The organism is Sporolactobacillus inulinus (assembly GCF_006539285.1).
Lineage (GTDB): Bacteria > Bacillota > Bacilli > Bacillales > Sporolactobacillaceae > Sporolactobacillus > Sporolactobacillus inulinus.
Window position 1 is genome coordinate 1 of record NZ_BJMS01000001.1, and the last position, 49033, is coordinate 49033.

A 49033-nucleotide genomic window follows, 5' to 3' on the forward strand; every position below is an offset into this window, starting at 1 on the left:
GTAGATAAATAAAAAAAAACAGAAAAGAAGGCGCTTAGGATGTTGGTTACAAAGGATGATTTATCAGAACAGTTGTATCAGGCATTGAGTAAAAATGAACCGCTTGATTTTAAAAATGCAGATCCCTCGGCATTGAGTTTGGAACATGCCTATGAGGTGCAGCATGCATTTAACGCAAAGAAAAAGGAAGCCATCAAGGGATATAAAATCAGTTTAACAAGCAAACAGACACAAGACATGTTCAATTCTGATTCGCCGCTTTACGGACAAGTTGTTGCTTCAAGTGTCTTGCATGATGGTGCTGAACTCGCATTGGCAACACTCAACGAACCACTCCTCGAACTCGAATTGGAATTCACCGCCTTGGAAGATTTGTCTCCTGAAGATAACGAAGAACAGCTGCTCGCAAAAACAGATGTTGCCCCCGGTATCGAAGTTCCCGACTCGCGTTTCAAGGATTGGTTTCCAAAACTCCCACTTGAACTGGTTATCTCAGACAGTGCCGTGTGCGGTCGACTCGTTGTCGGCAAACCCGCAGCAAAAAAACCGACCGTTGACGAATTAGCCCATGTTCATGCTGATGTGACCTTGAACGGCAAGCCGCTGACCTCAGGAGAAGCATCTGAAGTACTCGGAAATCCACTTCATGCCTTGAAATGGCTTGTTGCACGTCTCGCACAAGAAGGGAAAATAGTCGGTAAAGGAACAACGGTTTCAACCGGTACCTTCTGCTTGCCGAAAAAATTGGAAAAAGGAACTTATGTTGCGACATTTACGCATCACTTGGGCGATGTCACCTTGCATGTGAATTGAATCGATCAATAAGCGAAACAACCGGATTCTCTGTGAATCCGGTTGTTTTGCTTTATTTTTTAATCATCATAGATTTCATGAGAAAGTGATGGATCGATTTGATTTCGCTGCAAATGTTCTTGATTAAGCAGCTGTTTTGCACGCAAATTAGAGAGATTGAACGATTGCCATGCCTGTGGTTTATTAAGCATCTGTTTCTGTCCAAAGAGTTGGTTTTCCGCGACTTTCCGAACCGAGTCATCCTTAGCCTTGAGCAACTGAACCAAGTAAGGTGTTGCGTCATGCGACAGTGTTGCCAGGTACGCCACATCAATTTTTCCCGTCTGATTGTACCGATCAATGTTCCATCGGGCGATCAGCACATCACTATTGGCGTAGTTAATCACGACAAACGCGGTGATCCCTGCGAGCAAATAGTATTTAAACAGCTTGATCCGTTTGTTCCAGATACGGAACAGCGTGACCAGAAATAATACAAAGAGCAGAATCATGAACGCATGGGTAAGCACACGTAAATAAGTAAATCCGTACATTTGTTCATACAGGTACATACGGATAAATGCAGAAACAAGCATGACCATCGTGCAGCAAACGAGCAATGACTCCAAGATTTGTATCGCACGGTTGACGGGCGCGCTGCTCTGTTTCGTTAGATGTAACAGTACCAGTAAGAGTGTAAAATTGATCAAAGTGACCAGTACCAGTTCAAAAAAACCGCGTCGTGCGTATTCAGCATAGGTAAATTGCTCCGGAAGACCGAGCGCGAAGCTGCCGAACAAGTAGGAAAACTGAATTAATGTAAAGAATACGTAAATGGCATTGATAATACTTAGGATGGTCGTTGCTACCGTCGCATCCATGCTGCCTGCAAACGTCGTCTGCTCCGTTAAATCTGTGTAACGTGCAGGCTGCTTCGGCCTCATCATCAGACTCCAGATATAACTGAACGAAAACAGGGCCAAAACGATGATAAAAATCAAGCGCGGCATTAACGTATCCAGATTGAAACCCGCCAGCAAATGCGGTAATGCGCCTAAGTAGTAATTGAACCGCTCATCCGCCGAAGAAAGCAGCGTAAGTATGAGGACCACGAGCGGAAAGGTGATTACAATGCCAATGAAGACATTCATCAACGTTTTGTTTTTTCCACCCGTCGTCCGTTGCCCTATCTGCCTCGCTACAATTTTAAAGGGAACTGCGAGAAAAGCAAACGGACGATAGATAAAACCGATCAGCACATCAATCACAAATGGGGGCGCATACCAATCGGCCCTTGCCCGTCTCGCGGAAAGCGTCGTTTGCATCACGATCAGGGTGGAAATCGCAAGCACATTGAGCACCTGAAACACTTCATTTGAGAAAAGGACATAGGTTAACGTCAACAAGAGAATGGGAATCATCAATCCTCCGGCAAAATTTTTCTGTACACGTACTGCGCTTCCCATATTCCAGAAAAAAATACCATAAAATGCTAGAACAAATAACGGAACAGAAATACCGAATGCCTGATCAACAAAGAACCAGTTTGCAAGCAGGCCAAGCAGGATCGTGCCGAGCAAGAGCTTGCTCCCCCTCTGGCACCCGTGCAGCCGCTTCTCTTTCGCTCCGTTTTCTGCTAAATCATTAACCATCTGTCGTCACGACCTTTCTTTTTAACAAAGAATAAGTAAAAACCATTCATTGCAATTTTCAACGCTTAATTAACCTCGATTGGATTATAGCATAGATATTATTGAAATTCATCATCTTTTTATTGTTTTTCGATATATTTTTACTGTTTTATAACAAAAACAGGTATCATTCATACAAAAGCGGGCACCATTTGAATAACTGCTTTATTCTTGCAAAAAAAAAAGGCATTTTCACTTGTATAAAACAAGCTGTGGTGGGTATACTAATTATGTAAGCGGTAACAAATATGAGGATGGTGGATAAAATGACTGTACTTGGTGTGTTTGGCTCAATTTGTGTGTTTATTCCAGTCGTTGCAGCCGTCGCATGGGATCGCTATCATTCACGGGTGCAATAATAGAGAAAAAACGTTAATAATGTAAAAGGCTCATGCCCTAAATTCGGGACATGAGCCTTTTTGTTATTTAGTGTCGATAGACACGAATTTTTATTTTTTTTCTTCCCCACTTAATGGCTTGTTTCCTCGTTTTAAAATGTACATCAATGATTTTCCCTTTAATTCGTCCGCCGGTGTCGCGCGCAATCGCATAGCCATAACCAGGGATGTAAACTTTTGAGCCGAGCGGGATGACACGAGGATCAACCGCAATCGCTTTTGCTTTTGGATGTTTCTTATAATTATAACCGGTTGCTGTACGGCCCATTTCGCAGTAAGCCGTTGCACTGACAGTCATTTTCTTCGGTTTACTTTTTGCCGTAGCAAAAGAACTCGGTAGTACGGAGATTAGAAGAACGATCACGGCGAGGATTAATGTTATTTTTTTCATGACACAACCATCCTTTGTTTTCGTCTGTATACAATTTACCAATTCTATATAACAGCCGTGTATCATAACCGTTCTTGTTTGATTACAGTTCAAATGCTTTGTGTAATAATCAGTAAAAAAAACAGGGATTCATGGCAGAATCAGCGCTGTTCTTCCATATACATTAGATGAAGAGCATAGGTTGGAGGGATCGCAAATGCTGGATGAACTGAGTCAACTGGTTGGGAGAAGCTTCAAGCCCCACGAGTTAGATCATTTATGCGCAAAAATAACAGGAGGGAAATTGGAATTCAAGCGAATGTACTGGGAGGAAATTGCGCTTTTGGAAACGATGTCCTATCGCGCAGATTCGGGAATTACGTATGTCATTGCCTTCCATCTAGATCAGGATCAAGGGGAATATGACAGTGTCTTGAAGGTGCGGCATATTGACGTATTGGGTCGTTCCCGTCATGCAGCAAATCATGTTCAATTATTTGTTCTGCTTCTTGTTGTGTTGGTCTGCTCGATAACCGTCTACGTCCTTTTTACGCTGTTCAAGTAAGCAAAGATCTCGTTCTTCGATTACATAACCAAATTGGCGCAATAAATGGAACGTTCTTGCTCCAATCCCGCATTTGGTTCATAATAATGGCAGGTATCCTTTCAGCACGAGATAAAGGAACGGTTTTTGCATTAGTTCGACGTTCCCTTTTTGGCTTTACCGGTTTGGAGGTTTTGACCATTTTAATTGAACCATCGCGTATTGTTAAACTCCCGTATATCAACAGTTTAAGGGAAGATCAACTGATCAAGTCTAAAGTGATCACTCAGAACCATTTTTATTCCTACACGATTAAAGCGAACGAAACCGTTTATCCGAAAACATTCGCACTCAGCAGTAATGTTCCGATTATTGACTACATAGGCATTAAGTGTTTTTCAGTATGGATTATCGAACCGCGCCGAATCTTCCTTGATGGCGACCATGTGATCGCGCAAACAAAGAATCATCGTCTTTACACAGGAAAATCAAAATTATTGACAAGTCATTCGCTTATTCTCAGAAATAATGATGACATAAATTGCGGTGTGCTCGACTTTGCGGATCTCCACTTTATCGGACGTTTCGCGCGCGGCATCGGAATGAACAGGCAGTAAAAAAAGATTAATAAACCTTGTGGTGATTCACCGTTTCCATGAGTTGCTGAAATCAGTTTTTACGCAGCTTCTTAAGCTGCTCAATAATTGCGAGTAATGGATGATTTCGACACTCAAAATAGTGGCGCATTGGATCTATTCCCTGATTCACCCGTTCTAAAACCTTGGCGACGGTGAATGTATTCATATTCAGCGCGGAATCAACCTCATGCCAAAATAGTGGGGCAGCCACAGTTGCCCCCTCTTTGCCACGCGGCGAATAGGGACATATGATTGTCTTGCCTTCAGCATGCTGCACGTAATCCAAATACAGCCGGTCGCCCCGATTTTTCTTCAAACGCTCAATGGTAAACAGCTCCGGAAATCGGCCGACCAGAACTTCGGCAATAAATGCGGTAAAAAGGCGCGTTTCTTGATAGTTAAGATTAAGCCCGATGATCGGCAGATGAATCTGTATGCCTCGACTGCCGGAAAGCTTTGGAAAGCTTACAAGCGACAGCCGTTCAAAAAGCTGCTTCATTTCAAGTGCCGCTCTGACGGCAAGAGGAAAGGCAGTGCGCTCCGGAGGATCAAGATCAAAAACAATTTCTTCAGGATGCGTGACACCCGCTTTTTGATAGGGAATGTGGTACTCGATGGCCAGCTGATTACCGAGCCATAGAAGTGTTTTCAGTGTGTTGCATAAAATGTAGCGGCTTCCATCCGCTTCGGCCGTCTGAACAAAGTCCGGCGCATATTCCGGACACTTTTTTTGAAAAAAAGACGGTCCGGGTACGCCATGTGGAAAACGAATCACAGTCAATCGCCGTTTGGCAAGAAATGGAAGCATTAAAGGAGCAACCGTATTTAGATAGCGAAGAAACTGTAGTTTATTTACTTGGGGATTCTGCCAAATCATTTTCTCCGGATGCGTGATCTGAAACGCATGTGTGTCATGGGAAATTGCCGCCTTCATCACTACCCTCCTCTAGAATGCACTGATCCGGATTTTCATCAACAAACGCCAGGATTCTTGGCTGCCTCAGCGATCCGTTCTCGGTCCATTCCTGAAATTCAATCTTCACGGTTAATTGGGGGACCAACCATGATACTTTTTTTACGTCCTTCGGCTGACGCTCAAAGGGATTGGCTGGACTTTTTAGCAGTTCTGCAAGCCGGGTCACTGCTTGCCAGTCTTGGCTTGTCAGCGAACCGCTGCCCACACGCCCAATATAGACCAAGCGATGCTCCGAATTGTATTGGCCGATAAGTAAGGCATTTACCCTCCCGTCGCGATAGGTAACCGCGCCGACGACAGCGATTAAATCTTCAGTAACCTTAATCTTTCGCCAATTTCCATTTTTCCCGCCAATGCCGTAGCGACTGTTTCTTTTTTTTGAAACAATCCCCTCCATATGCTTTTCCTTAACACTGGCAAATAAAGCATCTCCGTTATCATAGGTTGGGACGAGATGAATCGGGTCCGCTAAGGGCAGCCACTGCTGCAGGCGTTCGATTCGATCACTTAACGGATAGGCATTCAGCCAATCTCCATTAACGTACAGCAAGTCAAAAACCATATAAAAAACACGTATGCTGTCTGCTGCTTTTGCATGTGCGGTCGGGGTGGTACGGTCGCGCTTCATAATCTCATGAAAAGACGGTCGTCCGTTCGTATCAAGCGCAATCAGCTCGCCGTCAAGAATGAGCGAGGACGCCGGAGAAGCATGGATACTCGACGCCAGTTCAGGGTATTGAAGCGTCCGTTCGTGTTGTCTCCGGTTAAAGAGACGCGCCTCATGTCCGTCGTAGTAGGCTAAAAGGCGCACTCCGTCCCATTTCACTTGGTGTACCCAATCCGGACCGTTCGGAATCACATCAGCTTTGATCGGCTCAAACGGTTTAATCGGCTGAAAATCCATCAGTTACACCGTTTTCTTACGCTTTGTTGCCGTTTTGCGTCGCGGTTTCGGTTTTGTTTCTTTGACACTTGCTTCCAGAGCCGACAACAAGTCAACGACATTCGGCTGCGCAGCGCGCCCCTTCTTTTTCTCCACAGGCATACCAGCGACCTTATCTTCAATCAGTTTTTCCATTTTCAAACGATAATCATCTTTATAATGGTCCGGCTTAAACTCCGTTGTCAGCTGTTCAATGAGCTGATTTGCAATCGTCATTTCTTTAGGCTCATTCTCCGTAATCAGGTCGCCGATACCCGGGACCTCTTTAATGCTTCGGACCTCGTCCGGATAGTACAATGTCTCCAGAAGCATACCGTTCTCGAAGCTACGAATCGCGGCGAGATGCTGCTTTGAACGGATAATGATGTTGGCAATCGCTATTTTGTCGGAATCCTGAATCGCCTGTCGAAGCAATGAAAATGCGCGCAAGCCATTGCCGCTGTCCGGTCCAATGAAATAGGATTTTTCATAATAAATAGGGTCAATCTCACTAAGTTTTACAAAATTAATGATCTCAACATGTTTGTCGGTTTCATCTTGAAGGCTGCTCAATTCTTCTTCACTGATCGGCACAAACTGCCCCGGCGCATACTCATAGCCTTTGACAATCGCATCATTTTCAATGGCCTGCCCACATTTCGAGCACGTGCGCGTATAATTGATTGGTGCCATGCAGTCTTTGTGCAGCATTCTCAATCGAATGTCTTTGTTTTCTGTTGCTGTATACAGCTTGATTGGGATATAAACCAGACCGAATTGAATTGATCCTTTCCACATCGTTCGCATCGTTCACTCACCTCGCTGCTAGTATGTGCGCGAAAAGATACACTTAGTGATGCAGAATCAATTTTCCATCGTGAAAAAAGAAAAAAGCTTCTCAATTGTATTGAGAAGCGAAAAAGGATGTTACCTATCAGAAACAGAAGGCAATCATATTATATAATCTGGAATTCAAAGGACACAAGTCATTTGCATCAAAAACATAAAAAAAATTGATTTGTCTTTAAGAAATACGATACATGGTAGCGTTGCTAAGAAAAATCAGGCAAAAACGCCCGGTGCTGAATCGTCGCTGCGATTGCTCGCTTGCCGCGGGCGCCCGAGCGCTTTCGTGTCTGGAACGGATTTATTGATGAAATGACATGAATCATCGTACCAGCAAGGCAAAATTCAAAATCAGAAACTTGACGGAGCGAAGTCATAGAATTGTTATCGTTTTTTATCATGCAAAAAAAGGATCCAATTAAGGATCCAGAAAAGGGGGATTGCTTTCACGAGTTACAAGTTTAGCTTATCAAAGTATTTTCACAAAAGCTAGTATTTTATACAATTTTCTTATTACAATAATAATATTTTTTCGCAAGAGTTAGTTGTGCTTGCTACAGTCGGCCCTGTTTTTTCAGAACCCCTTCACGCCCCGCCGCGCTTTTTAAAATCTGCCGGCAAATAGGGAAAGTCGTCGGTCTTCTGAATCATCATCCCGATGCATTTCTCTTGAACATAGTTTCTTCGTTTTTAGCGAAGGATCACCACAAGACAAATGAGCAAAACCCAAAAGGGGATACAAAAAACCATTGCCCAAAGCACGCCTTTAAAGAAATGACCATCTTCCATGCAAACACCCCGTTTACTGCGTTTCTCACAATGAGATCTAGTCGCAGTATAGCCTAAACGGAGCCGGCAGATACTGTTTAAAAGCCGCATGAAAGAAAAAAAGGCATTTTTGCTCGTTCATCTCCCCATTCAAAAAAACAAGCGTCGACATAATATGTACTATCAGTTATCAGAGATGATGACTGATAAACGCCATATGAGTGCCCCTCCTCATCACTCCTATCAACGCGGATACAGCCGCTAAAAAAGAGAACCGGATGCGTTAATCCGGCTCTCTTTTTGAATTCAATTCAATTTCTGCTGAGTGAAAATGTCTTTGTAAATTCATCGACCAGCGTTCCATCTAAAGTGAAGTAGGAAACCTGAACATGATTCTTCTCGGGATCAAGATCAAGGAGTACATAAGTGCCCTCCCGATAATTACGCGGCAAGCGCAAGCTGCCCGGATTGATCACGATCATTCCCTGCTGCTGGAATGTACCGGCAAAATGGGTATGACCGAAACAGGCGATTTGCGCGCCTGCTTCTTGCGCGCGATAACACAAACGCGCCGGAGATTGACGTACACCAAGCAAGTGTCCATGCGCCACAAGGAAGGTTGTCCCGCCAATCACTTTGACTGCTTCATTCGGGTAGGCGCCCGGCAAGTCACAGTTTCCTTCAACAGCAATAAATCCTTCCATTTCTTTCTGATCCGGTTTCAATTCCGAATCGCCACAATGAATCATGAAGTCCACTGTTCCTTTATATTGATCCTTTACGGCTTGAACCTCGCGCGTCCACCCATGCGTATCACTAACAATTAATCCCTTCATCACGCCTCACCCGTCCAACTTGTCCAATTTTCCTTCAGAACGCGTAAGGCACGCGCGCGATGGCTGATTTGATTCTTCTCCGCTTCGCCCATTTCAGCGAAGGTCTCCTGGCGCTCGGGTATCAAAAACAATGGATCGTAGCCAAAGCCTCCCACACCACGGCGTGTTGCAGTGATGATCCCGTCACAGCGCCCTTCGGCAAATCGGGTTTGATGCTTGGGACGGCTGAGCGCCAGAACACAGACAAAATGTGCGGTACGTTTTTCTTCAGGCACACCCTTTAACTTGTGAAGCAACAGATCAATATTACGTTCACTATCTTTCTCCGGACCGGAATAACGCGCTGAGAAAACCCCCGGTTCACCGTTTAACGCATCGACACAAAGCCCCGAGTCATCGGCCAGCGTAATCATCCCGGTTTCTTTTGCCAATGCCTCCGCCTTCAAAGCTGCATTTTCGTGAAAGGTATGCCCCGTTTCCGGAACATCCGTTGTTATGCCCAGATCCTTCAAGGAAAAAACGTCTGCGCCGAACCCTTGCAGCAAGTCTTTGAATTCTTTTATTTTGCCTGGATTGTTTGATGCAATCAATACCTTAGTCATTTGCTCGTGCCCACCTTCGATTCAACGATCCGTTCGCCAAGAACGGCTTTTTCCGCTTCGATGAGTTGATGAATCCCTTTTTTCGCAAGACTGAGCAGTGTCGCCAGCTCTTTTTCGTCAAACGTCGCTTCCTCACCGGTTCCTTGGATCTCGATGTACTCGTCGTTCCCATTCATCACAATATTCATATCAACATCTGTGGTTGAATCTTCTTGGTAGCACAGATCAAGAACAGGCCCATAGACAGGGTGAATTCCGACTGATGTTGCTGCCAAATAAGACTTGATTGGGAGTGTGGCGATTTGTTTGCGTTCCATCATCCGTTGAAAGGCAAGAACCATCGCAACAAATGCTCCGGTGATCGATGCGGTTCGCGTCCCGCCGTCTGCTTGAATAACGTCGCAATCAATCCAAATGGTTCGTTCGCCAACGGCATCCAAATCAACTACGGAACGGAGTGAACGCCCAATCAGCCTCTGAATTTCCATTGTTCTCCCGGTTACCCTTCCCCGTGACGATTCACGTATGTTGCGTTCCGGTGTCGCCCGAGGAAGCATCGCATATTCTGCAGTAATCCATCCCTTTTTCTTACCGCGCAGGAAAGGCGGCACGCGATCTTCAATCGTTGCATTGCAAATGACCTTTGTGCGGCCTACGGCAATCAGAACCGACCCTTCCGGATGAATAATAAAATTAGGCTGAATCGCTACAGATCTCAATTCATCGTTTGCTCTGCTGTCTGGTCTCATGAATCCATTAGCCCCCGTGTCCTCTTTTACTAAGACTCGACTTTACGAAAAAAAGAGGAGCCTCTTTTGCTCCTCTTACTATACCATATTTACCTGAATTAAATTACACACCGGCAGCATCGACAAATTCTCGAGTGACCGGACCCGACAGCGTTTTTCCCGATTCCAGCATAACTTTAGAAGTCGATCCGATCTGAATTGAAACTTTTTGGATCGCTGGGTCTCCCGTCAAAGTAAGCACGAGGCTGCGGAGCACTTGATCGTTGACTGTCTTTGCTTTTTTATTATCATAAAGCGCGTCGTTGAAGTGCAGGTAAACGGTTCCGTTTGTGATCTTCGGTTTCTCTGTCAGACGGACATTCGGATCGAACGGTGAGATGACGTCACTTGCTGAAGGTTCATTAACCAGTGCGTTCACCATACTTGTTACACGATCCTCAGTGACCGCCCGGCGAACCGTTACCGGTACATCATAGGTTTTGCCTTTATTATTGGCGGAAATATAGTAGACCGTCATCGGCTCGCTTCCGGCAATATCTGCAACGTCAACGAAAACTTGATTAATCCCGTTTGCTCGTGTCAGGGCGCTGCCCACCTCCTGTTTACTTGACGGCCATTCATTTAAGGTTTTTCCGTCTACAGTGATGGTTACTGTTTTCACAGTAGGGAACTGAGTGAGTGTCCAGACAATTGATTGAATGACTTGCTGCTGCCCTCCTGCTGGTGTATCCAGCAGCTGTTTGGTGAAGTCAGCTGTTGCATTGCCTCTTTGATCGATGGTTACATGATTCACTTCTGTGTCAGCGGGTAATGTCGCTTGGAAACCATTTGGGAGCGCATTGGACACAGGGCCATCACTTACCAAGTAGTTGAGGACCTGCTTGGTTACCGAGTTGCTTTTCGGTAACCCGACGAATTGCGGCGCAAGCAAACCGTTCGCATCCCTCAGATATAAAACACGCTGTGTATATTCTTGTTTTGCAGCAGACTCTGTGAGATCACGCTTGCTGTTGACGTATTGAACACTGCCCGGCTCTTTGTCCGCCACCCCGCCGCATCCGGCAAGTAATGCCATCGACAAAGCCAGTGCCGCTCCTACGCAAACGATCGATGTTCGACGATACATTGTTGTACCCTCCTTAGTCCCTATGGGTTGTACTAACATGTATACGAGCCATCGAGCCGAATAGACCTTTTGCTTCAAAAAAAAGATGGCGGTGCATGCTTTTGAATCAGCCGTGTTTAACACTTGATAGAGAACGAACACGCTTTGCCGCTCCGAAACCCTTCGTCTCCTTGATGATATATAGCGGACGATCTTTCGTTTCATCATAGATTCTGCCGATGTATTCACCAATCACCCCAAGGATAAAGAGCGTAAAACCGCTGAACAAGAGCTGAATGACAATGAGCGAGGTCCATCCGGGAACTGTGCTCGACGTAAATAATTTCATGCCTAATGCAATGATCATATAAACGAAACCTGTAAAAGAGAGCAACGCGCCACCATAAGTCGCTAGTTTCAGCGGTTTATATGAAAATGAGGTTAACCCATCGATCGACAGCTTCAGCATTTTCTTCAGCGGATATTTGGTTTCGCCTGCCAGCCGTTGATCACGAACATACTCAACCGCAGTCTGCTTGAATCCGACCCAGCTGACTAATCCGCGGATAAAGCGATTTTTCTCAGGAATACGTTTCATTTCATCACAAACACGACGATCAATTAAGCGAAAATCACCGGTATCGAGCGGAATATCAATATCCGTCGATACACGTAGGATCCGATAAAATAATGCCGCCGTTTTCTTTTTAAAGAAGCTTTCTCCTTTGCGCTCCATCCGTTTCCCGTAGACAACCTCGAAGCCTTCCTTCCATTTCCCAATCATTTGCAAAATCAATTCCGGAGGATCTTGAAGATCTGCATCAATCACCACAATGGCTTGACCCATCGCGTAATCCATGCCTGCCGTAATCGCAATCTGATGACCGAAGTTACGCGAGAATTCAATCACCTTCACATGGGTATCCCCTTCAGAGATATAATTCAGAATCTCCGAAGTTCGGTCACGGCTGCCGTCATTCACGAACAGCAGTTCATAGCTCTCATAAGTGCGGTCCATAACCGCTTTTAGACGCTTGTAAGAATCATAAATAACCTGTTCCTCATTAAATACAGGGACAACAATAGAATACTTTGTCGTCATCAATAGTCCTCCCTTTTGCAAAATAAATCATGATTTCTGATAAACATATAAGTTTGATTGACCTCCTTGACCGTTCTGGCTGCTGTTTGAATTAGTGTCTGACCAGTCGCTTGTCGGCACTTTCTTAAAGTGTTTCTGAATCCAATTGGTTACACTGGGGCTGCTTCCCATGCCTTGACTTTCTGACAAGAGAAAATACTTGATTTCGCCTGCCTTTACCATTTTTTCCAATTTACTTACCGTTAATGCAGGGTCATTTCCGCTAAATCCACCCATGGCCATCACCGCATCGTTCGTTTTCAGCATGATCGAATACGCTGACTGAGCCCGTTCCACGCCAAGAATGTATTTTTCACCGGTATAATGCCTCCGTAGATAGGTCAGCAGTTTTGTATTCACTTGATCACCCATACCACGACGAACGCTTCTCGTCCGAGTTGGCGCTGCTCCAGATTCGTTTGACGGCATCTCTAATCTTGAAGTGCCTGCCTCCTGATTCATTGATGGGGCGCCACCTTCCGCATTGCCGCTTTGAGCTCTGCCCCTTTGACCGCCTCCCTTCATCCCCATACCGCCCATGCCGGTTTGCGTTGACGTTGGGCCGGCAACAGGAATAGAACTGTTGGTCTGATTAAAGGTTGAGGGCAGTGTCCAATACAGTGGTGCAAGCAGCATCACGAAGATACTTGTTCCAACAATAGCAGCTTGAATTTTCCGATCAGTGCTGCGCCAAATCAAGCCGATTCCTGTTGTCAGCACGGCGGCAATGATCAGAAGAATGATCCAGAGGGTTGCGATACTGTTCTGATAGAAGATGGCCGCTTCAAACAGCAGTGTCCCGCCAAAGGCGATTGGCAGCAGAAAGCTGCGCCATGAACGGGTCGAGTCGCTAAAATCTCGCCACATATACGTGAAACCAAGTCCTGTTAATGCGGCAATTGGCGGTGCGAGCAAACTTAGATAATAGTGATGGAAGAACCCGGCAATGCTGAAAAAGGCCATCGCCGGTACCAACCAAGCCAACCAGAAAATTGCAAACGCATGTTTCTGATCTAATTTTCGGCGTCGGAGGAAATCGGCGACAACCGCAATCCCGCTGAAGAGTACAAATGGGAGCAGCCAGCTCGCTTGTCCGGATAATGCTTTTGAGAACAAGCGCAGTGGACCGGCATTCCCTGTACCAAACATCCCGCCTTGCCGACCTGCGCCGCGTCCATCGTTCATGCCGCCGGGCGGTGTTCCCCCCATTGTTTTTCCTGAGACACTCGGCCCATCGCTTTGTGCACCATTGGCAGGTGTTCCATTCCCTGCGTTGTTTGATCCTCCCGGGCCGCCGTTCAGCGTGCCGGTTGGAGCCGTTCCTCCTGGAGCATGGTTTGCGTTGCCGTTCTGCGTGTTCTTATCGCTAAAAGGCACTTGTTGGGCTTGGCTTGCAGACGATTTTTGTCTGGTCGGCATTTTTCCCGCTCCTGCTCCGCCTTGTTGGCCAGTTAGTCGGGACACGCCATTGTAGCCAAAGGCAAGTTCAAGTACCGAGTTGGTTTGACTGCTGCCAATATAAGGACGTTTGTCTGCCGGAATCGAATCGACAACGACGGCCCATGAGAGCGAAATTGCTGCCAGAACAACCGTTGCGGCAACAAGATGCATGATTTTTTTCTTCCAATTCACTTTTACCGCAATAAAATAGAATAGATAAATAGCCGGGAGAATCATAAATGCTTCAAGCATTTTCACATTGAAGCCAATGCCAATCATCACAGCACTGAGCAGCAGCCAGCGCAGCTTCGTTGTTGCTGCGGCTTTGAATACAGCCCAAGCTGCAATCACTAAAGTCAGAATCAAAATACTGTCGACATTGTTGGTTCGGGTAACAGCAATAAAAATCGGCGTTACCGACATTGTAATTCCAGAAATAAAAGCAGCAATTCTCCCAGCCTTTTGTTTGACCATCTGATAGACAATCACAGTTGCGCTCACAGCAGCCAATGCTTCCGGAAGCAGCACGCTGAAATTGCTGAAGCCAAACACTTTTGCACTCAGCGTCTGCAGCCAAAGTGCTACCGGAGGTTTATCTACGGTAATAAACCCTGCTGGATCAAATGAAGCGTAAAAAAAGTTGTGAAAATTTTTCATCATGCTTTTTACCGCAACCGTATAATACGCATTCGTACTTGCCTGACTTAGTAAAAAGAAATTCATAAATAGGGATAGAAGAATGACGCCTAGTAGATAAAAATCGATGCGCTTGTTTTTTAATAAGTTCATGAAAAAATCCTCCTCTGCGTAACCAACATCTCTCGGCTTAGCACCGATCATGACAAATGCTTTGCTTAATGTCAGTATGGCAGTGCATCCTTAAAGAATCCTTAACTTTACAAAAAAACGAAAAAGTGATTTCAAAAAGGGAGTTGCGCAGTCAATGATTGACTTGCGCAACTCCCTTTTGTAGTGATGCATATCCTTAGTTTCAGGTTATGGAATCATCCACTGCAGTACATAGGCCTGCAGAAATGTTATAACTCCGGTAATCGCAACAAATAAAAGGCTGTGCAAAATCGTGAAACGGAACAGACTTCCTTCTTTGCCAACAAGTCCGGTCGCTGCCGTTGCAACAGCGATCGATTGCGGTGAAATCATTTTTGCAGCTACCCCGCCGGTTGAGTTGGCGGCGACAAGCAAAGTCGGATCGACACCGATCTGATTCGCCGACACCTTCTGCAAATTAGAAAACAGTGCGTTCGACGAGGTATCCGAACCGGTAAGAAATACACCAATCCAGCCGATAAAAGGTGCGAGGAACGGAAACACCACTCCCGTCGACGCCAAACCGAGGCCAAGCGTCGCACTCATTCCAGAATAATTTTCAATATAAGCAAAACCAAGAACGGAAACAATCATCACCAGAGGGAGTGCGAGCTTTTTAATAGTCAGCCCAAACGTTGCTCCCCACTTTTTCCAGCTGATCCCAATCAAGAATTTACTTAAAACGCATGTAACTAAAATAGCCGTTCCCGTTGCAGCAAGTCCATCAAATTTATAAACCGCACCATAAGGGGTAGCCTGTGTTACAATCGGTTTGACTTGGGCGATCATTTGATCCAAGCCAGGGATCGGAAGAAGTAACGTTGCCTGATTCAGAAACGCTTTGATACGTTCTGAGCCGCCCCAAATGCAGATGACAAGTACGAGCAAAACGAATGGCGACCATGCTTGCACGATTTGCCCCAAACGCTGTTTCGGTTTCCGCTCATCACGATCCACCGACTCCTGCTTCTTTTCGCCTTTAAATCGAAAGATGGTTTTTGGCTGCCAGAATTTTAATAACAAAACAAGACTGACCATGCTCACAATCGCAGAAGTGACATCAGGAAGTTCCGGTCCTAAAAAGTTGGCGGTCAAATATTGGGTACCTGCGAACGAAAGCCCACTGACCAGAATGGCCGGAAACACTTCAAGTGTTCGTTTCCATCCCGACATAATGAAAACCAACCAGAATGGAACAAACAGCGAGAGAAAAGGCACCTGGCGGCCGACCATTTGACTTAGCGAAAGCGTATCAATTCCTGTGACCTGAGCAGAAGTGAGAATGGGAATGCCGACACCTCCGAACGCAACAGGTGCCGTATTAGCGATCAAACACAACCCAGCGGCATAAAAAGGATTAAACCCGAGACCAGCAAGCAATCCGCCGGCAATCGCGACCGGGGTGCCGTACCCTGCCGTTCCTTCCAAGAATGCACCAAAAGAGAAGGCGATCAGCAATGCCTGCAAGCGGCGATCCTCCGTGATTGATGCAATCGAATCGCTGATCACTTGAAATTTTCCTGAAGCGACCGTTAATTCATACAGAAACACGGCAGTAACCACAATCCAGCCAATTGGCCAAAGCCCTTGCAATCCGCCAAGAACAGTTGCTTCGAGTGCAAGGTGCACCGGCATGTGATAGACGACTATTGCTTCAAGAACGGCGACGGCAACCGTCAGAAGTCCAGCTAAATACCCCTTCATTTTCTTAATCGCCAAACACCAGAAAAAAAATAATAACGGAATACAGGCAACAGCAAACGATAAAGCCATGTTCCCCATCGGATCATAATTCTGTGCCCATTGCATCAATCACTTCCCCTTTCTATAATCAAAATGCCGTTCTGATAAAAAAATAAAGCGCTTACATTTGTTGATTTTACACGGAGCTGCGTGCGTTTGCAATATAAATGTGACGATTTTGTGAATTGTATCAGCGGACGCAGACCCTACACCTACTGAAACGCTCATTTATTGGAGGCCGCCTTTTCTGGTTTCCTGCCAAAACGAGAGCATCCGTAATCAAAATTAAAACCGCAATTGTTATTACTTGAAACTATCGGCGAAACGTAACGTATTTAGAAGTGCTATTAAAATCTAAACGTTTATGTTATTAATCCCCTCTCCATTTGGCAAAAGGGATTCCGTACGAAACACAAGGAGCAGATTCGTAATTTTTCAAAACCCACTCGTTTCACTTTACTCTAGAATAAAACCGATTGCGCAATGGGATGAACAATTGGCTGAGACAAATTGCTGAACGATCATAAATAACGAAAAGGTGAAGGAGCACTCATTTGAAAACAAAACAGTTGAACAACGCCACACGGTACTCTGATTTTCGAGAAATGATTTACGCAAGTGCAAAGAAATTCAGAAAAAAGACTGCCTTCCAAATAAAGATTAGAAGCGGGAGCTACCGATACGTGAGTTATGCTCAATTTAAACAGGGGTACAGGGCGGTAGGCACACATTTTCTAAATCTCGGCTTGCACGGTAAGCGAATCGCAGTCATCGGTAAAAACAGCTACGCATGGGTGCTGCACTATGCGTGTGCCGCTACGGTCGGTGTGGCGGTTCCAATCGATCGTGAACTGTCACCTGAAGATATGCATCAATTCATTGTCAGTGCCGACTGTGCCGCGATATGTGCGGACAAGGAGATCCTCGAACAATTAAGACCACTCATCAGCAGTCAACGATTACTTTTGCCTTTGCAGGATACCCTGCCAGCGATTGCTGAAGATGATACGCGCATTGACACAGTTCCGATTGCTGAAGATGAAATGAGTGTGCTTATTTTCACTTCAGGCACTTCAGGAAAGCCAAAAGGTGTGTGCCTTTCTCAAAGGAATATTTGCGCGAATATTTTTGCGACTTCACAAATCGTAAAAATCACGTCACGCGACAAAACACTTTCAATCCTGCCACTATGTCATACGTACGAATGCACATTGGATTGCTTGCTTATTCTTTCACGTGGTGCCTGCATTGCTTACGCCGACAGCCTGAATGCGATACGCCGCAATATTCTTGAATATCGGCCAACGCTTCTCGTCGTCGTTCCTGCGCTATTGCAACTTTTAGACAAGCGGATTCAAGCGGCTATCGCAAAAAATAGTCCGGCAAAGTATCAAGCAAAGCTCAAAACATCGTCACTCTCAATGGCGCTTCGAGACTTACCTGCGCTTGTAAGAATGGCAATTCGTCGAAAAGTGAAGAAATCGCTTGGGGGCAAAATTCATACATGCATTGTCGGCGGGGCAGATCTTCCCTCTGCTGTGGTCGAGGATTTTCTAGCACTTGGCATCAGAGCTTTACAGGGCTATGGGCTTACGGAAACAGCTCCTCTTTTGGCGGGTAACAATGATTTTTATTTCAATGCTAAATCAACTGGTGTTGCGGTCCCCGGCGTCGAATTGATGATCGACAGCCCCAATGAATCCGGTGTCGGCGAAATTCTTGCCAAAGGCGACAATATCATGCTCGGTTACTTTAACGATCCGGAGGCTACGGCCAACACATTCTGCAACGGTTATTTTCGGACAGGTGATTTAGGATTCATCGCTGAGGACGGCGCCCTGTATATCAAAGGGCGCATGAAGAATGTCATTGTCACAGCTAATGGCAAAAACATTTATCCGGAGGAATTAGAGGCACGCCTGTTAGAAAAAGAAACGATCAGTGAAGCACTTATTCTTACGGGGAACGATCGTAACGGAAGTATTTGCGTGAGGGCCAAAATATTCCCGAATTTAGATTGCGTCACCGAATTGGTCGGCCATCTGCCTGCCAAAGAAGAATTACAGGCGATGATAAAATCAATTATCGATGACGTGAACAACAAAATGCCAAATTATAAACACATCCGTATGTTTGAAATTCTGGAAAACGAGTTTGAGAAAACAACGACAAGAAAAATCAGACGATGCGGCATGAATCTCGTTTGATCGAATCCGGCAAACAAAGCGCATGCTATGAGGACAGCACGCCGCTTACAGAAAAGCAAGGCTAGTGCCCGTATTTAAATAGATAAAGTTCATCGCACCATCATTTATCAGAGAGCTTTTTAGCGCTGTCCCCTACTATACGCATAAAAAGTTCTCTATTTATTTTTAAATAAAAAACAACAGCCGGCCCTTATTCAGGAACCGGCAGCTGCTATAATTTGAGTTCTCCGAGTCTCAAAAGTTCGACAACCGCTTGGGAGCGTCCCTTCACACCTAATTTCTGCATGGTGTTCGAGATATGGTTCCGAACTGTTTTTTCACTGATGAAGAGTTCTTTTGCTATGTCGCGTGTTGTCTTGTCTTGAACGAGAAGTTCGAAAACTTCTCGTTCTCTCTTCGTCAGCAATGGTTTTGGACGGTGGTATTCTTCTTTCAAATTTCCCCCTCCTTGCTCAGCAGAAGAGCGGGCGGGAAAGGCTTTTAGTCACTTACAGTTTATGACGTGAGGCACGATGCGTGCGCAGATTGATTATTTTACGCAAAGTTACATGAAACGTTCTTGGGACGATTATTGGTGCGGGTGAACCATCTGCTCCGGTTTAACCAGTGCATCAAAAGCTTCACCGCTTAAAATGCCCAGTTTAATTGCCGCATCGCGAAGGCTGATCCCCTCTCGATGGGCTAATTTAGAAATTTTCGCCGCTTTTTCATAGCCGATCTTCGGATTAAGCGCAGTGACCAGCATTAAAGAATGATGCAGAAAATAATCGATTTGTTCTTTGTTTACCTTGATTCCTGCAGCGCAATGAGCGGCAAAGGAATGCATCACATCACCAAGCAGTTTCGTGGATTGGAGAAAATTATAGCCAATCACCGGTTTAAATACATTGAGCTCAAAATTGCCTTGACTCGCTGCAAAACCGATTGCCGCATCGTTTCCCATGACTTGAACAGCAACCATCGTTACGGCTTCGGCTTGTGTCGGATTGACCTTTCCTGGCATAATCGAGCTGCCCGGTTCATTCGCTGGAATTTCCAATTCGCCAAGTCCGCAGCGCGGTCCGCTCGCCAGCCAGCGCACATCATTGGCGATCTTCATCAAATCAGCCGCAAGTGCCTTTAATGCGCCGTGAGCGGCAACGACGGCATCATGACTGGTCAAGGCGTGAAACTTGTTCGCAGAAGCGTGGAATTTCTTGCCTGTAATTGTACTGATTTCCTCAGCAGCCTGGTCGCCAAATGATGCCGGTGCGTTCAGTCCGGTGCCTACCGCTGTTCCGCCGATCGCCAAACTCTTCAAATGATCAAGCGTATTTTCGATCAGCACCTTTGACTCCTTCAGCATGTACGCCCATCCACTGATTTCCTGTCCTACGGTCAGAGGCACTGCATCTTGAAGATGGGTACGGCCAATTTTCACGATGTCGCTGAATTCTGCGGCTTTTTGATCCAGAATGGTTTGCAGTTCATCCAGTGCAGGAAGGACATGGTCTTCAACCGCTTGAACAGCAGCGATATGTAAAGCCGTAGGAAATGTATCATTGGAGCTTTGTGCTTTGTTTACATCATCATTGGGGTGTACGTGCTGATCAATCCCTTTTGCCTTAAGAAGCTGACTGGCACGATTGGCCAGCACTTCATTCATATTCATATTTGACTGGGTTCCGCTTCCGGTTTGCCACACAACAAGGGGAAACTCTTCATCCCACTTTCCGTCAATCACTTCATCTGCTGCTTCCGCAATGGCTTCGGCTTTATCCGAATCTAGAAGCGTAAGCTTTTGATTGGCAATCGCCGCTGCTTTTTTCAGGATTGCGAAGGCTCGGACGATTTCCAGCGGCATTTTTTCCCATCCGATCTTAAAATGATCCTTGCTTCTTTGCGTTTGTGCAGCCCACAGACGTTCTGCAGGGACGCTCACTTCACCCAAAGTATCATGCTCCACTCGGTAGTTCATTCATCTCTCAATCCTTTCTTGTTACTGTCTTTAGTTTTGCACATTCGGCTGATTTTGTGAATCATTTCTTGACATGTGCTTGATTGTGAAACACAATTTAGAAGTTCTCCCCCTAAAAGAAAAAGACGAGAACATCATAAAAAATAAACTGTGCAGCGCATCATTCTTTCATAGTGAAACAGCGAAAAGACCGTTATAATAGTTTGTGGAGGGATAGAAGATGACGAGAAATGAAACCTGTCCACAGCCGGAGCACTACGGTGACGCGACCGTACCGGCTTTTGGTTATGAATTGATTCGAAATTTATTAATTCCAGAACTTCTGAACAAGGAAACTGCTCCGATCTTGTACTGGTCCGGTCGTAAGCTCGCCAGACGGTATCCACTCGAAAATGAGCAGCAAATCATCGACTTTTTTACTCGCGCCGGATGGGGGCATTTGCAGCAAGTCAGTCAATCAAAAAATAAAACGACGTTTGAATGCAGCTCCGCACTTGTTGAAGCGCGGATTAAGGATTTCCCGAACACAGACAGCTTTTCACTTGAATCCGGATTTATTGCTGAACAAATCCAGCATCAAACCGGCTGCGTCGCGGAAACCTATATGGAAGTGAAAAATGGTCGTCAAAAAAAGATTGTTTTTCAAGTGAAATGGGATGCAAAGGATCATGTACATAACAATGAATGATCTATTGCTCACAAAAAACAATCAAAATCCCCCGAGAATGGGTCACATCCTCGGGGGATTTTGATTGCACAGAATCGTTTCACCGTATTCGGATCAAAGGCTGACCGACTCTTCTTCCGACAAGTGGAAGGTTTCATGAAGTGTGTCGAGCGCCTCAATCAATTTAGCCTCATCAATGATCGTTGAGACTTTGATCTCAGATGTGCTGATCATTTTAATCTTAATCTTCTGGCTGGCGAGCGCATGGAACATTTCTGCTGCAACCCCTGGGTTAGAGGCCATGCCTGAGCCGACGATCGATAACTTGGCCAATTCCGATTCATAGATCAGCTGCTGATAGCCCAGTTCTTTTTCGCTTCCACGGAGAACATCCAGTGTCTCTTCCAAAAGTTCCTGATCAACGGTAAAGGACAGGTTCGTTCGCGCTTCATCAAGCACATTCTGCACAATGACGTCGATATTGATCTTTTTGTCTGCAATGGTATCAAAGACGTGCGAGACCGCCGACACATTATTCGGCAGTCCAAGCAATGTCACTTTGGTAACATTTTTTTCAAAAGCGAGCCCACGAACCGACTTACTCGTTTCCATTGATACTTCCTCCTTAATGACCGTGCCTTCCTCATCGGTAAATGAGGAGCACACGACGAGCTCAAGATGACTGTTTTTTGCATACTCAACTGCGCGCGGATGAAGGACGCCCGCTCCAAGGTAAGCCATCTCGAGCATCTCATCGTAACTGATTTCCTTAAGTTTTCGCGCCTTTTTCACGAAGCGCGGATCGGTCGTGAAGACACCGGTCACATCTGTGTATATTTCGCAGCGCTTAGCAGCGAATGCTTCGGCAATCGCTACTGCCGATGTGTCTGAACCGCCGCGGCCTAATGTTGTAATGTCGCCAGTTTCGGTGACGCCTTGAAAACCTGCGATGATGATGATTGAGCCTTCATTTAATTGTGGACGGATCAGGGAGGTGTCAATCGATGCAATCCGTGCATTTTCGTGAACCGCTTCCGTCTTGATTCCAGCCTGCCAACCCGTGTATGAGATCGCTTTATGGCCGCGTTCGTTCAGCACCATTGACAGTAAAGCAATGGTCACCTGTTCACCCGTTGACAAAAGCACATCCATTTCCCGTTTTGACGGTCGATCGGAAATCTCGCCGGCCATAGAGACCAACTGATCAGTCGTTTTTCCCATTGCAGAAACAACCACAATTACTTGATCGCCGGCTTCTTTTTTCCTAATGACTTTATCCGCTACCTTCTGCAGCCGTTCCACCGATGCGACGGAGGTTCCGCCAAATTTCATTACTGTTAAAGCCACCTAAATTCGCTCCTTTAAACGCTGACCGGCATTTTTCATTTCGCTTTTCCGGATCCTCTCTAGAGAAGCTTTGGGATCTCTCTGATAAGCGATGACTCCTTATTCATCAAGATCTGCAGTGACAAAAAGAACAGCGAGAAAATCCCCGCTGTTGAACAGTCAATCGTTTTTCAACATGCTGAGATAGTTCTCCACACTACTTCGTCAAGGCAAACGCCCCTTCAAGTGTGACAGCTCTGCATCTATTCAATGCAGGTCCAGCCCGGAACGGACATGAATCCGTTCCCGCTTCGGCAGACTCCCCTTTCAGACGCGTTCATAAAAGTTCATGCTTCTCGCGCGACCTACTGATGAAGACTGCTCCTCTATCACTTCAGATATTTGAAAAATTAAGTTAATGAAATTATAACAAACCTGAACCGCCGAAACAACACCTTTCAATCGTTCTGATCCAAATAAGTCCGCACCGATTCAGCAACTTTCTCCGGAAGTCCTGCCTCATGCAGTTCCTCTTTGCTCGCTTCTCGAATTTTTTTCATCGAACCAAATTTACGCAGCAGCATCTGTTTTCGCTGATTTCCAATTCCCGGAATATCATCAAGGAGCGAGTGAATCATCGCTTTCGCCCGAAGCTGGCGGTGGAACGTGATCGCAAATCGGTGTACTTCATCCTGAATGCGCTGCAGCAGATAGAACGCCTGACTGTTACGGGCAAGCGGAAGCGGCTGCGGCGGTTCGCCGACCACCAGCTGCGCCGTGCGATGCTTCTCATCTTTTGCCAATCCGGCTACCGGAATATACAGACCAAATTCATTTTCCAGCACATCAATCGCTGCGGACAGCTGACCTTTGCCACCATCAATTAAAATCAGATCCGGCAGCGGCCGATTTTCTTTAAGGAGGCGTCCGTACCGGCGGCGCACAACCTCGCGCATGGTCGCATAGTCGTCCGGTCCGTTCACCGTCTTGATCCGATACTTGCGATAATCGCTTTTCTTTGGACGACCATCTTCAAAAACAACCATCGCTGAAACCGGATCTGTCCCTTGAATGTTTGAGTTGTCAAAGGTTTCAATGCGGCGCGGTGCCGGCATATCAAGCGCTTCGCCTAACTGTTCGACAGCGCCAATGGTCCGATTCTCATCACGTTCAATCAGTGCGAATTTTTCTTTCAAGGCAATACGCGCATTTTTCACAGCCATTTCAACCAAATCTTTTTTTCGTCCCCGCTGCGGCTGAATGACATTGGTTTCCAGCATTTGCGCGATTAACTCTCGGTCAACCGATTGCGGAATCAGCACTTCTTTCGGCTTCAAATGGTTCTGATGGCTGTAAAATTGACCGATAAACGTTAGAAAATCTTCTTCCGGCTCCTGATAGAAAGGAAAAAGAGATACCTTCCGTTCAATCAGCTTACCTTGGCGCATGAAAAAGACTTGGACACACATCCAGCCTTTGTCAAAGGAATAACCGAAAACGTCACGATCATCCAGATCATTAAAAATAATTTTCTGTTTCTCCATGACCGTTTCAATATTATTGATCTGATCGCGCAGCTCTTTTGCCTTCTCGAAGTTGAGTTGATCGGAAGCTTCCAGCATTTCCTGCTTCAGTTTCTTTTTCACGTCCTTATAGCCCCCGCCGTTAAGAAATCGGGTAATCTCCTCTGCCATCGTCCTGTACGTTTCTGGAGGAATTTCGTTGACGCAAGGGGCTAAGCACTGGCCGATATGATAATAAAGGCAGACGCGGTTCGGCAAGGTACGGCATTTTCGCAGCGGATAGAGATGATCGAGAAGCCGCTTCGTTTCATTCGCTGCGGTGACGTTCGGGTACGGGCCAAAATACTTGCCACTCTTGCGATTGACTTTACGTGTGATGATCAGCCGCGGATACTTTTCAGAAGTTAATTTAATATAGGGATAGCTTTTATCATCCTTGAGCATGATGTTGTAACGCGGCTCGTACTTTTTAATCAAATTAATCTCTAGAAGCAATGATTCAATTTCTGATGAGACCACGATATATTCAAAATCGGCAATATCAGCAACCAGACGCTGTGTTTTGGCATCGTGAGACCCGCTGAAATACGAATGTACGCGGTTAAATAAGTTTTTCGCTTTGCCGACATAGATAATTTCGCCTTGGCTATTCTTCATCTGATAACAGCCCGGCTGTTTGGGAAGAAGGCTCAATTTTTCTTTAATTTTTTCATTTATCATTGATGATCATCCTTTAACTGCAGTTAGAAAAACCAACAAGCTCGAGCTTACTTCCGCAGGATGCGCCGGTTTTTTAATTTTCAGGCTGACGTTGGTTTGTAGCTTTGCGGTTGTGCATCAACGCTTCGGTTGCTCGCTTGCCGCGGGCAGTCCGGAAACCTCCTCGGCTCTTGGCAAAATGCCTGCGGGGTCTCCACCTGGCTTGCATCAACAAGGTGCAATCTCGCGGGCGTGCCCGAGCATATGAGCATTTGCTTCACAGGCTTTCCTCGACCAAACGCATAGACCTTGCAAAGAAAAGCCGGGGCGGCTTTGCGTCTGCAAATCGTCCCGGCTTCTTTGGTTGCATTCAGTTCGAATCAGCCGATGTGCTGTTTAATCCGTTCTGCCAGTGCTTCTTTCGGCTGGAAGCCGACAACTTTGTCAACCACTTCGCCGTCCTTGAACAAGAACATCGTTGGGATACTCATAACCCCATATTTGCTTGCTGTTGCTTGATTTTCATCAACATCCAGCTTCACAATTTTTAGATTATCCGCTAATTCAGAATCGACTTCTTCAAGAACCGGAGCCATCATTTTGCATGGTCCGCACCACGTTGCCCAAAAGTCGGCAAGGACAAGTCCCTTAGAAGTTTCATCCGTAAAATTTGCGTCGTTTACTTGACTAATCGCCATTTCAGAAAAACCTCCTTGATTAAATCAGAATGCCTTATGAAACAAAGTATAGCATGTGCAATGATTTGATGCCATTATTCAGCTTGAGCACTAAATCACTTAAATTCAACAACAGTGACACCGCTTCCGCCTTCGCCTTGCGACCCAAGTCGCGCGTTTTTTACGCGTGGATGACGGTCAATTAACTTGGTGACGCCTTTACGCAACGCCCCGGTTCCTTTCCCGTGAATAATCGAGACGCGTGCATAACCGGCCAGCATGGCTTCGTCAAGGTATTTCTCGACGCGTCGCATTGCATCCTCATAGCGCTCTCCGCGAAGGTCAAGTTCCGGTCGGACGGTTTGGGTGGCTGTTCGGACATTCACGACCGGTTTCGCTTGTTTCTTCTCCTTGATCCGTTTCAAATCATTTGCTTTCACATTCATTTTCAGAATTCCGGCTTGAACCAAATAGTCTTGATCGCTGATTTTGCTGACAATGTAGCCTTCCTGACCGAAGCTGATAATTTTCACCGTATCGCCGGGATGGAAACTACGGTCCAACTTCTGTTCCGGTTTCTTGACTTGATCGGAATCCTTTGGCTGCAATGAATCCAGTGCGTGTGCCAGCTTGGTTTTGGCATCAATGAGCTGATGTTCCTTTACATTGCCGCTGTGCTGGTAGTTACGCAGTTCCTCAATAATTTCTTCTGCCTCGCGCCGTGCACCGCTTAGTGCTCGTTCTGCCTTTTCGCGCGCTTTGTTAAGAATTTCTTCCTTTGACCGCTCCAATTCATTGAGCTTTTTGGTCAGATCCGCTTCACGCGCCTCAACTTCGAGCTTCAGCTTGCGTGCCCGCTCTTCTTCGCGCTCTGCGGTTTTTCGATTTTGCTCGAGTGAGGCAATCATTTTATCGACCTGATTCGTTTCCGTGCTGATTTGAAGCTTCGCGCCAGCAATGATCTCTGCCGGCAGGCCTAATTTTCGAGAGATTTCAAAAGCATTGCTTCGCCCCGGGACGCCAAGCAGCAATCGATAGGTTGGGCTCAACGTTTCGACATCGAATTCGACGCTGGCGTTCATCACGCCTTGCCGCTCGTAAGCATAGGCTTTCAACTCACTGTAGTGCGTCGTGCAGACAATCGTTGCCCCTTTACCATAAACCGCGTCTAAAATCGACATTGAGAGCGCTGCACCCTCCTGGGGATCGGTTCCCGCACCAAGTTCGTCAAAAAGAACAAGACTGTTGAAGTCTACCCGTTTTAAAATCGTAACAATATTGGTCATATGTGAAGAAAAAGTACTGAGGCTCTGCTCAATTGACTGCTCGTCGCCAATATCAGCAAATACTTCACGGAACACACTAGCTTCTGATCCTTCATCAACCGGAATTTGCAGCCCGGACTGGGCCATGAGCGTCAGCAGTCCTGTTGTTTTCAATGAAACGGTTTTCCCGCCGGTATTTGGTCCGGTAATGATCAGTGCGTGTGTGTGCTCATCAAATAGAACATCAATCGGAACGACACGTTGGCGATCAATAAGCGGATGGCGCGCTTTTTTCAACCGAATAATCCCTTGATCGTTCAATTTCGGACGCGTCGCCTTGATTTCGTGCGCATAACCGGCTTTGGCAAAGATAAAATCCAATTGCGCCAGTGCTTCTATATTCTCAAGCATCACTTCCGCGTACTCGGAGGTTTCCTCAGAGAGCACGCGTAAAATCCGTTCGATTTCATGGCGCTCCTTCGCCCGTGCTTCACTCAGTTGATTGTTCAAATCAACAATTGCCTGAGGTTCAATAAATAATGTCGCTCCGGAGGCAGATTGGTCATGAACAATACCGCCAAACGAAGCGCGGTACTGCTGTTTCACCGGAATGACCTGACGATCGTTTCGAATGGTTATCAGTGTTTCTGAAAGCATTTTTCCGCTCGAACGGACGATGTTTTCCAGCTTTTGTTTCACACGGCTGTCACAGGTACGAATCTGTCCGCGAATATGTCGAAGCGCGGGACTTGCCGAATCCATGACGCCGCCTTGATCATCAATCGCACGACGAATCTTTCGTTCTAATTCGCCCGGAGGATCAATCGTTTCCGTGCACTCCTGTAAAATGGGGAGCTCGAGTTCTTGATCCTCAATTAAATTCAAAATAAACTTCTTCATCAGACGAGCGCCGCGAATCGTGTCGGCGAGGTCAATTAACTCTCTTGCTTGCAGCAAACCACCGATTTTTGATCGTTTGAGTGCCGGGCGAACATCGGTAATGCCGCCGAATGGCACGGAACCTTTGAGACGCAAAACGGTTGTCCCTTCATCGGTTGCCTCTTGCATTTTTATGACTTTATCTAAATCTCCCGATGGTGTGAGCTCATGGATCAGTCCTTTTCCAAGTGATGAGGCCGTATGGTGCATTAACTGTTGTTTAATTTTTTCATACTCGAGAATTCTTAGTGCGTGTTCGTTCAATCATGACATCTCCCTCAACTTGAGGTTGTTTCTTTATCGAGTCTCGTGCAAAATTCATTGATCCGTTGCAACTGTTGTACCGGATTTTTGCTGCTGTAAAAAGGACTTTAACTGTGCTGCGCTCCATGTGTTCAGCACCGTTTGCGGTCGAATCCCCGCTCGGATAGCCGTGTCAACACCAAGCGTCATGTCATTCATCATCTCCATCGAATGACTGTCCGTATCAATGGCAATTTTTACTCCTGCATCCTGGACCTTGCCCAGCCATTTCGCGGATAAGTCCAGTCGGAATCGGCTAGCATTTAATTCAAGCGCTGTTCCCGTCTCTTTTGCGAGTGCGATTAACCGCTCCACATCAACAGCATAACCGCGCCGTTTGCCAAGCAATCTGCCGGTTGGGTGGGCAATCAGACGGACATAGGGATTGCGGCAGGCGTTTTCCATCCGTTTCATGATCTGGCTCTGACTCTGTGAAAAGGAAGAATGAATCGAAGCAATAACGAAATCAAGCTGGCAAAGCACATCATCCGGATAATCCAGAGACCCGTCCGGCAAGATATCCATTTCAACGCCTGCGAAGAGCGTGAAATCATCAAAGCGCGCATTGATTTTCTCAATTTCTTCGCGCTGGCGCAACAGTTGCTCGCTGCTTAGTCCATGAGCAACACGCAGGGAACGCGAATGATCGGTCAAACAAGCATAGGCATACCCCTTTGCCCGCATCGCTTCAGCCATTTCAGCGATCGTATGCGCCCCATCACTCCAAGTCGAGTGCATATGCAGATCGCCTTTAATCTCAGACAAGTGAATCAGAGGTAGCGGCCCTTTCTGCGCCCAATCCAATTCATCTTTACCCTCGCGTGCTTGCGGCGGAATGAAGCTGCAGCCAAAGTCGCGATAAATCGCGGACTCCGTTGTGAATGTGCGTACTGAACCGTCCTCGCATTCAATCCCATATTCGCTGATTTTTTCATTGCGCTCCTTCGCTAGACGGCGAAGCAGAACATTGTGTTCCTTTGACCCGGTAAAATGAAGCAGCATCGAAGCATACGTTTGTTTCGTTGCATAGCGAAAATCGACCGATACGTGATTCGGATCATCTAAGATGACGGTCATCTTCGCTTCGCCTTTGCCGACCACCTCATGTATCGGCAATTCTTTCAACAATTGCTCCGAGACGAACTCAGGATCATCGGTTTCAATAACGAAATCCAAATCCTTCATCTTTTCCTTCGTGCGTCTCAAACTGCCTGCCTTTGAAAAGCGAGCGACAGCCTTAATGGATTGAAGAATCTGTGCCAATTGTTCCGACACGTCGAGCATGTAAGGGAGTGCAAGTTGTGCCGGACGCTTTTGTTCATTTAAGGATTGAAGGATACGTTCCTCACTTTTCTCTCCGAAACCGGACAGTGCACGCACCTTCTTTTGTTCACAGGCGGCTCTCAAGCTGTTCCGATCGACTACGCCCAGTTCTCGATACAATTTGCCGATCTTTTTCCCGCCAAGCCCGGGTAAACGCAGCAAATCAAGCAGCCCGCTCGGAATCTCTTTTTCGAGTGCCTGCAGCACCAATGATCTGCCGCTCTTCATCAGTTCATCAATCACCATTGCCGTTGATTTGCCGATACCCTTGAGCTTGCTGACATCCTCAATTTCATCCATCGACCGCGGATCATTCTCAAGCGCAAGTCCGGCACGATGATAAGCGGCAACTTTGAACGTATTCTCACCCTTAATTTCCAAATATAATGCAATCGTATCTAAGTGTTTGATAATTTGTTTTTTATCCACAATCGTCACCCTTGAGTGCTCATTATTCGCAGCGTCTCGAAACACTGCCGGTTAAAAACTGCATGCGCTCCATCATGGTCAGCCGATTAGTCCGGCAAAAGCAACCCACATTTCTTTCAACAGGTTGGAAAAGTACGGCGTGTGGGCGATCATCGACTGAGCAAGCGAGGATTTATCAATTGCTGATTGAATCTCGCTGACAGGCGTTAATGAACCCGCATAAAGTAAAAAGAACAAGATCAAATAAATCTCTGCAAACCCAAGAATCGCTCCGCCCAAATGATTGACTGAGCGTAAGATTGGCAATTCAGCCAAAAAGTTGAGCGTCGAGCCGAGAATATTCAAGATTATTTTGGTTGCAATAAATAGGATTACAAATGCGATCGCGCGATAATATGCGGTCTGCAGGTCCATCGTCCCGAGAAATTGAAACATTCCGCTTTCTGATGCGGAGGTCGGAAACGGAATCCAAAATTTCAATGTACCCGCCAATGGTTTAAAGTACATAAACGCGACAATATAGGCGATGATAAAGCTCGCCAGATGCACGAGCTGTAAAATTAAGCCGCGCCGAAAACCATTAAAAAGGCCTGAGGCGAGTAGAATAATTAAAATGAGCGTGAGAAGCATAAGGTCTATCCCAACTTTCTTTTTTTGCATCATTCCGAGCTGTTCACAATCATTCTTAAAACTTAGCGATTAAAGCCGCTTTTTGTCTTTATCATATCAGAAACGCAAGCGATTGAAAAATAACTTCCATGCATGAGCTAATTCCTGTGTACGCTCCGATTGCTCGCATCAACAGGGCGCGACCGCGGGCGCATCGGGATCCTCCTCAGACGGGCAGGAATCTGCGGGGTCTCGCTGGCACGTATCAACAAGGCGCGATCCCGCAGGCGCCAAGGCATCTAAATGAGGGGTTCTTGGACATTTTTGAGCGAATAAAAAACGAACTTCCTTCTGTTTCATTAAGCATTCTGCTCCGAAATTAAAAATAAGCGGAGAATTTTCGGTTATCTGAAGAATGGTACGCGTTTCGGGGGTAATAAGGGGAGGTTTTCCGTTTATTCAAAGCAAAATCCCCCATTTTCACGTTTTTCACGTTGATAAGCGGAAGCTCTCCGTCTATTTAAGCTTCTTTTTATTCTATTTTCTAATTAAGGGGAATTTTTCCGTCTATTTATCGGATTGGGTGCTTAACCTGATCCACCAACCGATAAGTGCTGAGCCTCTTGCCAGATGCGCAAACTTTTGTACGTGAATACGCAGTACTATTGCTGTATTTTCATTCAAGCGGTGTCCCGCGCCCCTCAAGCGGGTCATGAATGTTTCTTTACCCGTAAAAAAAAGACCAATGCGATTTGCTCACATTGATCTTTTCGTCATTCTGATTTATCCGCGCAGTTCTGCTCCAAATTCATCAGCGCAGGCTTTGATAATCTTTTCATGCACTGCGTTTACTTCATCATCGGTTAACGTGCGTTCCGGGTCCTGGTAGACAAGCGAGAAGGCGAGTGATTTCTCGTCGTCTGCGACGTGAGGGCCTTCATAGACATCAAAGAGCCGGAGCGAATGAAGCAGCGGCGCGCCATTTTTGCGAATGACACGGTCAAGATCGGAAGCTGCTGTTTTCCGCTTTACAACGAGTGCAATGTCGCGCGTTGTCGAAGGAAAACGCGGCAGCCCTTGATAGGTGATGCCCGGTTCGCCATGACGGATCAACGCGTCAAGGGCCACTTCAAAAACGAACGTTTTATTCAGATCGTTATCCTTCTCAACTCCTGGATGAAGGGCGCCGACATAACCGATAACGTCTCCATTTCTAAGGATATCAGCGGTTTGTCCAGGATGCATGCCCGAACGATTCGATGGTCGATAAGAAACCTGGCTGCTCACACCAAGTGCGTCAAATAGCGTTTCAACAATTCCCTTTACAGAGAAGAAATCAACAGCGTTTGCTTCGCCTTCCCAAGTTCGCTCATTGCGTTGTCCGGTAATTATTCCCGCCAAATGTTCTTCCTCCGCAGGTCGTGCTTCGCCGGCAACAGGCAAAAATACCTTTCCAATTTCATAAAACTTTACATTGGGCATTTGCCGATTGAGATGGTAGTGCACCACATTTATCAGTTGCGGGATCATGCTCTGACGCAAAGCCGCGTGCTCTTCGCTCATCGGCCAAATGACTTGCGTTGGCGCTGCCTCTTGATTGCGAACCGCATAAGATGCTGCGCTTTCCTTTGTCGTTAACGAATAGGTGTAGACCTGACTGAGCCCTGTTCCTTCCATCAGGACCTCGACCCTGCGACGTGCTTTCTGATACGGAGTCAGGGCCGCATGTGCCGATGTGCCTTCAGGCAATGTCGCTTTAATGTGATTGTACCCGTAAACACGGCCGACTTCTTCAACGAGATCTTCTGGAATGGTTACATCAAAGCGCCGAGCCGGAACGGATACATGCATGGCGCAGCCCTCGGTTTCAACGGAAAAATGCAACCGTTTCAATGTACCGGTGATCTCTTCAAGCGTCAGTTCTGCACCAAGCACTTGATTGATCTTTTGCCACGGCATCGTAATCGCGCGATCTGGAACCGTTCGTTCGCCGGCATCGACAACCCCGCGCAGAACCGTCGCGTCAGCAAACTTAGCCAGCAATTCTGCTGCACGATCGGCTGCGGAAACAACGCGATTGCGGTCAATTCCTTTTTCATAGCGGCTGCTGGCATCAGAGCGCAGCTGCAGCTTTGCAGCGGTTCTGCGAATTGAAATCGAATCGAATACAGCTGCCTCAAGCAAAACATTCTTTGTTGCTGCAGATACTTCCGTATTTTCGCCGCCCATGACACCGGCGACCGCCACACCTTTCTCCCCGTTCGTGATCAGAAGATCTTCGTTCGTTAGCTTGCGCAGTTGCCCATCCAATGTCGTGATCTCTTCGTTTTCTCCCGCATTACGAACCAATACGCGTTTCGATCCGAATTGATCATAGTCAAATGTGTGGAGCGGCTGCCCGTATTCCAGCATGACATAGTTTGAGATATCAACGACGTTATTGATTGGACGAACACCGGCAGCGATCAGACGAAGCTGCATCCAACGCGGTGAAGGCTTCACGTTAATTCCGGTCAGCAGGCGTGCGCCGTAATAAGGAACTTTTTTTGGATCGGCAATCACGACCTGAATGTTCTCGCTTGCCCGTTGATCCGCTTCTTCAACTTGCGGTTTGGTTAAGTGAATCGGACGGTCAAGAATCGCGCTGACTTCATAGGCGACACCGATCATATTCATGCAATGTGCACTGTTCACTAAAATATCTAATTCTAGAAGCGCGTCGTCCAAGTTTAAGAAAGGAAGCGCATCCGTTCCAACCGGTACTTCGTCATCAAAGACGTAGATCCCGTCTGCGTATTCCTTTGGTACATAATTATGATCAAAACCCAGTTCATCTAGTGAACAGATCATTCCGTTTGACACTTCACCGCGCAATTTCGCCCGTTTGATTTTAACATTGCCGGCAATTCTTGCGCCGACCGTTGCAACCGGTACTTTTTGACCGGCAGCAACATTTGGCGCGCCGCACACGATTTGCACCGTTTCACTGCCAAGGTTCACTTGGCATAGATTCAGTTTTTCTGCTTCCGGATGCTGCGTGCATGACTCAACTTTACCGACAACAATTCCTTTTAATCCTTCGCCGGGATAATTGAGATGTTCCACCTCAATTCCAGCGTTGGTAATTTTATTTGCTAAATCTTCCGGTGTAATACCGTCTAAGTCAACGTAGTCCTGAAGCCAATTATAAGAAACCAGCATGGTTTAAATTCCCCCCTTAAGCCCGATAAAATTGTTTTAAGAAGCGAATATCGTCGGTGTAGAAATGGCGAATGTCTTCAATTCCGTACTTCAGCATCGCAATCCGTTCCGGCCCCATGCCGAATGCAAAACCTGTGTACTCACCCGGATCAAAACCAGACATCCGAAGGACATTCGGGTGTACCATTCCGGCACCGAGAATTTCAATCCAGCCGGTTCCCTTGCAGACGTTGCATCCATGGCCGCCGCACCTGAAACAGGAAATATCCATTTCCACCGATGGTTCGGTGAATGGGAAGAAGCTTGGACGCAGACGGATTTCACGATCTGCACCGAACATATGCTTGGCGAATACCGTCAGAATTCCCTTCAGATCGCTTAACCGAACCTTGTGATCCACATAAAGCCCTTCGATTTGCATAAACTGATGGGAGTGCGTTGCATCGTCATTATCGCGGCGGTAGACCTTGCCCGGACAAATAACTTTCACCGGGCCAACCCCTTTATGCTTCTCAAGCGTACGTGCTTGAACCGGTGACGTATGGGTACGCATCAGAATGTCATCCGTAATATAGAAGGAATCCTGCATATCGCGAGCCGGATGATCCTTTGGTAAATTCAGCGCTTCAAAATTGTAGTAGTCTTGCTCGACTTCAGGTCCCTCTTCAATCGAGAAGCCTAAACCGATAAATAAATCTTCCACTTCGCGAATGATTGATGCGAGCAAATGATGGCTTCCCGGTGCTGTTTTTCTTCCCGGCAACGTGACATCAATTTTCTCCGATTCGAGCTTCATTTCAAGCTGTCTGGCTTCCAAATCGGCCCTCTTTTCTTCAATCCTCGCAGTGATCAATTGACGAACCTCGTTGGCAAGCTGCCCGACAACCGGCCGTTCTTCCTTGGAAAGCTTGCCCATGCCCTTCAAAATTTCCGTAATCGGTCCTTTTTTGCCGAGAAAACGGACATGCGCTTCTTGAAGTGCCTTCAACTCATCCGCTGAGTCAATGGTGCTCAGTGCCTGCTGACGCAGCTCAAGCAATTTCTCTTTTAACATCTGTCTTCATCCCTTTGCACTTTTTTTCTGAAACCAAAAAAGCTCCGCCCCTGAAAGGGACGAAGCGTCGCGGTACCACCCTCGTTGACAGTCTCTGATTGACTGCCCACTTAAAACGTTTAACGGCGCGTGCCGGCGCATTCTAGACCGGCATGTCTACCGGTGTTCAAACGGCAACTCAGGAGTGAATTCATTCGATCCGGCGCATAAGCAGGCTTCCAGTCGACGACCTGCTCTCCCTGAATGGTGAATATCGAAGTACTGCTCTCCATCATCGTTTTTCCATTTATATCGGTTCATTTCATGAAACATGAATCCGATCGTTCACTTGTGTATTCCTAGTATAGGCAATTCAAGCCGCTTATGCAAGCCTTGCTGATTCAAGCCAATAAAGCAGAATACCTGATGCTACGGCGACATTCAGCGATTCAGCACGGCCGGCCATTGGGATCTTGACCTGCCGATTCATTTGCGCCAACAGTTCCGGTGACGCCCCGTTGCCCTCATTGCCGACAACGAGTCCATAATAAGGACTGGACACCTTAACCTGATGCAGCTCATCGCCTTGAAGTGAAGAACCATATAATGGAATGTTCAGCTGTTTCATCTCGTCAGCCAGCGTAAACAAGTTCTTATGGATTACCGGAAGATGAAAGTGCGAGCCTTGCGCGGAACGCAGCGTCTTCGCATTGTAACCGTCAACACATCCATCTCCAAGATAGATTGCGTTGAGTCCGAAAGCGTCCGCAGTTCGGATCAGCGTCCCCAAATTTCCTGGATCTTGCACCCCGTCAACGAGTAAAAAGCGTCCGGGTTTCAGAGTGAGCGATAAGCTCTTCAAATCACAAACAGCAATAATGCCTTGTGGGGTTTCCGTTTGTGATAGCTCGGTAAAAATTTTGTGGGTCACCTGAAAAACTTCAATAGAATCAAGCGGCCAATCATCCGGAAGATGAAAAGCTTCATCAATCAGAATCGCGTGCACATGTTCCTTGGCAGAAAAAACCGCTTCCTGTACAAGATGCGGTCCCTCAATCAAATACATTTGCTCCCGTTCGCGCCATTTTCGCGTTTTTAATTTTTTCCATAGCTTAACTTTTTCGTTTTGCAAAGACACCATTCGACGCACAATGAGAACTCCTTCTAAGCAGCAGCAAGCACGCGGCATGCTCGCTGCTTTGTCTATTCAATCTGTATTTATGCCCAATTTTTTCGCATAATTGCGCTTTCGCTACCCATACTATACCATAGTTCAACTCATTTCATTGCTAGAAAGGAGCATGTCATTCATGGATTTAGACATTCGCCGTGCCGTGCTGCATAATCTATCGGGCAATAATAAGCAGCAGCTGCAGGATACCGTTATTGATGCCATTCAAAATGGCCAAGAAAAAATGCTTCCCGGCCTCGGTGTTCTCTTTGAAGTCATTTGGAACAAAGCAGATTCTTCGTTTCGCGATCAAATGCTGACCCGTCTCGAACAAGGTGTTTAACAAACCGTAAGGCAACAATCGGGAGCTTAGGCTTCCGATTGCTTTTTGTTTCCGCGCAAAATGCATTTAAAAGCGATCCGTTTTCCAGCAAACAAACGCATTCTTTTGAAAGAGGGAAGTATAAGGCTGCTTTTCTCCATCCATTCCAAGCAGAAGATCATGAATAAAATCCGTTTCATCGCGTTCAATGGACGGTTGAAAAGTGATCGAGTCGCTCGGCAGCGCTGTAACCACTTGCCCTTTTTCACGATAAAAAAGAATCGCTTCAGATCCGACGCGTACCAAAAGACGTTCTCCACCCGTCAGGTGCTTCGAAAAAATCGGCTCAAGTTTCCGGCAAAGTTTAGGAAGCCGTATGACTTTCCACATCGTCCTTGTATTGTCTTGATGATGCGCGCCCCATCGTTCAAACCATTGCCGCAGCGCATGGGATTCCGGCATCTGTGCACTCATAAATTTTCCTCGAGGGCAAGCTTCTTTCACACGCTGCACTAGTGCAGGAAGAGCCGCTTCATGGCCTGGCAGATAACAGCATTCCTGCAGACCGAGGGTTTCGTGATCGAATGCTTCCCATCTGAGATAGGCAACCAACCGCCGATTGCAAAAAGCAGCGAAACCGCCACCCGTTCGATTGTTCAGCCACTTGAACTGCCCGTTCCAGTAAGCCGCTGATCGAATCGTCGGACCAACTAATGATTGATTATACCTATCATAAAGCAGCGCGATTTCGTTCCGATCATGTTCCTTCAAGGAACGAATGGAATAAAGCCGGTTTCCCTTAGATTCTTCCGGTATGCGCGAAGCCTCAAGCACCTGTTCCTTCACGTGCAGCACATGCCAATCTTCTTTTTCATAAAAGGCAGGAATTCCCGTATAGAGCATCGACAGATCAAAGTCATGTTCCATCATCCATTTCGATTGTCGATTCAATAGGGTTCGTACAAGATGCCTGCCGCGATATTCAGGCCGTGCAGCAACATTGCCGATCCCGCCGCATTTCAGTGCAGCCCCATCATAGTTAAGAAAGAATGGGAAAAGATGAACAGCGGCAGCCAAATGCCCGTTCACTTTGGCAATCCATGTATGGCGCCAATTCGTGTTTGGGTCCCATTCAATTCTGTCTTTAAAGAATGCGCGTTCTTTCTGAAAAACGTCGCTCCACAGGCTGAGCGCAGCATGCCACTCTTCCCGGCTTTTTGCTTGCCTGATTTCAGTTGTGTCCATTTTGACCCCCATCCCCCAACTCTATAACTACTATATCCTTAATGCGGCGCTCCCATCTGAGTTAGAATTCAAGTGGGTTCTTTATCCTCTTTCTTAATTCGGATGCTTCTTTCATTATAAACGATGACGTATCCGTTTTCGGCTTTCATCAACATGAACGAATCAACGCAAAAAAAAGCCCGAAAAAATCAATGCTGATTTTTTCGAACTTTTCATCACAAGGCGAAGCGCTGTAAGCAGAACCAACAAATTTCAAGAAAATAAAAGAGCACCCATGCCATACAAAAAGTGCGGCAGAGGTGCTGTTTTGATGGGTAAAATTATTTTGCTGCTGTTTTTGCTTGTTCAGCGAGTGTTGCGAATGCTGCTGCATCGTTAACAGCGAGGTCAGCGAGCATCTTGCGGTTTACTTCAACGCCTGCCTCTTTCAAGCCGTAGATCAGCTTGCTATAAGAAAGTCCGTTCAGACGTGCTGCTGCATTGATTCGTGCAATCCACAGTCTGCGGAAGTTACGTTTGGTCTGACGACGATCACGGTAAGCATAAGTCAGGGATTTGAAGACCTGCTGTTGCGCAACCTTAAACAGTTTGTGTTTTGCGCCGAAATAACCTTTTGCTAATTTTAATACTCTTTTGCGTCTGCGACGAGTCACATATCCGCCTTTAACTCTTGCCATTGAAAAAACCTCCTAGAATAAGCCGCCTGCTGCGACACTAAAAATAAATCGTTTTAAATTTAAAATCAGTTGTTGATCAGTTTCTTGAGCTTGTTAGCTAGAGTTGGAGTTGCAATTGCGCTCTTATCCAAGTTGCGCTTTTGCTTGTTCGACTTATGGCTGAACATGTGGCTCGTGTACGCGTGTTCCCGTTTAAACTTGCCGGTACCGGTTTTCTTGAAACGTTTTGCGGCACCTTTGTGTGTTTTCATTTTTGGCATAACTAAATCCTCCTAGTAAAATCCGTTTCTTAGAACAGCACCTGCTGTCATTCAAAACGCAGTGTAATTGCTCGATTATTTGTCGACTTTAGGTGCAAGCACAAGGAACATGCTGCGTCCTTCCATCTTCGGTCTCGCCTCAATAACGCTAATATCGGCACACTCTTCAGCGAGCTTTTCAAGCACTTGGCGTCCGAGATTTGAGTGCGTAATCGCGCGCCCTCTGAAGCGAACGGACGCCTTGACCTTGTCGCCTTTCTGAAGAAATTTCTTGGCGTTGCGCATTTTCGTATTGAAGTCATGTTCTTCAATACTCGGGCTGAGCCTAATTTCTTTAAGATTGATGACCTTCTGGTTCTTTCGTGCTTCCCGTTCCTTCTTCTGCTGTTCAAAACGGTATTTCCCGTAATCCATGATTCGGCAAACCGGCGGCTTGGCACCTGGTGCGACCAGCACGAGATCGAGGTTCACATTCTGAGCCATCGCTAATGCTTCCGCTTTCGACTTAATGCCGACCTGTTCTCCGTTCTGACCAATCAGACGAACCTGTTGTGCACGAATACCTTCGTTGACAATCATATCTTTGCTAATATTGAGCCACCTCCAAATAAAATTAAGCAAATCGCTGGCTATTTGAGCAAACAAAAATGCGGGCGCAAAAACGCCCGCATTGACCGTACATTCGTTAATTCATACCTGGCAACAACATAAAATGCGTCGAACAGGTGAGAAGCCGGGCGCCTCTGCTTTACTCTTTGCAAATTCATATAATACTATATCATGCATTTTCTTTTCATGCAAGTTAAAATTGAAAAATGCGCGTGCTTACCTCGGACAGTCTGGGAGCCTCTTCGTACCCGCTGATGCCTGCCCGTTTGGTTTACAGCCTGTCGCTGTACTCAGATTCGTATCTTTTCCTATCTAATTAATAAAAGATCTTTTCACGATTTTCAATGAGATAATCGAACATCATATCACGGCTGACCTGTTTTGCTTCGTCTTGCAAACCAAGCTGACGCAAGATTTCCAATGCAAAAGGAAGCGTTGTTCCCGCTGCGCGAGAAGTAAGGAGCTTCCCTGAAACCACGATCGGCTCTTCGTGATAAGCCGCTTGTTTGATGTGATCCTTGAAATCCGGATTGCTCGTCGCCGTTTCGCCTTGAAGCACACCCGCTTGCTCCAGGGCAATCGGTGCGGCGCAGATTGCTGCTACCAGTTTCCCATTCTCCTTGTAGGCACGAATCAGTTTCTGCGCGCGTGCATCGTCACGAAGCGTCTGAGCACCTTTCGCCCCTCCCGGAAGATAGATGCCGTCAAAATCAAGAAGTCCCTCACTGTCGATCGACACATCTGCTTTCACAACAATTTTTCGTGAGCCTTCAACAAGCGGTGTATCGGCAACTGAAGAGAGCACCACCTCAACGCCTCCGCGGCGCAAAACATCAATCGCAGTAACCGCTTCAGTCTCCTCAAAGCCGTTGGCAAGAAGTACTAGAAATCTTTTCATCATCGTTCACTCCCCTTGTTGTTGCTTTGCTGTTATCGTATCATATCGACTGGCCCCATTCAAAGTGCAGCGCAGTTAAAGAAATTGTGTCCCCTTTCCAAAACGCGCGCGAACCACCACAATTATTCCGTTTAACATAAACAACGCCTCCCATCAAAATTTTTTTGGAAACCATTACCGAATATAACGTTCGTATTCAAAACGTTTATCAAGCATTCGTTCATGGATTGATTTAATTCTTTTACGGTCTTCGTAGCGTTCGTATGCTGATTTCGTCTTTCTGATCGACACTGTAAAGGTCAGAGCAAACAGATTAAATTTAACCATTCCCTTACCTCCCCTCCTTAATCGATGTGGGTCATGAAAAAATTCTCGTTGTTCCATCGGCAATTGCAGATCTGCAGATGCGTGCATCATTCATCATCCTTTCTTAGTCGTCAAGGACCGGCTCCTGATTGTGCGCCAGTCTGAAAAAATTTATATAAAAGCACAGCGTCCAGCGCAGGCTTTATATACCATTTATTGGTAATTGAGCGTAAAAAAAACCGCAAAGGCATCGCCAATACGGTTTTAAGCGCACAAAAATACCGCAGGCAATCTGACCTGCGGATTCGTTCAGTAATTAAGTTTAACCACCATTTGAATAAATGGTTAATGCATGAATGAATACGTGGAGGTCATCCGAAACCTATATGCAATTGGATTACTTTTAACGTTCATTCCAAGTGTCATCATGTTTTGATGACCTCCTTTCGTCAATTTACTTTTCTAGTATAGATGGAAATTATTACAATGTAAACCCGCAATCCATAAATTGGTTGTAATTTTTTCCCTTATTTTTCGACAAGATTCGTCTTTATTGCGATACGCGATTTCCACTGGTCAAATGCAGGGATGATGGAACAAAGCAGACACGGTCTTCGAAAACCCGATGCAACGTTTTCATCACACCATGATCCGGACGATCGGTATAGACAATGACTTGTTTCGGTGCCAAGGCAATCAGCGACAGAACAATCGAGGGCTCCGCCTCAATCCCCCACTGTTTTAAGATCGGATAAAAGGATCGAACCGATTGAATGTTTCGAATAAGATGGTGACGCTCATCATAAAGTTTGAAAGGCTGTTCATCATAGACTTCAATCTTCTCGCAGAGCGGTTTATAGGCGCGAATGATGCGGCGTAGCTTGTCAATAAAAACTTGATACTCCTGCTCCAGCTTGTACTCATCGATCGCAATTTCGACATAGCGTCTCAGTGCTTTTCGATACGCGGTTAAACGAAAGCGAACGATGGACGTGAATGAAACGCTATGATGCTCCTGCAAAATACCTTCAAGCGAGTCCATGATAATCGTGCGCCGATCCTCAAGCACCTCTGTCTGAGGCAAATCATTTTTTTCGCCGGCAAAAATTGCGGACACAATGTTTAAAATAGCAACCTGTTCTTCCGGGTCTGTAAAATAGTAATAGTTTTCGATGATGGCCATAACCCATTTTTTTTCATAGCGTTCGCAAATATAGCGGGCAATTAACTGCGCAAATTCTTTATAATCCGTCGTTTTTTCCGGAAAAACAGCCAATCGACTGTTAATAAGCATCACACCAGTGACTTGTCTTAAAGAAGAAGGCAAACGTCGATAGAATTCCGCAGCCTCCTGCCGGGTATCAAAATCAATCTCCAATGGTTCATCCTCCCCGTCCCAACTTATATAAGGACTATATGGGAGGAAGACCTTATTCATGCGCTTTTGTTTTCATTTTTTTAGAATTTTATCAACGCCGATTGACACCGGTCATTTCAACTAATTGGGTAAAATGGCGGATACGTTCCATTACACGCTTTGCTTTTACACGTTCCGTCCCGCTTTTTTGCGAATAGGAGAAATGATCTTCCAGTTCGTCATAGTTGAAGTTCGACGTGTAAAGTGTCGGTAAATGATCCATCATTCGGTATTGAAGAATACTGCCGAGCACTTCGTCGCGTATCCAGGGTGTAATGGTTTCCGCCCCGATATCATCAAGGATCAGGACGGGTGTCTTTTTCAAGACTTCTAATTTCTCATCGACCGAATGGTCCTGAATCGCTCCTTTTATTTCTCTGAAAAAGTCGGGTACGTACACAATGAGTGAGGTAATATGGCGCCGTTCAGCGAGTCGCTTCATAATTGCACCCATCAAATAGGTTTTGCCGACACCAAACTCGCCGCAAAGATAAAGGCCTTTAGTTTCCGACGGGTTATTTAGGTAGCGCTTTACAAATTCTCCCGCCGCCAAAATCGCTTCCTGCCGGCCACCTTCTTCTTTGTCGATGGAGTCAAACGTCGCGTTCAGTACGTCTTTGGGTACATAGTAGCTGTGGATGAGATTGCTTTGCCGCTGCTTTACTTCCTGTTCTTCAAGAAGCGGGCATCGAACAAAGGTCAAGGACGGTGTCCCTTTGTCATTCACTAATTGAGGACGGTAGCCCTTCATCATGTTCGGACAGTGGTCGAGTCCTGGACAATGCGCACAAGCCTTTCGTTCAGTGACGAACTGAAACAGCCGTGATGCGTTTCTTGACCAAGCCGCTTCGTCAATATCCGGATTTTTTTCTGCAAATTTGCGAACATCCGGGTGAGTACTCAGCTCGTTTTCTAGTTGACGCCACTGCTTCTGCACATTCCGTCCCGCTGACAACTCTTTAAATAATGAAGCTAATGGATCCATGTCCGACACCCCCTTTTTGATGCGCTTAAATTTGATTCAAATAGTCTTCAAGCCACTTGGCTCTCTGTTTTACCGCTTCTTCATTTTCTTTGGTTTGTTTCTCTGTTTTCTTCGGCCGCTTCATCCATTCCGGAATGACCTCTTGATGCTCCTTTCGAGCTGAGGTGCGGGCGGAAGCCGGCGCTCTAGTCGCAGGGGACTTTTTCGTCTGCTTCCGTTTCTTCTGTTCCTCACGTGCATAGTTCATCGCCTGACGCACAGTTGTCACATTCGCCCGTGCCCACTGTGCGGCGACTTTTTCGACGAATGCTTTGTTTAATTTATGATCATTGACTTGAGAAATATAGTCGATCAATACATTGATTACACCTGGATTAATCTTCGTGTCGAACATCAAATTTTCAATGAGTCTCAAGTCCGGAGCTGCCGGCTTGCTGCCTTGTCCAAGCGCTTCAAGCAGTTGGTACGGAGAATTGCGTTCGTACCATGCAATCAACTGCTCTTCTTCGGTTTGCGGTTCTTTCTCCGTAAACTCCCGCTGCGACTCCGGCTGTCTCCGCTCATACAGAGCCGGCATTTCATCTGCACCATGTTCAAGCAGATAGAAATCACGAACTTCTTTACGAAGGGCATCGATATCGACCTCTCCGGTATGAAGCGCCGCTGCTTGCACCGCCTTGCTCATATCATATGGCTCAGTACGGTACACGAATGCAAGTTTATCGATTGCCTGACGTACGTCTTCAGTCAACGCATCTTCCTCAACAATCGCATCTGACAAATAAGTCATCATTTGCTTAAAGTCAAAATGTGTCTTAAGCCCGATCTTCGGCGAAGTCGCGCGGTGCGCCCATGAACCTTCCGTCTTCACATTATTCCGCTCATCGATTGTCTCTGAAGCAGGGACCGATTTGAAGACTTCATCAAATGATGCGGATACATCTTCATAGTCGGCGGTATTTACTCTGTGAACGGCAAATAATTCTGCAAGCCGTTTGTATTCACGTGCACCGATCTGACGGTATAAAAACAAATTTAAAAAACCGTCTTTGAAAAATCGATTCGGCGTAAGTGGCGGTTCAAGACGATAGACAAACTGACCGGGGGCTGCCTCTTTTTTTTTCAACGATTCCAGCAAGCCCACGGCCTCAAGTTTCTTTCTCGCTTTTAAAATACGATCCAAAGACAAGTTCATCGAACCCATTAAATGATGGTGGGTTAAGTGTTCTTCTAAAAACTCAACTTCCTGCCAAAGCGTAAAATACAGACTTGCTGCTTCGATACCAATGAGCGGCTGATACAGCAGTGTTATGACTCTTTGGTCAAAAGAATGAAGCAGTCCGTTTGTCTCAACGCGATAATGATCGCCCGGCAGTACTTCCTTCCAAGACTGCAGCATGCCTTTATCCTCCCGCTCTGCATCAATTTTGCATCAATCACTACTTTTCCATTGTCCTGACAAAATTTATTTCTTGTTGTTTTTCTCTTTTTCCAGCTGATCTTTTAATTCTTGTATTTTTTTCGCAAAAACGTTGATATCTGTAAACTGTCTATATACAGAAGCAAAGCGGACATACGCGACCTCGTCCACCTTCACCAATTCATTCATCACACGTTCGCCGATTTCATGGCTGTTCACTTCAGAACGCCCCTCATCGCGCAACGTTTTTTCAACATCATTGGCAAGCTGCTCGAGGCGTTCGAGCGGAACCGGACGCTTTTCGCAAGCTTTAATCAGCCCGCGCAGCATCTTTTCGTGACTGAACGCCTCTCGGTTGTCCCCTTTTTTCACAACGACCAAAGGCGTTTCTTCTACTTTCTCAAACGTCGTAAAGCGATGATGGCACAATTCACATTCTCTACGCCTGCGGATGGCACGCCCATTATCAACAGGGCGTGAATCCAGCACTTTCGTTGCCATTTGTTTGCAATTCGGACAGCGCACTATTCTCACTCCATTCGCTGTTATCGATAAGCTTATTGTATCCTACTAGACAACGGATGAAAAGCCGCGCGAGATGTACCTAGACTTAACAATCGAACAACCCCTTGTGAAGCAGTGCACGGATCTGTTCTTCGGTTTTCGTTACGGAGCCGTTGTTATCAATGATGGCATCTGCGCGCTTTGCTTTTTCTTCAAGGGGCATCTGCGCATCAATGCGTTCACGCGCTTGTTCCTCAGTAAGGCCGTTCCGCTTCATCAAACGTTTTAATTGCTGCTCCGGGGTTACATAAACCACAATCGTTTTATCCGTCAAGGTCTCAAGACCACTCTCATAGAGCAATGGGATATCTAAAAAGGCAATCGGCTCCCTGCGTTTCTCCAGTTCCTCTAACTGTTGCAGCATGCGCGTTCGTATCAAAGGATGCAAGAGTTCATTTAACAGCTTGCGTTTCTTGTCATCCTGAAAAATGAGTGCGCCCAGCCTTTTTCTGTCCAATGCACCAGTGGGCAAAAGCATCGCTTCACCAAAATGGCCTGCAATTAAGCGCAGCCCTTTTTCCCCAGGTGTAACAACTTCGCGAGAGACGCGATCAGCGTCGATCACCGGATAGCCTTGCGCCATCAGCCAGCGCGAAACCGTACTCTTCCCGCTGGCAATGCCTCCGGTTAAACCTATTTTGATCATTGCTCTGAACTCCGAGGCTGGCATATCGGGCAATAGTGCGTGCCGCGTCCGCCGACCTTGATCTTTTCAATCGCAGTCCCGCAGCGCACACACGGCTCTCCCTTCCGCCCGTAGACCGCAAGTTCCTGTTGGAAGAACCCCATATGCCCTTGACTGTTTACAAACGTTCGAATTGTACTTCCACCAAGGGTGACCGCCTTTGTCAATGTGTCCACAACCGCATGGTGCAGTTGCTCCAGCTGCTCCGCGCTCAGGCTTGATGCAGGGGTAAGCGGATGAATCCCCGCTTTAAACAGCGATTCATCGACATAGATATTGCCTAAGCCAACCACAACCGTCTGGTCAAGTAAAACTTGTTTAATTGAGCGGCTGGTTCGCGAAAATGCGGTGGTGAGGTAGTCAACCGTTAAGGCCTTTGAGAGCGGCTCCGGCCCTAATTTTGCAAGCGGCGGATGCTGCCACTCCTCACCCTTATTAAAGAGATGCATGGTTCCGAACTTGCGTACATCACGATAACGGAGCGCCGTATCATCCGTAAAATGAAAGATCACATGCGTATACTTATCCGTCGGCGCGTGCTCCGGATCCAAGCGATAGCGGCCCTCCATACGCAAATGCGAGACCAGCACGAAATCATCGAAACAGAAGAGCAGGAACTTCCCCCGCCGCTTGATATCGTGAATCGTCTGCCCGATAAGCGCGTGCTTAAACTGATTAAGATCATCCGGGCGCCGGATGATCTTCGGCCAACGTACCTCAACTTCTTTCACCGTTTTCCCTAAGACAAGCTGTGATAATGTCCGTTTGACGGTTTCAACCTCTGGTAATTCTGGCAAATCGCTCACTCCCAAATAGCCAAGCAGCGCCGCTGAGTCGGCGCCAAACGCTTTCTTTATTTTGCATCGTACCACGTCGGCCCGTAGGAACACTCGACTTTCAGTGGAACGCGAAGTTCAATGGCATGCTCCATCACTTCAGGAACAATGCGATTCATGATGTCGAGTTCGTGTTCCGGGACTTCGAAAATCAATTCATCGTGCACCTGAAGCAGCATCCGTGTTTGCAATTTTTCTTCTTGAATCCGCTGATCCATGTGAATCATCGCTTGCTTAATCACATCGGCGGCACTGCCCTGAATCGGCGTATTCATCGCCGTTCGTTCGGCAAAACTACGCCGATTGAAATTGCGGCTGTTAATCTCCGGCAAGTAGCGGCGACGGTTCAACAGGGTGGTCACATAACCTTCTGTTTTCGCCTTCTGAACGATGGTTCTCATATACTGATGAACCCCCGGATAGCTCTTTAAGTATTGCTCGATAAATTGCGCCGCTTCTTTACGCGTAATCCCAAGATTCTGCGATAGCCCATAGTCGCTGATCCCATAGACGATGCCAAAATTAACGGCTTTCGCATGGCGCCTCATCAACGGTGTCACTTCATCTTCGGCTACACCAAAAACATCCATTGCAGTTTTCGTGTGAATATCCATATTCTCAAGAAATGCCTCTTTCAGATTTTCATCATCGGCAATATGTGCGAGCACGCGAAGTTCGATTTGTGAGTAGTCGGCGGAGAAAATCTGCCAGCCTTCTTCACTTGGAAGAAACGCTTTGCGAATCTTGCGTCCTTCTTCAAGTCGAATCGGGATGTTCTGCAAGTTCGGATCTGTTGAACTCAGTCGGCCGGTTTGCGTTAATGCCTGATTGTAGACGGTATGCACACGTCCGGTTTCCGGATTGATCACTTTAAGCAATCCCTCGACATAGGTGGATTTTAATTTGCCAAGCTGCCGGTAATCAAGAATCTTATCAATGATCTCATGGCGGCCGCGCAGTTTCTCAAGAACATCGGCAGCAGTCGAGTAGCCTGTTTTCGTCTTTTTAATTGGTGGCAGCTGCAATTTTTCGAATAGAATTTCACCAAGCTGCTTCGGTGAATTAATGTTAAACGTTACACCAGCCATTGAATAAATGTCGTGTTCGATAATTTCAAGCGTTCGATCAAGCTCTTCGCCCATTGCTTTCAATGTTTCACTGCTTGTTTTTATCCCCGTATATTCCATTTTGGCAAGCACGTGAGCGAGCGGCAGTTCCAGTTCAAAAAGCAGCTCTCTCTGCTTGTTTTCAATAAGCTCCTGAATTAATTTCGGCTCAAGCTGAAGCAATGCAGCCGCTTTTTTGCCCAAATGCTGCGCCTGTCCGTTACCTTCAGGAATTTTCTGCTTTGCGCCCTTTCCATAGAACGCTTCATCGGTTTCGACATTGCTGATGCCGCGTTTATTCGCCAAAAGAGCCAGATCCTGCCCCGCTTCTGATGGATCAATCAGATAAGCAGCAAGCCGCACATCGAACGCTGCGCCGTGCAGCATTAAACCGCGCCAGTTTAAGGCAACTTCTGCCGATTTGCTGTCAAGCAGCACCTTCTTCATTTTCGGATCTTCCAGCCATTCTCGAAACGCGTCATCCTTAAGGGCGTGTTGTGTTTCAATAAAATAGGTACCGGTTTTATTCGAAACAGCGATACCGGTGATGTCTGCATAGTGATAGTTCTCATCAAGCATTTGGAGAATCAATGCACTCGGCGAAACAAGCTGATCCGATTTAAAATGAGTAACCGTTTGGACGGCAATGTCTTTCTTGTCGGTCTGAGGTTCATCCGAATCGGTAACATCAATTTTTTCAAGCAGTGAGTGAAAGCCCAATTCGTTAAACAGATCGCGCAACTTGCTTGTAAATTCATGTGTATAACTGCATTCTTCGGGCGAAATCTCAAGCGGCGACTCTCTGTCAATGGTTGCGATTTGCTTACTCAACAGCGCTTGCTCTCTATTGGTTTCCAGCTTTTCCTTCAGTTTTTTGCCTGATACCTGTTCGATGTGTTCGTAGACACCTTCGACGGTCTGAAATTGCTTCAACAGCTTGATCGCCGTCTTCTCGCCAACTCCGGGCACGCCGGGAATATTATCCGAAGCATCGCCCATAAGCCCTTTAAGGTCGATGACTTCTCGAGGATTAATCCCATACCTTTCCCTGACCTTCTCAATATCATAATCAACCGTATCGGTGATTCCTTTGCGGATCAGGGACACGCGTACGCCTTGGTCGACCAGCTGCAAATAGTCCTTATCCCCGGTAACAATGCGAACATTAAACCCATTGCTGCTTGCCTCTCGAGCAAGTGTACCGACAATATCGTCCGCTTCATAATTATCCAGCTCGTAACGCTGAATACCCATCGCATCAAGCAATTCGTGAACGAGTGGAAATTGTTGGGACAGTTCCGGTGGTGTTTTCTGGCGGCCGCCTTTGTATTCTTTGTACGTTGCATGACGAAAGGTTGTTTTTCCTGCATCGAAGGCGACAAGCAAATGCGTTGGTTTTTCCTCTTCAATGACGCGCATCAGCATCATCGTGAAGCCGTATACGGCATTTGTATACATACCTTGATTATTACTTAACAGCGGCAGTGCAAAAAAAGCGCGATAAACGACGTTATTGCCATCAATTAAAACTAATTTATTCATGACGTTCCTCCTGAAAGCACCGAAAAACGTGACGTATCCCCCGTCAAACCGGGCAAACGTTCGTTTTTCTTATACTCTGTTCTCTTATCATTAAGGCCTCATCTCTTAAAAATGGCCACAGCTGTAAAAATCGGGGCAGATTTCCGGTACTCTTGCATGTGGTCGATTCATTAACCTTGTGCTTTGAGTGATGCCTCAGCTGCTTCTTACATCAACAGGGTGCGACCGCAGGCATCCGAGCGTTTGCGCGTCTGTTAGGCATTTAAGAAATGACGCTTGACCGTACGTTCACCATACTTGTAGGAAAGCTACTTGTCCGATTAAATAAAAAAACCTGTGCTGCTTATTCCTTTATTCTAAAGCATCACAGGTGATTTATCCAATTTAGCATTTTATTTAACACTAAGAAAAACCGGGCAAAAAGCGCACGTTCCCTAATCTCC

42 protein-coding genes, 1 riboswitch and 1 other annotated feature are annotated in these 49033 nt (G+C 46.4%); of the genes, 6 read left to right on the top strand and 36 right to left on the bottom strand.

Translation table 11 applies throughout. The features are described from left to right. Nucleotides 1–39: 39 nt before the first annotated feature. Nucleotides 40–813: a 2-keto-4-pentenoate hydratase gene (locus tag SIN01_RS00005; RefSeq protein ID WP_039744633.1), complete on the top strand. Its 774-nt coding sequence runs from the start codon at nucleotides 40–42 to the stop codon at nucleotides 811–813. 59 nt (nucleotides 814–872) lie between these two features. On the opposite strand, the gene SIN01_RS00010 is transcribed toward SIN01_RS00005, so the two are convergent. Next, nucleotides 873–2444 (bottom strand): DUF4153 domain-containing protein, encoded by a 1572-nt coding sequence (locus tag SIN01_RS00010; RefSeq protein WP_047035129.1) that lies wholly within the window; start codon nucleotides 2442–2444, stop codon nucleotides 873–875. A gap of 465 nt (nucleotides 2445–2909) precedes the next feature. After that, nucleotides 2910–3272, bottom strand: a complete 363-nt coding sequence (locus tag SIN01_RS00015) for a 3D domain-containing protein (RefSeq protein ID WP_010023696.1) — start codon at nucleotides 3270–3272, stop codon at nucleotides 2910–2912. 196 nt (nucleotides 3273–3468) lie between these two features. On the opposite strand from SIN01_RS00015, the gene SIN01_RS00020 reads away from it, so the two are divergent. After that, on the top strand, nucleotides 3469–3816 hold the full coding sequence (locus SIN01_RS00020; RefSeq protein ID WP_010023695.1) for a hypothetical protein: 348 nt from the start codon (nucleotides 3469–3471) through the stop codon (nucleotides 3814–3816). An 86-nt stretch (nucleotides 3817–3902) separates the two neighbouring features. After that, nucleotides 3903–4412: a hypothetical protein gene (locus tag SIN01_RS00025; protein ID WP_010023694.1), complete on the top strand. Its 510-nt coding sequence runs from the start codon at nucleotides 3903–3905 to the stop codon at nucleotides 4410–4412. 52 nt (nucleotides 4413–4464) lie between these two features. Here SIN01_RS00025 and ligD read toward each other — a convergent pair whose 3' ends face one another. The 10 genes from ligD to SIN01_RS00075 all read right to left on the bottom strand — a co-directional run bounded on the left by ligD (nucleotide 4465) and on the right by SIN01_RS00075 (nucleotide 16455). Further along, nucleotides 4465–5367 (bottom strand): non-homologous end-joining DNA ligase, encoded by a 903-nt coding sequence (ligD, locus tag SIN01_RS00030; protein ID WP_010023693.1) that lies wholly within the window; start codon nucleotides 5365–5367, stop codon nucleotides 4465–4467. After that, entirely contained in the window at nucleotides 5345–6313 is a 969-nt protein-coding gene (locus tag SIN01_RS00035) for an ATP-dependent DNA ligase (protein ID WP_010023692.1), read from the bottom strand. The genes ligD and SIN01_RS00035 overlap by 23 nt, the downstream gene beginning before the upstream one ends. Nucleotides 6314–6316: 3 nt before the next feature. Then, entirely contained in the window at nucleotides 6317–7138 is an 822-nt protein-coding gene (ku, locus tag SIN01_RS00040) for a non-homologous end joining protein Ku (RefSeq protein ID WP_010023691.1), read from the bottom strand. A 1118-nt stretch (nucleotides 7139–8256) separates the two neighbouring features. Next, a complete protein-coding gene (locus SIN01_RS00045; protein WP_010026157.1) occupies nucleotides 8257–8781 on the bottom strand; it encodes a metallophosphoesterase family protein in 525 nt (174 codons plus the stop codon). After that, nucleotides 8781–9383: an XTP/dITP diphosphatase gene (locus SIN01_RS00050; RefSeq protein WP_010026156.1), complete on the bottom strand. Its 603-nt coding sequence runs from the start codon at nucleotides 9381–9383 to the stop codon at nucleotides 8781–8783. Before SIN01_RS00050 ends, SIN01_RS00045 begins: the two co-directional genes overlap by 1 nt. After that, complete coding sequence (rph, locus tag SIN01_RS00055; RefSeq protein ID WP_010026155.1) at nucleotides 9380–10132, bottom strand: ribonuclease PH; 753 nt, start codon at nucleotides 10130–10132, stop codon at nucleotides 9380–9382. Before rph ends, SIN01_RS00050 begins: the two co-directional genes overlap by 4 nt. Before the next feature lie 103 nt (nucleotides 10133–10235). Next, complete coding sequence (locus SIN01_RS00060) at nucleotides 10236–11258, bottom strand: GerMN domain-containing protein (RefSeq protein ID WP_010026154.1); 1023 nt, start codon at nucleotides 11256–11258, stop codon at nucleotides 10236–10238. Between the two features lie 106 nt (nucleotides 11259–11364). Then, nucleotides 11365–12339, bottom strand: a complete 975-nt coding sequence (locus SIN01_RS00065) for a glycosyltransferase family 2 protein (protein ID WP_010026153.1) — start codon at nucleotides 12337–12339, stop codon at nucleotides 11365–11367. Nucleotides 12340–12366: 27 nt separating this feature from the next. Then, on the bottom strand, nucleotides 12367–14607 hold the full coding sequence (locus SIN01_RS00070) for an ArnT family glycosyltransferase (RefSeq protein ID WP_010026152.1): 2241 nt from the start codon (nucleotides 14605–14607) through the stop codon (nucleotides 12367–12369). A 207-nt stretch (nucleotides 14608–14814) separates the two neighbouring features. Beyond that, a complete protein-coding gene (locus tag SIN01_RS00075; protein WP_047035140.1) occupies nucleotides 14815–16455 on the bottom strand; it encodes an L-lactate permease in 1641 nt (546 codons plus the stop codon). Nucleotides 16456–16994: 539 nt separating this feature from the next. Between SIN01_RS00075 and SIN01_RS00080 the strand changes: the two genes are divergently transcribed. Further along, entirely contained in the window at nucleotides 16995–18596 is a 1602-nt protein-coding gene (locus SIN01_RS00080; protein ID WP_047035142.1) for an AMP-dependent synthetase/ligase, read from the top strand. A 211-nt stretch (nucleotides 18597–18807) separates the two neighbouring features. Here SIN01_RS00080 and SIN01_RS00085 read toward each other — a convergent pair whose 3' ends face one another. Both SIN01_RS00085 and fumC read right to left on the bottom strand, forming a co-directional pair. Then, on the bottom strand, nucleotides 18808–19032 hold the full coding sequence (locus tag SIN01_RS00085; RefSeq protein WP_010026148.1) for a helix-turn-helix domain-containing protein: 225 nt from the start codon (nucleotides 19030–19032) through the stop codon (nucleotides 18808–18810). A gap of 132 nt (nucleotides 19033–19164) precedes the next feature. Continuing rightward, complete coding sequence (gene fumC / locus SIN01_RS00090) at nucleotides 19165–20553, bottom strand: class II fumarate hydratase (RefSeq protein ID WP_010026147.1); 1389 nt, start codon at nucleotides 20551–20553, stop codon at nucleotides 19165–19167. A 220-nt stretch (nucleotides 20554–20773) separates the two neighbouring features. Between fumC and SIN01_RS00095 the strand changes: the two genes are divergently transcribed. Further along, nucleotides 20774–21241 carry a YslB family protein gene (locus SIN01_RS00095; RefSeq protein WP_010026146.1) on the top strand — a complete coding sequence of 156 codons (468 nt, stop codon included), beginning with the start codon at nucleotides 20774–20776 and terminating at the stop codon, nucleotides 21239–21241. 93 nt (nucleotides 21242–21334) lie between these two features. On the opposite strand, the gene SIN01_RS00100 is transcribed toward SIN01_RS00095, so the two are convergent. The 9 genes from SIN01_RS00100 to SIN01_RS00140 form a co-directional block, all read right to left on the bottom strand. Then, complete coding sequence (locus SIN01_RS00100) at nucleotides 21335–22567, bottom strand: aspartate kinase (protein ID WP_029548259.1); 1233 nt, start codon at nucleotides 22565–22567, stop codon at nucleotides 21335–21337. 176 nt (nucleotides 22568–22743) lie between these two features. After that, a riboswitch (Lysine riboswitch) is annotated at nucleotides 22744–22943 on the bottom strand. A 61-nt stretch (nucleotides 22944–23004) separates the two neighbouring features. Next, nucleotides 23005–24786, bottom strand: a complete 1782-nt coding sequence (uvrC, locus tag SIN01_RS00105; protein ID WP_047035143.1) for an excinuclease ABC subunit UvrC — start codon at nucleotides 24784–24786, stop codon at nucleotides 23005–23007. A 362-nt stretch (nucleotides 24787–25148) separates the two neighbouring features. Further along, nucleotides 25149–25466 carry a thioredoxin gene (gene trxA, locus SIN01_RS00110; RefSeq protein ID WP_010027600.1) on the bottom strand — a complete coding sequence of 106 codons (318 nt, stop codon included), beginning with the start codon at nucleotides 25464–25466 and terminating at the stop codon, nucleotides 25149–25151. A 95-nt stretch (nucleotides 25467–25561) separates the two neighbouring features. Beyond that, on the bottom strand, nucleotides 25562–27913 hold the full coding sequence (locus SIN01_RS00115) for an endonuclease MutS2 (RefSeq protein ID WP_010027601.1): 2352 nt from the start codon (nucleotides 27911–27913) through the stop codon (nucleotides 25562–25564). Nucleotides 27914–27967: 54 nt separating this feature from the next. Continuing rightward, nucleotides 27968–29704, bottom strand: a complete 1737-nt coding sequence (polX, locus tag SIN01_RS00120) for a DNA polymerase/3'-5' exonuclease PolX (protein ID WP_029548359.1) — start codon at nucleotides 29702–29704, stop codon at nucleotides 27968–27970. Nucleotides 29705–29782: 78 nt separating this feature from the next. After that, nucleotides 29783–30334, bottom strand: coding sequence for a CvpA family protein (locus SIN01_RS00125; RefSeq protein ID WP_039746924.1), 552 nt, complete (start codon nucleotides 30332–30334; stop codon nucleotides 29783–29785). 762 nt (nucleotides 30335–31096) lie between these two features. Then, entirely contained in the window at nucleotides 31097–33514 is a 2418-nt protein-coding gene (gene pheT / locus SIN01_RS00130) for a phenylalanine--tRNA ligase subunit beta (RefSeq protein WP_010023955.1), read from the bottom strand. Between the two features lie 16 nt (nucleotides 33515–33530). Continuing rightward, nucleotides 33531–34568, bottom strand: a complete 1038-nt coding sequence (gene pheS / locus SIN01_RS00135) for a phenylalanine--tRNA ligase subunit alpha (RefSeq protein WP_010023954.1) — start codon at nucleotides 34566–34568, stop codon at nucleotides 33531–33533. Nucleotides 34569–34620: 52 nt separating this feature from the next. Then, nucleotides 34621–34852 (bottom strand) — a binding site (T-box leader). Nucleotides 34853–34929: 77 nt separating this feature from the next. Further along, nucleotides 34930–35688: a TrmH family RNA methyltransferase gene (locus SIN01_RS00140; RefSeq protein ID WP_039744833.1), complete on the bottom strand. Its 759-nt coding sequence runs from the start codon at nucleotides 35686–35688 to the stop codon at nucleotides 34930–34932. 169 nt (nucleotides 35689–35857) lie between these two features. Here SIN01_RS00140 and sspI point away from each other — a divergent pair, with 169 nt between their 5' ends. Continuing rightward, nucleotides 35858–36061, top strand: coding sequence for a small acid-soluble spore protein SspI (sspI, locus tag SIN01_RS00145; protein WP_010023950.1), 204 nt, complete (start codon nucleotides 35858–35860; stop codon nucleotides 36059–36061). Nucleotides 36062–36127: 66 nt separating this feature from the next. Here the strand turns inward: sspI and SIN01_RS00150 are convergent, their stop codons facing one another. The 13 genes from SIN01_RS00150 to polA all read right to left on the bottom strand — a co-directional run bounded on the left by SIN01_RS00150 (nucleotide 36128) and on the right by polA (nucleotide 48590). Continuing rightward, a complete protein-coding gene (locus SIN01_RS00150; protein ID WP_010023948.1) occupies nucleotides 36128–37285 on the bottom strand; it encodes a GNAT family N-acetyltransferase in 1158 nt (385 codons plus the stop codon). A gap of 320 nt (nucleotides 37286–37605) precedes the next feature. Next, nucleotides 37606–37962: a 50S ribosomal protein L20 gene (rplT, locus tag SIN01_RS00155; protein WP_010023947.1), complete on the bottom strand. Its 357-nt coding sequence runs from the start codon at nucleotides 37960–37962 to the stop codon at nucleotides 37606–37608. A 65-nt stretch (nucleotides 37963–38027) separates the two neighbouring features. Beyond that, nucleotides 38028–38222, bottom strand: a complete 195-nt coding sequence (rpmI, locus tag SIN01_RS00160) for a 50S ribosomal protein L35 (protein ID WP_010023946.1) — start codon at nucleotides 38220–38222, stop codon at nucleotides 38028–38030. 75 nt (nucleotides 38223–38297) lie between these two features. Continuing rightward, nucleotides 38298–38801, bottom strand: coding sequence for a translation initiation factor IF-3 (gene infC, locus SIN01_RS00165; protein WP_010023945.1), 504 nt, complete (start codon nucleotides 38799–38801; stop codon nucleotides 38298–38300). 346 nt (nucleotides 38802–39147) lie between these two features. Continuing rightward, nucleotides 39148–39732, bottom strand: a complete 585-nt coding sequence (locus SIN01_RS00170; protein ID WP_237760188.1) for a DJ-1 family glyoxalase III — start codon at nucleotides 39730–39732, stop codon at nucleotides 39148–39150. A 171-nt stretch (nucleotides 39733–39903) separates the two neighbouring features. After that, complete coding sequence (locus SIN01_RS14895) at nucleotides 39904–40056, bottom strand: YrzI family small protein (RefSeq protein ID WP_162198733.1); 153 nt, start codon at nucleotides 40054–40056, stop codon at nucleotides 39904–39906. Between the two features lie 529 nt (nucleotides 40057–40585). Beyond that, nucleotides 40586–41413 carry a putative sporulation protein YtxC gene (locus SIN01_RS00180; RefSeq protein ID WP_010023941.1) on the bottom strand — a complete coding sequence of 276 codons (828 nt, stop codon included), beginning with the start codon at nucleotides 41411–41413 and terminating at the stop codon, nucleotides 40586–40588. Nucleotides 41414–41504: 91 nt separating this feature from the next. Then, nucleotides 41505–42437: a primosomal protein DnaI gene (gene dnaI / locus SIN01_RS00185; RefSeq protein WP_010023939.1), complete on the bottom strand. Its 933-nt coding sequence runs from the start codon at nucleotides 42435–42437 to the stop codon at nucleotides 41505–41507. Nucleotides 42438–42462: 25 nt separating this feature from the next. Then, a complete protein-coding gene (locus tag SIN01_RS00190; protein WP_047035535.1) occupies nucleotides 42463–43836 on the bottom strand; it encodes a replication initiation and membrane attachment family protein in 1374 nt (457 codons plus the stop codon). Nucleotides 43837–43902: 66 nt separating this feature from the next. Then, nucleotides 43903–44382 (bottom strand): transcriptional regulator NrdR, encoded by a 480-nt coding sequence (gene nrdR, locus SIN01_RS00195; RefSeq protein ID WP_010025645.1) that lies wholly within the window; start codon nucleotides 44380–44382, stop codon nucleotides 43903–43905. 85 nt (nucleotides 44383–44467) lie between these two features. Next, entirely contained in the window at nucleotides 44468–45067 is a 600-nt protein-coding gene (gene coaE / locus SIN01_RS00200) for a dephospho-CoA kinase (protein ID WP_010025643.1), read from the bottom strand. Continuing rightward, nucleotides 45064–45903, bottom strand: coding sequence for a DNA-formamidopyrimidine glycosylase (mutM, locus tag SIN01_RS00205; protein WP_010025642.1), 840 nt, complete (start codon nucleotides 45901–45903; stop codon nucleotides 45064–45066). Before mutM ends, coaE begins: the two co-directional genes overlap by 4 nt. A 56-nt stretch (nucleotides 45904–45959) precedes the next feature. Further along, complete coding sequence (polA, locus tag SIN01_RS00210) at nucleotides 45960–48590, bottom strand: DNA polymerase I (protein ID WP_010025641.1); 2631 nt, start codon at nucleotides 48588–48590, stop codon at nucleotides 45960–45962. Nucleotides 48591–49033: the final 443 nt, after the last annotated feature.

Excerpts from the sequence above, each read along its gene's own strand:
- SIN01_RS00005 (WP_039744633.1), top strand. The coding sequence starts at position 40 with ATGTTGGTTACAAAGGATGATTTATCAGAACAGTTGTATCAGGCATTG.
- SIN01_RS00010 (WP_047035129.1), bottom strand. The coding sequence starts at position 2,444 with ATGGTTAATGATTTAGCAGAAAACGGAGCGAAAGAGAAGCGGCTGCAC.
- SIN01_RS00015 (WP_010023696.1), bottom strand. The coding sequence starts at position 3,272 with ATGAAAAAAATAACATTAATCCTCGCCGTGATCGTTCTTCTAATCTCC.
- SIN01_RS00020 (WP_010023695.1), top strand. The coding sequence starts at position 3,469 with ATGCTGGATGAACTGAGTCAACTGGTTGGGAGAAGCTTCAAGCCCCAC.
- SIN01_RS00025 (WP_010023694.1), top strand. The coding sequence starts at position 3,903 with ATGGCAGGTATCCTTTCAGCACGAGATAAAGGAACGGTTTTTGCATTA.
- ligD (WP_010023693.1), bottom strand. The coding sequence starts at position 5,367 with ATGAAGGCGGCAATTTCCCATGACACACATGCGTTTCAGATCACGCAT.
- SIN01_RS00035 (WP_010023692.1), bottom strand. The coding sequence starts at position 6,313 with ATGGATTTTCAGCCGATTAAACCGTTTGAGCCGATCAAAGCTGATGTG.
- ku (WP_010023691.1), bottom strand. The coding sequence starts at position 7,138 with ATGCGAACGATGTGGAAAGGATCAATTCAATTCGGTCTGGTTTATATC.
- SIN01_RS00045 (WP_010026157.1), bottom strand. The coding sequence starts at position 8,781 with ATGAAGGGATTAATTGTTAGTGATACGCATGGGTGGACGCGCGAGGTT.
- SIN01_RS00050 (WP_010026156.1), bottom strand. The coding sequence starts at position 9,383 with ATGACTAAGGTATTGATTGCATCAAACAATCCAGGCAAAATAAAAGAA.
- rph (WP_010026155.1), bottom strand. The coding sequence starts at position 10,132 with ATGAGACCAGACAGCAGAGCAAACGATGAATTGAGATCTGTAGCGATT.
- SIN01_RS00060 (WP_010026154.1), bottom strand. The coding sequence starts at position 11,258 with ATGTATCGTCGAACATCGATCGTTTGCGTAGGAGCGGCACTGGCTTTG.
- SIN01_RS00065 (WP_010026153.1), bottom strand. The coding sequence starts at position 12,339 with ATGACGACAAAGTATTCTATTGTTGTCCCTGTATTTAATGAGGAACAG.
- SIN01_RS00070 (WP_010026152.1), bottom strand. The coding sequence starts at position 14,607 with ATGAACTTATTAAAAAACAAGCGCATCGATTTTTATCTACTAGGCGTC.
- SIN01_RS00075 (WP_047035140.1), bottom strand. The coding sequence starts at position 16,455 with ATGCAATGGGCACAGAATTATGATCCGATGGGGAACATGGCTTTATCG.
- SIN01_RS00080 (WP_047035142.1), top strand. The coding sequence starts at position 16,995 with ATGATTTACGCAAGTGCAAAGAAATTCAGAAAAAAGACTGCCTTCCAA.
- fumC (WP_010026147.1), bottom strand. The coding sequence starts at position 20,553 with ATGAACTACCGAGTGGAGCATGATACTTTGGGTGAAGTGAGCGTCCCT.
- SIN01_RS00095 (WP_010026146.1), top strand. The coding sequence starts at position 20,774 with ATGACGAGAAATGAAACCTGTCCACAGCCGGAGCACTACGGTGACGCG.
- trxA (WP_010027600.1), bottom strand. The coding sequence starts at position 25,466 with ATGGCGATTAGTCAAGTAAACGACGCAAATTTTACGGATGAAACTTCT.
- SIN01_RS00125 (WP_039746924.1), bottom strand. The coding sequence starts at position 30,334 with ATGCTTCTCACGCTCATTTTAATTATTCTACTCGCCTCAGGCCTTTTT.
- pheT (WP_010023955.1), bottom strand. The coding sequence starts at position 33,514 with ATGCTGGTTTCTTATAATTGGCTTCAGGACTACGTTGACTTAGACGGT.
- pheS (WP_010023954.1), bottom strand. The coding sequence starts at position 34,568 with ATGTTAAAAGAGAAATTGCTTGAGCTGCGTCAGCAGGCACTGAGCACC.
- SIN01_RS00140 (WP_039744833.1), bottom strand. The coding sequence starts at position 35,688 with ATGGTGTCTTTGCAAAACGAAAAAGTTAAGCTATGGAAAAAATTAAAA.
- sspI (WP_010023950.1), top strand. The coding sequence starts at position 35,858 with ATGGATTTAGACATTCGCCGTGCCGTGCTGCATAATCTATCGGGCAAT.
- SIN01_RS00150 (WP_010023948.1), bottom strand. The coding sequence starts at position 37,285 with ATGGACACAACTGAAATCAGGCAAGCAAAAAGCCGGGAAGAGTGGCAT.
- rplT (WP_010023947.1), bottom strand. The coding sequence starts at position 37,962 with ATGGCAAGAGTTAAAGGCGGATATGTGACTCGTCGCAGACGCAAAAGA.
- rpmI (WP_010023946.1), bottom strand. The coding sequence starts at position 38,222 with ATGCCAAAAATGAAAACACACAAAGGTGCCGCAAAACGTTTCAAGAAA.
- infC (WP_010023945.1), bottom strand. The coding sequence starts at position 38,801 with ATGATTGTCAACGAAGGTATTCGTGCACAACAGGTTCGTCTGATTGGT.
- SIN01_RS00170 (WP_237760188.1), bottom strand. The coding sequence starts at position 39,732 with ATGATGAAAAGATTTCTAGTACTTCTTGCCAACGGCTTTGAGGAGACT.
- SIN01_RS14895 (WP_162198733.1), bottom strand. The coding sequence starts at position 40,056 with ATGGTTAAATTTAATCTGTTTGCTCTGACCTTTACAGTGTCGATCAGA.
- dnaI (WP_010023939.1), bottom strand. The coding sequence starts at position 42,437 with ATGGATCCATTAGCTTCATTATTTAAAGAGTTGTCAGCGGGACGGAAT.
- SIN01_RS00190 (WP_047035535.1), bottom strand. The coding sequence starts at position 43,836 with ATGCTGCAGTCTTGGAAGGAAGTACTGCCGGGCGATCATTATCGCGTT.
- coaE (WP_010025643.1), bottom strand. The coding sequence starts at position 45,067 with ATGATCAAAATAGGTTTAACCGGAGGCATTGCCAGCGGGAAGAGTACG.
- polA (WP_010025641.1), bottom strand. The coding sequence starts at position 48,590 with ATGAATAAATTAGTTTTAATTGATGGCAATAACGTCGTTTATCGCGCT.